Here is a 42,664-nt window from a genome sequence, read left to right as displayed (position 1 = left end):
CGGCTGCGGACTTCGTCGTCGGGAGTCAGTGACATGCAGCGAAAGTACCTTGCGCCTCATGCCTCAGAACGCTTGACGAGCAATAGGAGCATCAACGCCCGGCCACGGACGAACGACGGGTCCTGCCACTGGTCACACATGGATGCGTGGGGGCCCGGCGCATCAGCCCCGGGCCGTACTCCTCATGCCACCGCCGGTGTCAGGGAGTGCCCGCTGCTCCTCGGGAGTTCACGGCTCCTCCATCCGAAGGCAGCGGGTGGAACGGGATGGCGACGAGGTCGTACTGGGGGCACGGTGTCGTGAAGCACTGCTTCGGCGACGGCACACAGACACGCCCGGCAGGTGCCGCGACGGCGGCGCATGGACTCGCCTGTGGCGAGAGGGGGCGTTGCCCGGCGAACGCCGGGCTCGCCGGGGTGAGGGGCAGGGCGGTGAGGGCGACCACCGTGGCGGCACGCAGCAAGTTCTCGATCACAAGCAGCAGAGTCGGCCGGACTCCGGCACGGCGTCGCCCCACGGGAGGGTCGATCACCCGTACGTGTAGCGATGTTCACCCTCGGGCGCCTTGCCCACCCCATCCGCCGCTCCTCAAAGGAGCAGGCGCAGGAGATGTTCGCAGGCGGCCTGTTCGCTCGGGTGCCGGGCGATGACCTCGTACGTGCCGCGTTCGTACGCGCCGGTCTCCCACCCCCCGTCGGACGCCTGTCGCAGGAACAGGAAGTCCGTGGGGGTGGGGACCGGTTCGTGAACGCCCTCGATGCGGTAATAGCCGTCGGCTACGCCTGCCCGGCCCAGCGCCGCGCGCAGCTCCCGACGGTCCACGGCGGACCTACGCGCCGGCGGGTGTGAGGTAGTCGTGGTCCAGCAGCCACTTGACGTTCAGCCGCTGCCCCTCGCCCGGGTCGAGGAAGACCGCGTCCAGCTTGATCTGCTGACCACCTCCGGGCTGCTCGAACCAGGGTGCGATGCTGCCCTGCCACACCCAGAAGGGCTTGGCCACCTTGTAGACGCGGTAGTCACAAGCGACGGCTGCCTCTCGGGTGTTGAGGTTCTGCGGGGGCAGCGCGCGCTCCGCGTAGGCGTCACCGGCGGGTGCCAGGTAGCCGCCGTACTCGGAGCCGAAGCGGTCCAGTCGCTGGCCCGGACGCAGCTTGGTCGGCTCCTTGTCGATCTGCCCGTTGACCTGGCCGAATCCGTCGTTGGGCGGGTACTTCCAGCTGCCGGAGTCGGCCGGGCCCTCCCAGTACTTCTTGAGGAAGGCCTGCGGGGACAGCGCGCCGGTGCGCTTGTACCCCTTGAGGAGCGGGCCCACGGGGGCCAGCCGGTTGTTCGGAAGCCACTTGGGGCCGAGTCGGGCATCGCCGCGGAACTCGCCGGTGCAGGGCTCGTGACGGGCGGGGACCGCGGGCGACCGGTTCTCCGGCTTCGCCGAGGCACTCGCGGCGGGAGCCGCGACGAGCCCGGCGGTGATACCGAGCACGGCAAGTACGTTGCGCATGCGGTTCATTCAGATGTCCCCTCGGGTGCTGTGGATCAATCACGGGTAACTGACGAAAGGTAACCGTTCATTCACCCACAGCATCCGCGCCGTGCCGCCCGGAACCGGCCAACCTGACGTGCCTCGCGGTGGCTCGTGGAGCTCACACGACGCACAGGGCCTGCCGTGCAGTTCGCGGAACTGCGCGGCAGGCCCTGTGGGCGGGAGCGGCCGGGACTATTCGGCTGCGGCTGCCTCGTTCCCGGCCTCGGCGGAGGCCTCTGCCGAGGTCTCCGGGCGGCCGATCGAGCAGACCAGAGCGTTGTCCTTGACGTCGGCGACAATGGTGTCGCCCGGCTCCGCCTCACCGCTCAGCAGCAGCGAGGCGATGCGGTTGTCGAGTTCGGTCTGGATCGTGCGGCGCAGCGGGCGGGCTCCGAACTCCGGCTGGTGGCCGTGCGCGACAAGCAGTTTCTTCGCCGCCTCGGTGACCTCCAGCTCCATGCCCTGGGCCCGCACCCGGCGTTTGCTGCCGTCCAGCATGAGGTCGACGATGCGGCCGAGGTCGCCCTTGTCCAGGCCGTGGAAGATGATCGTCTCGTCGACGCGGTTGAGGAACTCCGGCGGGAAGTGTCCCCGCAGATCGCCCATCAGGTCCTCGCGGATCTCGGAGACATCGCCCTTGTGGGCGAGGATGCGCTGGGCACCGATGTTGGACGTCATGATGACGACGGTGTGACGGAAATCCACCGTCCGCCCCTGGGCGTCCGTCAGGCGTCCGTCGTCCAGGACCTGCAGCAGCGTGTTGAAGACGTCGGGGTGGGCCTTCTCCACCTCGTCGAACAGGAGCACGCTGTAGGGCTGACGGCGTACCTTCTCCGTCAGCTGGCCGGCCTCCTCGTGGCCGACGTATCCGGGAGGTGCGCCGACGAGCCGCGAGACGGTGTGCTTCTCCTGGAACTCGCTCATGTCGAAGCGGGCCATGCGGTGCTCGTCGCCGAACAGCAACTCGGCCAGGGCCTTGGCGAGTTCGGTCTTTCCCACACCGGTGGGCCCGAGAAAGAGGAAGGAGCCGACGGGCCGATCCGGGTCGCCCATTCCGGCCCGGTTGCGGCGTACCGCCTGCGCGATCGCGGTGACCGCCTCGTCCTGGCCGACCACCCGGGAGTGCAGGGCGTCCTCCAGCTTGAGGAGCTTCTCCTTCTCGCTGGCGGTGAGCTGCGTGACCGGGATGCCGGTGCGGCGGGAGACGACATCGGCGATGTCGGCGGTGGTGACGTCCATGACGCCCTCGCGGCGTTCCTCGATGCCCGCGAGTTCGGCCTCGGTCTCGGCGATCTGTGCCTTCAGCCCGGAGGCCTTCTCGAAGTCCTCGGAAGCGACCGCCTCGTCCTTCTCCCGCCCCAGCTCGGCGAGTCTGTCCTCGCGGGAGACGACTTCGGTGGACCTGCCGAGCGAGCGCAGCCGTACCCTGGCGCCCGCCTGGTCCATGAGGTCGATGGCCTTGTCCGGCAGGAAGCGGTCGCTGATGTAGCGGTCGGACAGCTCGGCGGCCGCCACCAGGGCGTCGTCGGCGAAGCGGACCTGGTGGTGGGCCTCGTAGGAGTCGCGCAGGCCCTCCAGGATCTGGATGGTCTCCTCGACCGTCGGCTCGGGCACCATGACGGGCTGGAAGCGGCGTTCGAGTGCGGCGTCCTTCTCGATGTGTTTGCGGTACTCGTCGATGGTCGTGGCTCCGACGACATGCAACTCACCACGCGCAAGAGCGGGTTTGAGCATGTTGCCCGCGTCCATCGCGCCCTCGCCGGACGCCCCGGCGCCGACCACGGTGTGCAGCTCGTCGATGAACAGGATCGTCGAGTCCGCGGCGGCGCTCACCTCTTCGATGACGTTCTTGAGCCGTTCCTCGAACTGGCCCCGGTACTGGGAGCCCGCCACCAGGCCGGAGAGGTCCAGGGCGATCACCCGTTTGTCCTTGAGGGTACGGGGGACGTCGCCGGCCACGATGCGCTGGGCGATTCCCTCCACGATCGCGGTCTTGCCGACGCCGGGCTCACCGATCAGTACCGGGTTGTTCTTGGAACGCCGCGAGAGGACCTCCACGGTCTGCTCGATCTCCTCGGCCCGGCCGACGACGGGGTCGAGCTTCCCGGCCTTCGCCTCCTCGGTCAGATCGCGCCCGTACTGGTCGAGGGTGGGGGTGTCGCTCGTTCCGGCCGCCGGGGTGCCGTCGGCCCGTGCCGCGTTGTCGGCCTCGCGCCGCAGCCTGCCGGTGTCCGTGCCGTACGCACCGAGCAGTTTGGCCGCACCGGAGTCCTGGGCGTCGAGCAGCGCGCCGAGGATGTGCTCCGGCCCGATGTAGGAGACCCCGGCCGCCTGGGAACGCTCGTAGGCCTGGAGCAGTACGCGTTTGGCGGCGGGGGTCAGGCTCGGCTCCGCGGACGGGGTGGCGCTCTCCCCCGGCAGGATCCCGGCGATCCGTTCGCCCAGCTCGTCGGGGTCCGCCCCGGCCTGTACGAGCAGCGTGCGGGCCGGGTCCACCTGGGTGGCGGCCCACAGCAGGTGCTCGGTGTCCAGGTCCCGGCTGCCGTCGTCGGTCGCGCGTGTGGTCGCCCGGCCTATCAGCTCGCGGGCCGATTCGGTCAGCAGCCGTCCGATGGGGACCCGCTGCACCTGTGGCGGGGAGGACGCCGGGGACATCCCGAAGAACCGGTTGAGCATTTCCGAGAACGGGTCCGGGCCGCCGAAGGAACCGAAGGAGGACATGGTCATGGTCACCGTCCAGTGAGTGCGGGTGGGGGCGCGTGGGACGGCCGGCCGGGGTCGCGCTGAGCCGGACGCGGACGTGGGGTGCCCGGGGCCCACGGATCAGCGGGATCGCCTCGTGGCCCCCATGGGCAGGTGGTTTCACTAGACCAACGCGCAACCCGTCACGCAACGGCGCGGGCGCTCACGCAGCGCCCGCGATCGGCACGCACCACGGCTTCACCGACCTCCCGGCCCGGTGACCGACCGGCCGAAAGTACGCCGATCGGGTGACGTGTCGACCGGACACCGCCCTCCGGAGGAGGTCCGGGTCCACAGCGGCACCCCTCCGCTCACGTGTTGCTGCTGGGCGCCGTCGCCCCGGTCGCCTTCGCGCCGGTGGTCGATCCCCTGGCGGCCTCAGACACCGACGGCCGCGAGCAGTCGGGGCAGTTCTCGCATGTCGTCGAAGACAGTGGTGCGCGGTCCTTCGAGCCGCGATGCCGGTGTGAGACCGCCGCAGTACCCGAAGGCCCGCATTCCGGCGGCGCGGGCTGCCTGGACTCCGTACGCGCTGTCCTCGATCACCACGCACCGTCCGGGTTCCACCCCCATGGAGCGGGCGGCATGGAGAAACAGATCGGGGGCGGGCTTGCCGGTCGCGACGTCTTCGGCGCTGAAGATGTTCCCCGAGAAGTGCTCGCTCAGGGCGGTGATCTCCAGGTTGCGCCTGATGCCGTCGTGATCACCGTTCGATGCCACGCAGACGGGTACGGCGAGCGCGTTCAGAACCTCCGCGATGCCGTCGACAGGGGTCAGTTCGGCGTCGAACGCCGTCCGGTACAGGTGCGCGTACTTCTGCTGCCAGCCCTTCTCCAGCCGCCGTCCGAGCCGTTGCTCCACGGCAGCCGTGTAGACCTCGTCGGACGAGCCCACGAACTGCTCGATGATCTCTGCCTCGGTGAACGGGCATCCCAGGTCAGCCGTGATCACCGCGTCCACCTTCACGCATATCCGCTCGCTGTCGACGAGGACACCGTCGCAGTCGAAGATCACCAGTTCGACAACAGGACTCCGAGTCATGGGCGGCAGCCTAGTACCTCTCCCAACCGTTGCGCGGCGTACAGTTTCGGACATGCCAGGGGTGGCCGTGTCCCCGCCCTGAGCTGCGTGTTCATGGCTCCGCGTTCGGCAGTCGCGTCGCAGCCGTCGCGTGTACACCGCTCTGACGGCCTTCCTGCTGACGCACTGTCACATCTGAGCCCACCGGTCGCCCCCTTCACCACCGGTGCGTTCTATTTCCGGATTTCTACGTGCTTGTCAGTGTCATACGCCACGCTGGACGCATACCGCCCAACACCGGCTTGGAGGCCAGTAGTGGACGCCCAGGACCTCGCACAGCTCGCCGACAAAGAGTTCGAGCAGATGCTCACCTCGAACATCCACCCGCCCACCCGCGACGCCAGAACATGGGCGGCGATCACCCACCCGGACAATCTGCCGCGGGCCCGGCGGATCCTCACGCATGTCCACGAACGGACCGCGAGCGTCCTGCGGCGCCGCAAGACCGAGCGCGAGGAGTTCCGCGTCCAGTGCTTCGCCCGGGGCGAGGCGGGAAAGCGTGAATGGTTCGCCACCCGGGCCGACTTCGAGTCGCTGCGCCGCCGTACGGCCAACTTCCACCAGCGGGTCCAGCGGGCCATCACCGAGCTGGGCCAGGAGCAGCGGAACGTGAACCGCGCGCAGAGCCACAACGCCGGGCAGCAGAGCCGGGAGACGCTCCGCGAACTGGCCGTGGCCGTGCAGCGCCACCAGGCGGTCCACGCCCGCAACGGCGGAGGTGCCGAGCAGGTGGACCACGAGCTGTGGCAGCATCTCGACCGGCTGACCGTGCCCACCGGCCCCGGCCAGCATCCGACGACCCTCCGCACGATGCTCAGCATCTACTGGACCGACGCCCGGCCGCTCGACGACGATCCGGGGCGCCGGACACAGACCGAGCACGTCACCGCCGCACCGGCCCCTGCCGCGGCCCGTCCCGGTGTTCCGCAGGCCCGGCGCGTCGACGACCGGGAGGACCTCACGGCGTAGACGCGTCCCGCCCGATGCCGGGGCGCGGGCATCGGGCGGGACGGGTCAGGAGGCCTTGTGGAGACCCAGTTTCGCCACGTGCGGGTTGGCACGGGCACCGAGGACGCGCAGCCGGACCTTGGACGCGGTGACGGGCGCGCTCAGGTACTCGATGCGCTTGTACCCGATGGTGCCCGCCCGCACGGCGGTCCTCCACTGAGTCGAGCACGGCCTCGGGGCCCGACCGGGTCAGTTCCAGGTCGTCGCAGGAGGCCTGGCCGGGCTTCTCCCGGTAGCAGTGGACGGTCGCGGTGGCGCTGTGCGCACCGGTGGTGAACTGCAGTGCGGTACGGGTCCAGGTGGTGCGGAGACCTGGTTGTCCTTGCTGCCGCCGTAGCCCTTGGCGCCCAGGGTCGTGGGGGTGCCGTCGCTGCGGATCCAGCCGCTGAGTTCGTACACGGTGGCGGGCTCGAGTCCGGTGGCGAAGTCGCCCTCGGGGGCGTCCAGCCGGAGCGCGCCGGCGCCGGTGCGGGCATCGGTGGACGCCGTGGAGTTGCGCGTGGACCAGTCGGCGAGGCCCTTCTCGAAGCCTCCGTCGGCCAGTCCGGCCGGGGCTGCCTCGATGGGGTCGGGGGCGGTGCCGTCCACGCCGGGGCCCTGGTACGCGCCGGTGTTCGGCGGGTCGGCGACGGGGTTGCCGTACAGGTCCTTGTCCGCGTCGTCGGCCACGGCCGTACCGGCTCCGAGCGCCGGTGATCCGGTGTGCAGCCTCAGGCCGTCGGGCAGCTCCCCGGTGCGGTCGGTGAACCGGGGGTCGGCGGTGGACCCACCCGGGTCGGCCGGGGCGCCGCGGACGTTGACGAGGGTGTTGTGGGACAGGGTGACTCCGCCGCTCTTCAGGCTGAAGGAGGCCGTTCCCTCCCCTTCCTTGACGACGATGTTGTTGGTCAGGGTCAGGTCGTGCTTCTCGGTCGTGTTCTCGTTGACGACGGTCTGGCTGATCCCGTCGCCCACGTAGACCGTGTTGTTGTGGACGCGTACGCCGTCGAAGGAACCCGAGCAGGTCTCGATGGAGCGGAAGTGGTCGTTGCGGCTGACGTTGTACCGGATGACCGCGTCGCCGAGCTTGCCGGTGGCGGTGCAGACGAGGAAGAAGCCACCCGCGTTGTCGTGGCTGGCGTTGTACTGGAAGACGGTGCCGAAGGTGCCCTCGTCGATGTCGTACGCCATGCCGTCGCGGGTGGTCTCGCCGCCGGAGACCTCGTTGTACTGGAAGACGGTGTTGTCCGCGTTCCATGGCCACATGCCCGCGTTGTAGCCGGCCGAGCGGCGCTGAAAACCGTCGAGGCGGTTGTGCTCGACGAGAGCACCGTCGGTGGCGGTCATGACGATGCCGTCACCGCCCAGGTCCTGGAGGGTGTTGCCGCGGACCACGACCCGGGTGGACGGCAGGTACGCGGGGCCGTCGGGGTCGTAATCACCGTGCACGGGACGGTTGTTCCAGGTGGATCCGAAGTAGATGCCCTCTCGGTCCACACCCGTGACGGTGTTCCCGGCGACCTCCACGTCGTCGAACCTGGTCGGTTTCTTCGAGCCGGTGACGGAGAAGAGGATGCCTGCCGAGCCCTCGGTGCCCTTGGTGTCGTCGCCGCGGATGTCATGGATGTCCAGGCCGGTCAGACGGTAATGGGTGCCGGTCCCGAAGTCGTCCAACTGGACTCGTACACCGCGCTTGTTCCGGCCCGGGGCACCCGAGTCGGTGATCTCCAGGTCGCGCGCCTCGGCCCACTGGGTGTTCTTCAGCAGCAGCGTCTCGGGGTTGCCCCCGCCGTCGATCACGGGCTTGGTGCCGGTGCCATAGGCCCCGATGACCATGGGCTTGCCCGGCCGGCCCGATCCGTTCGGGGCAAGGGTGCCGGTGCAGCGGGTGCCGCGCCTGAGCAGGATCCGTGAACCGGTCTTGAGGGAGAGGCGGTTGACCTCGTCCAGGCTCTGCCAGGGGAAGGCCGGCGATCCGGTCCGGGTGGACGCGTCCGCCGAGCAGTCGACGTACTGGGTCTCGCGGTTGCTCGTCCGGTGGCTTTCGGCGGCGGTGGCCGTCGGTACGGCGGCTGCGAGCAGGGACAGGACGGTGGCGGCCACGGCCACGGCCACGGGGATCGGACGGTTACGCATGCGCCATCGATGCATTCGTTTTCGGCTCCCTCTGTGCACGCTCTGTGCAGTGCTGAGAGCACTATGGTGCGAAGAGAGGTCGCCGCGAAAGACTTTGATCGGATGCCTTGCTCTTCTTGCAACATCGAGCAGATGGAAGCACGATCACGCAGCGATGGAAGTACCGCATCCGACCGCTGACGGCCGGATGCCCCGCGGCAAGGATCGGATGACTCCCCCGGGAACGTCCCGCCACCGAGCGGCGATCGAGACCGTTCTCGATACGCCGGTGGCGGTGCACCGGAGCCCGCACGGGCAGGCGTGGGCTCCGGCGCACCGCCGGCCGGGATCGCCGGTCAGCCGACGTTCACATCGATGCAGACGTAGAAGGCGTTGGCGGTGTCCGCGATGTTCCACACCGCGAGGACCTTCTGCCTGCCCGTCAGGCCGCCGAAGTCGACCTGGTGGGTGACGGTGGCGCCGGGCTGCGCGCCGTGGTCGTCGAACTCGGCGATCTTCCGTCCGCCGGCGAAGTACTGCCAGGTGCTCGTGGCGTGCCGGGCGGTCAGCGTCCACTGGAACGAGGTGCTGCGGCCGACCGGGGTGACCGCCCACCCCTTGGAGTCGTCGTCGAGTTCGGCGAACCGGCTGTTGCCGCCGCTGCAACTGGTCAGCCCCTTGGGGCCTTCCACGCTCTGCGGCTCGTACTTGATCTCTCCGCAGCTCACGGTCCCGGCGGCGCACTGGGCCTGGCGGCTCGGCGGCGACGAGATGTATCCGTGGGCACTGGCCGAACCTGCCGGCAGGCTCAGGGCCAGTACGGGTGCGAGTAAGGCACCGATGACTGCGGCCGTCTTCCTTTTCGCGTGCATGCTTCTCCTTCACCTGAGGCGTCGCCGCACACGAGCGGGCTGTGGGGGCCCGGCAGTGACGGACCGGCCTCTCCAGTGTGGGGGCCAAGAGGTGCGAAGGGCATGGCAGGAACCACTGCCGCGTACGCCCGGAACCCCGGGACGTCCGGCAGGGCACTGCACTTGGACCAGACCATACCCAACGACGCGTCCACGTCAAGGTGTCGGCGCCGTGCGGTGCCACCGCCGTACGGTGCCCGTGCCGCCCGCCCCTACCCGTGCGCCCGGCCGCGCCGGGTCCCGCCCGGCGGTGCGTCAGCCACCCGTCACACCGTCCACGCGCTCGCGCACCAGGTCGGCGTGGCCGGTGTGGCGCGCGTACTCCGAGATCAGGTGCAGATGGATCAGCCGCAGCGAGTACTCCTCGCCGCCATGGACGAAGGTGTCGTCCAGGGAGGCACCTGCCACGATCTCGTCGGCGAGCCTGCTCTCCTCCACGAGGCGGGCGTAGTCCTCGGCCGCGCGGGCCGGGTCCAGGTCCTCGAAGTCCGCGTCCTTGCCCTTCTCCGGGTCGTACATCGGGTCGAACTCCTGGCCGGCGAACCGTTCCCTGAACCAGACGCGTTCGACCTTCGCCATGTGGCGGATCAGCCCGAGAAGGGTGAGATTCGACGGCGGCACGGTCTGTTCGGCGAGCTGTTCCCCGGTCAGCCCGGCACATTTGTGCAGCAGGGAGCTGCGGAACCATGCGAGATAGCCGGTGAGCATCTCGCGCTCGCCGGCCACGAGTGAACCGGGTGTGCGCGTCACGTCGGGTGCTGTCCATGTCATGGCGTGATCATGCCTCGTCCGCGGCAGAACCGGACAGGGTTTTTCACCTGCCGTCGCTGGGCTCGTCAGACCGGGTGGCAGTGGTGGACGTGGTGGCGGAGGCGGCCGCCCCGGGCACCAGGAACGGGACGAGCAGCCCCCGGCACGCCGTACGGGCCGCCAGTGGCCGCTGCCGACAGGGCCCGAACCGAGAATGCAGGCGTGTCCACTCCCACGCGCCCCTCTGCTCCCGCCCGCGGTGCCGGTCCCGATCCACGGGGCGAATGGTCACTGCTGCTTCTGTCCGCCGCTTCCGGGGCGGCCGACGCGTTCGTCTTCATCTGTGTCGGCCAGGTCTTCGCCGGAGTCATGACCGGAAATCTGGTGCTGCTCGGCGCCGCTGCCGCCGGCGGCGGGGAACACGGGGTGGCACTACGGGTGATCACCTCGCTGCTCGCCTACGGCATCGGCGTCGTCTGCGGTGCGTGGATGAACGAGCGTCTGCGGTGGTCGCTTCCGGTGATGCTGCTGACCGAGGTGGCCCTGCTGACGGCGGGGGCCATGCTCTGGGCACTGGATCTGATCGCCTCCGACGGGGACCGGCTGGGGCTGCTGGTGCTCATCGCCGCGGCCATGGGCATTCAGGGCCGGATCCGCGCGACGCCCACCAACTACTTCACCGGCACGCTCACGGCCCTCGTCGGCCGGGCGGCTCTGCGGTCGTGGGAGGAGGGGGACCACTGGGTGGCCGGGAGGCTGATCGCGGTCGTGGTGGGCGCCGCAGCGACCGCGCTGACCGTACGCCTGTGGCCGGACGCGGCGGCCGTGGTGGCTGCACTGCCGGCGGCGGGCGCACTGCTGATCGAGATTCTGCGCCGACGGCCGTCCCGGGGCTGACCGAGCCGGAGCCCTGGGCAGGAGGAAAGCCCCGGCCGGATCGGGGGAATCCGGCCGGGGCGGCCTGTGGGCGGGCGCGGTGCGCGTCATCCGCTTATAGGTGAACGATAAACCACTGCTTCCCGTTCCCGGAAACGCGCACCCCGCACTGTGATCCACGGCACGGAACCTCACCTTCCGGCGGCTCCCCGGTCAGCGCTCCTCACGGAAGAGCACATGCCGCCCCACCACGGGATCGAACTTGCGCAGCACCAACCGGTCAGGGTGGTTCCGGCGACTCTTTCGGGTGACATAGCTCTGCCCCGTTCCGGCCGTCGACCGGAGCGTCACCACGGGACGGGCCTCACTGCGGGCCATGGGCGCCTCCGCACTCCTGCACGATCCCATTCCCCTGGTGAGAATGGGTTTCGTTTTCGTTCTGCTGGTGCAACGCATCGGACCACGGCAGCATTCCCGCCGCACATCCCCACGTCTCGCGCACACCCCGATCGAGCCGGGCGCACGACGCGAGGACGAAACGCGCGGGCGCACAACCGTCCGCACACGCCGGATGACTTGCGTCAACGTCCGCAGGCAGCAAGGCTGTTCGACGAATCGGGGCCCGGAGCAGCCTGTGGCACATGCCAGAAGCAACAACGCATCGAGTGTTGCCAAATCCCTTACGGGCCCCCGTCGGCTGTGCGACAGTCGTCCTCGGTCCACCTTTCAGACCTGGTCGTGCCGCGCCTGTATCGGAGTACGAGATGCCGTCCCCTCTGTTCGCGGACCGCCCCGCCCCACAGCCGTCCGAGCGCCAGGCCGTCGATGCGCTGATCAACCGAACCCGTCGGCTCCGTGGCGATGTGGATGCCGTGCGCCGGGACACCGTACTGATCGACGAGGAAGACGCGCAGCTGCGCTGGCGGCGGGCGCTCTGCGATCTGGCGGTCCACCATCTCGACGATCTCGGCACCCACCTGGGACAGCTCAGGGAGGGCCTGGCGCCCCGGACGGAACATGTCGAGGACACCTCGGCGCCGGAGGCGGCACCGGACACGGCGGAGGCGGGCGAGCGGCAGCGTTACGGCGAGCCGCAGCCGGGGTCGTTGATCGGCCGCGTGGGCAGCGCGGAGTGGAATCTGCTCACCGACGGCGTCAGCTGGTCCGAGGAACTGTTCCAGATCTTCGGCAGGTCGCCCGAGGCCGGACCGCTCTCGCTGGACGAGCTCCCGTCCATGCTGCTTCCCGAGGACCAACCCCTGCTCACCGCCCTGGTGACGGACTGCCTGGTGGACGGGAAGCCGATAGACGGCGAGTTCCGCATCCTGCGGACCGACGGCCGGATGCGCACACTCCACATGATGGGCGAGCCCGTCCTCGACCCGGACGGCTGCACCGCCTCCATGTGGGCAGTCCTGCGTGACGTCAGCGAGTTGCGGCGCAGCCAGCAGGCGGTGCGCCGCAGCCACGACTCGCTGCGCCACCGGGAACACCGGGCCCGGTCCGAGCACCGTCTGGCCGTCGAGCTCCAGGAAGCCGTCCTCCCCCCGTGGCGGGGCTCGCTGCGGCTTCCCTCGCAGGCACCGGGCGCACTGGACATCGCGGCCCACTACCTTCCGTCGGAGTCGAGCTCCCACATCGGCGGTGACTGGTACGACGCACTGGAGATGCCGGACGGCAGGACCGTCCTCACGGTCGGTGACCTGACCGGCCACGGCATCCAGGCGACCTCCTCCATGGCGATGCTGCTGGGCGCGCTCCGTGGCATGGCCTTGGCCGGCATCGAGCCCGGTGTCCTGATGGGGCACCTCAATCAGTTACTGGAGACCTCCGTCCAACCCGCTCTCGGCAGCGCGGTGTGCTGCCGTGTCGATCCGGCCACCGGCACCCTCGCCTGGGCACAGGCGGGACACCCCGCTCCGCTGCTGTTCCGCGACGGGGAGGGGCGACCGCTGCCCGCGCCCGACGGGGTCCTGCTCGGCGCGGCCTCCGGGGTCGCGTACGAGCAGGACGAAGTGCGTCTGCTGCCCGGCGACGTACTGGTGCTGCACACCGACGGTCTGAACCGTCACAGCGACCGGGGTGCGGGCCCGGACGCGCTGCTTGCTCTGGCACCGCGGTTCGCGCAGGCCCGTTCGGCACAGGAGTGCCTGCGGACCGTCGTCACGGAGTTCGGCGACACCGAGCGACTGGACGACGCCTGCGTGCTGATCGCCCGCATCGGGGCGTAGCGGCGCGGCGGCACCCGTACAGAACCACTCGGGCACACGGAACCCCGTACACGGCGAGACGACGCAGGAGGGCGGGCCCGCCTACGGGTGCGGTGCTCGGACGGCCTGTGCTCGGCGCCCCCTCATCGCGGCGCCCTCGTCTCAGATCTGAGAAGACCGCCTGGGCTGTTTGATGATGGAGCTCTGCGGCAGGGAGAGCTTGATCTCCTGACGCAGGTCCTCGATCTTCGCGTGCCCCGCGAACTGACCCGTGAGCCGGTACATTTCGCGCAGCCGGTCCCAGGTGCGGTGCGAGGAGGTCTCTCCCATGGTCACCAGGGCGAGTCGCGCGTAGCGGTCGGCCTGCTCGGGGTCGTCGGCGATGAAGCACGCCGAGGCCAGCGAGATGTAGTCGAAGATCTTGGACCGCTGGCGTCCGTTGGCCCGCAGCTCCAGCGCCCGCTTGGCATGGCGCTGAGCAACGATCGCCACCGACGGATCGTGTTCGGCGAGCGTACGGAACGCCAGGGCCTGCATGCCGTGCAGATCCGCCTCGTCGAACATCTGCATCCAACTGGGCGGCGGTACGTCGCTCTTGTCCGAGGTGAAGAGCTCCTCGGCCTTCCCGAGCGTGCGCCGCATCGCCTGGCCGCGGCCCATGGACGCCTGGGCCCAGGCCTCGATGGTGTGCAGCATCGCCTGGGTACGTGGCAGAACCATGTCCCCGGAGCCGGACTTGGCGAGCTTCATCAGGTCCAGGGCCTCGTCGGGACGGCCGAGGTGCACCATCTGACGGGCCGCCCTGGAGAGTGCCTCACCCGCCCGGGGACGGTCGCCGCCCTCGCGCGCCGCGTGGGCCGCGATGACGAAGTACTTCTGGGCGGTCGGTTCGAGGCCGATGTCGTGGGACATCCATCCGGCGAGCACCGCGAGATTGGCCGCGACGCCCCAGAGCCGGCGCTGGAGATGGTCGGGGTGGTGGTAGGCGAGCATGCCGCCCACCTCGTTGAGCTGGCCCACCACGGCCTTGCGCTGGAGTCCGCCGCCGCGCGAGGCGTCCCAGGCGCGGAACACCTCGACGGAGCGTTCGAGCGCCTCGATCTCGTCCGACCCGATGGGCGCGGCCTCGTACCGGTCGAAACCGGCCTGGTCCGCGTGGAGGGGGTCGTCGATACGTGGCGCGTCGGCCGCCAGCACGGGGTCGGAGTGCAGCCAGTCGTGCATGGGGCCGGTGATGGTCGATCCTGCGGCGAGCGCGGCGCCCGCGCTCACCAAGCCGCGTCGGTTGAGCATGAGGTCCATTCCCGTGAATTCGGTGAGGACCGCTGCCGTCCGCTCGGGCGCCCACGGCAGTCCGTCGGGATTGTCCTGCGTCCCGGCCTCTCGCCGCTTCCCCACACGCCCGCGTCGGCCGAACCCGAGGTCCTCGATGGTCACGACACGACCGAGTCGCTCGGTGAACAGGGCAGCCAGCACCTTGGGCACGGGATCGCGGGGGGACTCCCCCATGTCGATCCAACGCCTCACCCGCGAGGTGTCGGTGGCCAGTTGCGGGTGGCCCATGGCCGCCGCCTGCCTGTTCACCATTCTCGCGAGTTCGCCCTTGGACCAGCCGGCGAGGCCGAACAGGTCGGACAGGCGGGTGTTGGGTTCTCCGGTCACGTCAAGCCCCCAGGTTCTCGGCTGTGTTGACAGTAACCCCCTGTCAGACGCCCTGCGACTATTCGCCAGGGTTCGCCAGGGTGCGCCACGTGGTCTGCCACCTGCCGATCGGTGTCAGGTAGGAAAGCGCCACCCCGCCCGGCAGCCCTAGGTACTCCCCAGGGTGCCGAACGGCCGCCGGCCGGGGCGGTGCACGCAACTTGTCGGCGCGCGAAGGGATCTGTCTCGCCCATGTACACAGCATCGTCCTCCGTGACCGCCCCGCCCCGGCCGCTCCGCCCCCTGGGCGCGGGCGGCGGACCGTACCTCGCTCCGCATGCCGTCGCACCGGCGCCCGGCGCGGTCCGGCCGCGACGGCCCGCGGGCGGTCCGGCCGGTCCCCCGCTCAGCGGCCGGCTGGACCTGTCGGGAGCGCAGGGCGCGCAGCTGAGAATGGCGATCGCCTCGGTGCACCGGATCTGCCCCGAGTTCAACCCGGTTCAGGTGCTGCGCCGCAGCGGCCGTTCGGTGCTGCTCGTCGGCTCCACCGGCCGCGCGACCGCGGTCGCCAAGTGTTTACTGGACCACTCCCCCGCCTGGTCGGAGCGGTTCCGGCACGAAATAGCTGCATACCGTGCGTTCGTCCGGCACCGTCCGCCGGTGCGCGTGCCGCGGCTCATCGCGGCCGATCCGGAGAACTGCACACTGGTGATCGAGCGGATGCCCGGCCGGGTGGCCGCGTTGACCCGGCATCCCTCGGAGGCTCCGCCCCGTGCCGATGTACGGGCCGCGCTGGGCGCGATCAGCCGGGTCAACGCCTGGCGGCCGGCGCCGGGGCTCTTCGACGCTCCGCTGGACTACGCCTCGCGAATCTCCCGGTATCACGAGCTGGGGCTCTTCACCGACCGGGATCTGGGTGATCTGCAGAAGCTGCTGCACGGTCTGGCCCACGCGGGCGGCCGGCAGGGCATGGGGCAGTTCTGTCACGGTGACGCGCTGCTCTCCAACATCCTGCTGTCGCCCACGGGCCCGGTGCTGGTGGACTGGGAGCACGCCGGCTGGTACCTGCCCGGCTACGACCTCGCGACGCTCTGGACGGTGCTCGGTGACGCACCGGCGGCGCGCCGTCAGATCAGCCAGCTCGCGCAGGCCGCCGGGCCCGCGGCGCGGGATGCGTTCCTGGTGAACCTGATGCTGGTGCTGACCCGCGAGATCCGTACGTACGAGACGGCCGTGCAGCGGGCCATGCGCGATTCGGCGTCGGGCGCCGGTCAGGACCGCCCGGGTGCGCTGTCGTCGAGCGAGGAGCAGCGGCTGCTGCTGCGCCGGCTGCACGACGACTGCGCGATGGCCCGAAGGGCCGTACGTGCCGCGGTCGGCACTCGCTGACCCTGCCAGGGGGGTGCGCGCTGCGGGCCCGGTGCCGACACACCGGGCCTGCAGCGCGCCGATGCGCTGTCAGGGGCTCCTGAAGTCGACCGCGTCCACGTCGAAGGAGTTGTCCTGCGGGGACGTGAAGACGAGGTAGAGCTTGTGGGTTCCCTTCAGTTCCTGGACGGGCACGGGCGAGGTCGTCTGGTAGTTGTCCCAGCCACCCGTGTCGGGGACCGGGGTGGTGGCGAGGAGCGGGCCGTCAGGGGTGTCGGCCCGCAGTTCGATCGCGCCGACCCCGTTGGGTGAGGACAGCCGGTAGGCGACCGTGCCGATGCCTTCGACGCTCATCGGGTCGAAGGCGACCCAGTCGCCGTCGGAGACGTCTCCGATCCGCTTGCCGTTCTCGGCTCCTTCCTGGGCGACGATCCGGGTGCCGGACTGCGCGTCGTAGTACTCCGCCTGCTTGTGCTCGGGCTGGAGCACGGCGCGGCCGTAGCCGGTCAGGGCGGAGACGCCGTCGCCGCCCTTGTCGGTGTACTTGGCGTTGAGTACGTAGGTGAGGTCCGCGCCTTCGGGGTGGCCGCCCAGATCACCGGTGTCCACGGTTCCCTCGCAGCCGGGGATGTCGGTGGTGGGGTGCTCGTGGTCGTCGTGGCCCAGGGCCGGGTTGACGGTGACCTTGGAGCAGTCGACCGGGCCGTCCTCGGGATCGGTGACCGTGACCTTGTACGGGATCTTGTCGCCGAACTCGATGAGTTTGCCGCTGACCGGGAATTCGATGGTCACCTTCGGTGCCGTGTTGCCCGCCGTGACGGGGATGTTGGCGTACCCGGACCTGCCGGTGGAGTCGGTGACCTTCAGCTGGGCGGAGAAATCGCCCTTGGCCGTGTAGGTGTGGCTGGGGTCGGCCTCGGTGGAGTCGTAGGTGCCGTCGCCGTCGAAGTCCCAGGCGTAGCTGAGGGTGTCGCCGTCCGGGTCGTTGCTGCCCCGGCTGGAGAAGTCGACCTTCAGGGGGACGGGGCCGTCGGTGGCGGAGGCGGCGGCCTTGGCGACCGGTGCGCGCTGGCCCTGTGCGTAGTCGATGCGGTAGAGCCCGGAGTCGTTGTTTCCGCCGCCGAAGGAGCTGCCCCATTCGAGGACGTAGAGCGAGCCGTCGGGCCCGAACGTCATGTCCATGGGCTTGTTGAATTTCTGGGTGGAGAGGAAGTCGTTGATCTTCAGGACCTTCTGGTCCTTGTCGAAGCGGACTTCCTTGACGAAGTCGCGCGACCACTCGTAGAAGAAGCTCGCGCCCTCGAAGTAGGCGGGGAACTTCGTGGTGGACGGGTTCTTCCTGTCGTAGTGGTAGACGGGTCCGCTCATCGGGGCCGAGCCGCCGCTGCCGACCTCGGGGAATTCCTCGGACGCGCCGTAGCCGTACCAGATCTCCGGCTGCTGGATCGGCGGGAGCCGGGTCAGACCGGTGTTGTTGGGCGAGGGGTTGACCGGGTTGGCGCAGTCGAATTTGGGGCCGACCTCCTTGGTGTCCGGGTTGTACGGGGCGTATGCCTGGTTGTTGCCGTGGCAGAACGGCCAGCCGAAGTTTCCGGCCTTCTTGATGACGTTGTACTCGACGAGCCCTTCGGGCCCCCGGTCGGTGGTGGGCAGTCCGCGGTCGGGGCCGTAGTCGGAGGCGTGGACGTAGCCGGTCTTCGGGTCGACGGTGAAGCGGAAGGGGTTGCGGAAGCCCATGGCGTAGATCTCGGGGCGGGTCCTGGCGGTTCCCGGGGCGAAGAGGTTGCCCTTGGGGATGGTGTAGCCGCCGGAGTCCTTGGGCTTGATGCGCAGAATCTTGCCGCGCAGGTCGTCGGTGTTGCCCGCGGTGCGGGCGGCGTCCAGCATCTGCTTGCCCTCGCGCCAGTCGAGCGGGGCGTATCCCTGCCAGTTCGGGTCGAGGTTGGGCGGGGTGTCGTCGCCGACGCCGAGGTAGAGGGTGCGGTCGGGACCGAACTCGACGGCGCCTCCGGTGTGTCCGGGCTCGGGGAAGGTGCGGTCGCGGTAGGCGGGAACGTCGAGGAGCTTCTTCTCGCTCGCGCGGTCGAGGGTGTTGCCCTTGACCGTGAAGCGGGAGAGCCGGTTGACGTCCTCGGTGGCGGCCGCGGGGGCATAGTAGAGGTAGATCCAGTGGTTCTTCATGAAGTCCGGGTCGAGTTCCATGCCGACCAGGCCGTCCTCGCCGCCGGTGTAGACGTCGAGTTTCCCGGCGGTGGTGGTGGCGTGGGTCGCCGGGTCGTAGATGTTGACCTCGCCGCTGCGCTGGACGTAGAAGACCCGTCCGTCCTTGGCGACGTCGAGTTCCATCGGGTCGGCGGTGTTGTCGTCCAGAGCGACCTTCTCGTAGCCGCTCCAGACGGTGCCGCCGCAGTCGCCGGGCTTGTTGCCCGCGGCCCACCTGACACCGCCCATGACATGGGTGCGGAAGGCGGCCTCGCCGTACGAGGCGGTGTCGTGACCCATGGCGGTCGCCCAGACCCGGCCGCCCTCGGTGTTGCGGCACCAGGAGATCGGGTGGTCGGCGCCCATGGCGGAGCCGCCGGGGTCGTACGTGGTCTCGTCGGCGGTGACGAGGACGTGGACGTCGCCGCGGGGGTTCCGGTCGAAGTTGTACCACTCCTCGGGGCGCTCCCAGCGTTCGGGGAGTCCCGCGGTGGAGGGGTGGACGCGGTCGGCGACCTTGGCGGTGCCCTGGAGGACACCGGGTGAGTGGGCGGGCATGTGGACGCCGCCGTTGATGGCCTCGTCCCACCAGGGGAAGGTGTCCTCGATGCCCATGTCGAGGGTGTTGTGGATGGCGACGACGCCGCCGCCTCCGCGTACGTAGGCCTGCATCGCCTCACGCTGGGCGTCGGTGTCCCAGACCATGCCGGAGTTCTGCAGCATGACGACGACGTCGAAGTCCTTGAGTTTCGTGGTGTCGAAGACCGCGGGGTCGGCGGTCTCGACGAGTTCGAAGCCGCCCGCGGCGGCCTCCTCCTTGAACATCTGCACGCCGGCCGGGATGGAGGCGTGCACATAGCCGACGGCGCGGGTGAAGAGCAGGGCGCGGAAGGCGGGGGCCTTCCCGGTGGTGGCTGCGGAGGCGGGCAGTGCGGTCAGCGCGAGGAGCAGTGCGCCCACCAGCGCGATGAACGTACGCTGCATGTCACGGACATGACAGCGCAATCGGTGACGGCTCACGAGCGGGTCCTCTCTGCGGGTTGCGGACGGGTGGGGTCAGGTGACAGTCCTCAGGGCTCGGCGCAGAAAGGCCAGGCCGTCGGTCGCGATGCTGTCCTGGGTGCCGGCGAGCGGCCGCCACACCGAGGCGGCGACCGCGATGGCGTCGTTGTGCGCGGTGAACGACTCGATGCAGAGCGGTCCCCAGTAGCCGCTTGCGGTGAGCGCGGTGAGGAAGCCGGGCCAGTCGAGACTGTCGGCGCCGGGCGTGCCCCGGTCGTTGGCGCACACCTGGACGTGGACGATGCGGCCGGCCGCTCGCTGCACGGCGTCGGGCAGCGAGCGTTCCTCGATGTTCTGGTGGTACACGTCGAGCGCGAGGCCGATGGTGGCCCCGGGGAGGCCGGCCAGCGCTTCGAGGGTCTGGTCGACGGTGTTGAGCAGGCTCGTCTCGTACCGGTTGAGGGGTTCCACGGCCAGGCGCACCCCCGCCGCGCGGGCGTGTGCGACGACCGGGGCCAGGTTCCCCCGCAACTCCTCGTACGCGGCGGCGCGTTCGGCGCGGTCCATCCGCCAGGTGCGGCCCACTGCCGCGTACATGGGTCCGGCGACGGTGGGGGCGCCGAGGGCTTCGGCGGCGTCGACACAGCGGCACAGATAGTCCTGGGTGACCCGGACGGTCCGCGGATCGGCACGGACGAGGTCGCGGCCGGGCGGCATGACGGCGATCACTGCGGCGGGGGCGAGGCCCGAGGCGTCGAGGAGCTTGGCGACGGACGCGGGTGCCCAGTCCCGTTCGTTCTCCAGCGGGATCTCCACGCAGTCGAAACCCCATGCGGACAGCCGGGGCAGGACGTCGCCCAGTGTTCCGTACGTCACCGGCGAGTGCCAGATCCACGGATTGGCCCCGAGCGGGTAGGCGGCGGTCACTTCTTGCCTCCCCACTTCTCCGGGAATCCGGGCAGGTTCTCGCAGCCGCACATCGCGTAGTGCAGGGGCGGCATGCCCGGCCTGTAGTACTGGTCGAGGGTGTCCTGGGTGACGGTGGGCTGCGGGAGCTTCCACTCCTTCGGGACCTGCTCCCCCTTGAGGATCCGCAGCGCGGCGATGACCGGGGTGCGCCACTGGAAGGTGGGGTACGAGGGAGCGATGGCGGTGAGTTTCTTCTCCTTCCAGACCTGGAGGAAGTCCTGCTGGTCCTCGCCGGTGATGGGCGGTACGTCCTTGCCGGCGTCCTCGAAGGCCTCGACGGCGGCGACGGAGGTCGCTCCGGAGTCCATCCAGACGCCGTCGATGTCGCCGTTGCGGGTGAGGGCGTCGGTGACGATCGCCTTCGTCTTCGCCGGGTCGCCGTCGGTGAACTTCACATCGACGACGTCGAGTCCGCTCCTGTCGAACGCGAGCTTCGCCGCCGACCAGCGGGTCTCCAGCACATCGACGCCCGGGGAGATCCGCAGGGCGAGGATCTTCCCCCCGGGCTTGACCTTCCCGACGAGGAAGTCCGCGGCGACCGCCCCGTATCCGTAGCCGCCGACCGGGTTGATGAAGGTGACCGCACAGTCGGTCTCGACACCGCGGTCGAAGACGATCACGGGCACCTTTCCGCAGGCCTGCTCGACGGCGGGGGTGAGGGTGGCCGTGGTGTTGGGCGAGACGATCAGGGCGTCGCAGTCCTGGCCGGCGAGTTCCTGGATGTCGGAGATCTGCTTGTCGTCCTTGCCCTGCGCGTCGAGCACGGTGAACCCGGTGATCTCCTTGTGGAGCGCGGCCTCGGCCCGCATGTTCTTCAGGCCGACCTGGCGCCAGGGGTTGAAGACCCCGGCGTTGGAGAAGCAGAGCCGGATCCCGCCGCCGCCCTTCTTCCGGAACTGGGTGGTGTCGACGAGCTTCGGGCGGAGCATCTGCTCCCACGGCTTCCCGGCGGGTCCCTGCGGGGTGACCTCGGCGAGGGCGAGCTGGCGCTCGTACTCGGCCCGGTCGAAGAACTTCGACTGCGCGCCGGTGCCCGGGTCGCCCGTGCTGCCGCTCGCTCCGGCGGCGGGCGCGTCGGGCGGTGCGTCGCTCGTGCAGCCGGCCAGCAGCGCGGCGCCCAGCAGTGCGGCGACCGGCGCGAGGACGTGTCCGATCTTTCGCTCACTCATGAGGTTTTCGCTCCCGGGGATTCGGTGCCGCGGCGGCGCGGCCGGGTCCAGTCGGCTGCGCCGAGGGCGACGGCGGCGATGACGATGACGCCTTGCACGGTCGATTCCAGGGCTCCGGAGACGCCCTGGAGGTTGAGCAGGGTGAACAGTGCCTGGAGTGAGAACGCCCCGGCCATCGCCGCGACGACGGAGCCCCGGCCACCGCCGAGCACCACGCCGCCCAGCACGACGGCCGTGATCGCCTCGAACTCGTAGCCCCGGCCCGCCTGCGCCGAGACCCCGGAGAAACCGCCGACCAGTACGGCCGCGAGCGCGGCCGCGCCCCCGGAGAGCACGAAGGCGACGGTCCGGGCGCGCGCGACCCGGACTCCGGCCAGAGCCGCGGCGCGTTCGCTGTCGCCGGTGGCGAGGAGCGTGCGGCCGAAGTCGGAACGCATCAGGCGTACGGCCAGGAGCCCCGCGACGGCGCATGCCAGGACGGCCCACGGCAGCCAGCCGAAGGCGGTGCCGCGTCCGAGCCTGCGGAACTCCGGGGGCAGCGCGCCGTGCGGGGAGCCGCCGGTCCAGAAGAAAACGGCGCCTTCGAGGATCAGCATCATGCCGAGCGTGGTGATGAACGACGGCACGCGCAGCAGGGTGGTGATCAGTCCGCTGACGAGACCGGCGAGGGCTCCGGCGAGCAGCAGGACCGCGGTGACGAGCGGCCAGGGCGCGGCCGGGAACGAGCCGTAGAGTTCCGCGGCGACGACCACCCCGGCGGTGACGATCGCTCCGACGGAGAGATCGAACTCGCCGCAGACGATGACCAGGTACTGACCGGCCGCGAGGATCACGAGGGGGGCGGCACGCTTGACGAAGGAGAGGAAGCGGTCGGGTTCGTAGAAGCCCGGGTCGGTGAGGGCGAGTGCGGCCAGGAGCACCGCGAGCAGGAGGTAGACGGGGGTGCCGGTGGTGAGGGCACGCAGGACACGGCGGCCGGCGGGCGCCTGGGCGGCGGTGGTCATGCGGTCCTCCCCTGCGGGGTGCGGCGGCCCCGCGCGTACAGGGCGACGGCCGCGATGATGACGACGCCGCGGACGACGTTCTTGAAGAACGGGTCCACGGACAACTGGTTGAAGACGCTGTCGAGCACGGCGAGGACGAGGACTCCGCCGAGGGTGCCCGCCACTCCGCCGCGCCCGCCGGCGAGCGCGGTGCCGCCGAGGACGACGGCGGCGATGGACTCCAGGTCGTAGCGGGCCTCCGTGCCCGCCCAGGGGGCCCCGGCGCCGAGCCGTGCGGCGAGGAAGAGGGCCGCGGCGCCGACGCAGAGCGAGCACAGGAGGTGTGCGGTGACGACGGTGCGCCGGGTGCGTACGCCGGAGAGCCGGGCGGCGTGCTCGTCGCCGCCGGTCGCGTACATGTGGTGGCCGAGCCGGGTGCGGCGGGTGATCAGCCACAGGACGGCGGCGACCGCGAGAAGGAGGAAGAGGGAGACGGGGACCGGTCCGATCCGGTCGTATCCGAGGTGCTGGAAGGAGGCGGGGACCTTGCCGGCCGGGCCGGTGTAGTTGTCCTCGATCCAGCCACGCAGGATGAAGGCCGCGCCGAGGGTGGCGATGAAGGCGTTGACCTTGAGCCCGGTGACGATCAGCCCGTTGGCCAGGCCGACGGCGGCACAGAGGGCGAGGACGGCGACGACCGCGACGAGCACGCCCCCGCTCTCCATCGTCTCCGCCGCCACGAGGGTGCCCAGGCTGATGAGGTAGGCGACGGAGAGGTCGAGCGATCCGCTGAGGATGACCACGGACTGGCCGACGGCCACGAGACCGAGGGCGACACAGTTCTGGAGGATCGTGACCACGTTGGTCACGGTCAGGAACTCCCCGCCGTGGGCCGCGACGACGGTCCAGCCGAGCACGGTGACGGCGAGGGCGGCGAGCCAGACCCCGGCCACGGGGCCGGCGGGACGCGTCCGGGCCGCCCGCGTCGTGCCGGCGCGGAGCCGGGTGCCCGGATCGGGCCGCAGTACGGTCATGCTGCTCCCTCCCGTGCGCGGTCGCCGCCGGTGGCGACGCGCATGACGGCCTCCTCCGAGGCACCGGCGGGCAGTTCACCGGCGAGCCGGCCTTCGGACATGACGAGGACGCGGTCGCTCATGCCGATCAGCTCGGGCAGCTCGGAGGAGATGATCAGTACGGCGAGGCCCTCGCGCGCCAGTTCCCGCACGAGGGTGTGGATGGCCGCCTTGGCGCCGACGTCGACACCCCGGGTCGGCTCGTCGAAGAGGAGCACCCGGGGGCGGGCGGCGAGCCACTTGGCGATGACGACCTTCTGCTGATTGCCGCCGGACAGGTACTGGACCTGCTGGTCGGCGCCGTGGGCGTGGAGGCGTACGCGTTCCAGCAGGGCGGTCACCTCGTGGCGGACGACCGGTCTGCCGCGTGCGGGGACGGCGCGGGTCACGAGCAGCGCGTTGTCGGTGACCGACTGGTGCAGTGCGAGGCCCTCCCCCTTGCGGTCCTCGGTGACCAGGGCGATCCCGGCCCGGACGGCCTCCCGGGGACGGGCCGGGCGCAGTTCTTCCCCGCCGACGGTCATGGTGCCCGTGGTGAAGGGGTCGGCGCCGAAGAGGGCACGGGCGAGCGAGGTCCGGCCGGAACCCTGGAGGCCGGCGACGCCGACGACCTCGCCGGCCCGCAGGGTCAGATCGATGCCGAGGATCCGGGAGTTGCCGCCGCCGCGCACCGTGAGCCGTACCTCGCCCGGCTCCTGCGGCCCGGCCCTGGGCGGGTAGTAGGCGCCGAGTTCCCGTCCCACCATGGCGCGTACGACCGTGTCGATGTCGGTGTCGCGGGTGGTGAGGGTCGTGACGCGGCGGCCGTCCTTGAGGACGGTGATGCGTCGCGAGAGCTCGAAGACCTCGCGGAGCCGGTGCGAGACGTAGAGGATGCCCAGTCCACGGGCGGTGAGACGACGGACCAGGGCGCAGAGCCGCTCGACCTCGTGGTCGGCGAGTGCGGCGGTGGGTTCGTCCATCACCAGGATGCGGACCTCGGATGCGAGGGCCTTGACGATCTCGACGGTCTGCCGGCGTGCGACGGAGAGTTCGTGCACGGGGGTCCGCGGGGTGATGCCGGTCTCGTCGAGCTCGGCGAGGAGTTCGGCGGTGCGCCGCTCCATGGTGCGCCGGTCGACGAGTCCGTACCGGGTCGGTTCGCGGCCGAGGAAGACGTTCTCGGCGACCGTACGGTGCTCCAGGAGCGCGAACTCCTGGTGGATGATGCCGATCCCGGCGGCCTGGGCCCGGGCCGGGTGGCTGAAGGAGTGGGCGGTGCCGTCGATGGTGAGGGTTCCCGCGTCGGGTAAGTGCTCGCCCGCGAGGATCTTCATCAGTGTCGACTTTCCCGCGCCGTTCTCCCCCACCAGGGCATGCACTTCTCCGGCTTCGAGGTCGAGCCCCACCCCGTCGAGCACACGCACCCCGAGAAAGCTCTTGGACACACCCTGCATCGTCAGCATCGAACTGCTCCTCGCTCAGTGGTCTGCAGAGCAGAGTCGTGACAGGCATTGGGAGTGTCAAGGTCTCAAGCACCTTTGTTTTAAGGCGACTTGGTCGAGACTTATGCCGATGAACGAACAGAGCATGCCTTGTGAGCAGCGAAAGTCGTCCCTAGGGTGACTGCCATGTCTTCGCCGTCGGATCGCAATTCCGCTGCCGCATCGCACTCGCCCGGCGAGGTGCTCGCACTGATCGGTTCCGGGGCGGTGACGACCCGGGCCGATATCGCCCGGGTCACCAAGATGGCCCGTTCGACGGTCTCCCAGCGCGTGGACGCCCTGATCGCGCACGGCCTCGTGGACGAGGACGCCGACGGCACTTCCACCGGCGGCCGACCGCCGCGACGGCTGGCGCTGCGCACCCGTGAGCACGCGGTGGCCGGGGTGGATCTGGGGGCCTCGCACTGCCGGGTGGCGCTGATGGACATCGGCGGGACCACGCTCGCCACGCACGAGCAGCCGCTGTCGATCGGGGACGGCCCGGATTCCGTGCTGCGGCACGTGGAGCGCACCGTGCGCGCCCTGCTGGAGGAGACCCACCGGGAGCCGGGAACGCTGCGGTCCATCGGCGTCGGGGTGCCGGGTCCGGTGGAGTTCTCCACCGGCCGTCCCGTCGATCCGCCGATCATGCCGGGCTGGCACCGGTACCCGATCCCGGAGTTCTTCGCCTCCCGGTTCGGGGTGCGGGCGCTCGTCGACAACGATGTGAACGTGATGGCGCTGGGCGAGCAGCGGCGCGCCTTCCCGGACTGCCGCTATCTGCTGTACATCAAGGTCGGTACGGGGATCGGCTGCGGGATCGTCGCCGACGGCGAGCTGCACCGGGGTGCGCAGGGGTGCGCGGGCGACATCGGCCACATCCGGGTCGCAGATCTCGACGATCCGTGCCGGTGCGGCAATTCGGGCTGCCTGGAGGCGGTCGCGGGTGGCGCGTCACTGGCGGCGAAGCTGGTCGCTCTGGGGCTGGACGCGGCGTCGGGCAGCGATGTGGTGCGGCTGGTGCGGTCCGGGAACCGGGACGCGGTGCGGATGGTGCGGGAGGCCGGGCGGGCGGTCGGCGAGGTCCTGGCGGGGCTGGTGAACTTCTTCAACCCGGACACGGTGGTGATGGGCGGCGCGCTGGCCGCCGTACACGACCAGTTGCTCGCGGGGGTGCGGGAGGCGGTGTACCGGCGCTCGCATCCGCTGGCCACCCAGCTGCTGCGGATCGAGCCGAGCCGTACGGGTGAGAACGCGGCGGCGGTGGGTGCGGGGATCCTCGCCATCGAGCACGCCCTGTCTCCCGAGCAGGTGAACCGGCTGGTCGCGGGCTGATGCGAGTGCCCCCGCGCGCACGGACGGTATGCGCGGGGGCACCGGTCACAAGGCACTCGGCCGTGCGGTCACGCGGGAGTCATCAGGTCCCACCGGGCCTCGAACAGTACGCACCGGTACTGTGCCCAGCTCCCGTCGGCGACACCCGCGTCCCCGGCGGCCACGCACTCCTGCTGGGTGCCGAACGAGCCGGAGACGTCCCAGCCCTGCGCCCCGGTCCCGGACGCGGCGGCGGCCGAGGCCGTCGCGACGGTGACGACGGCTCCGGCGCAGGTGAGTGCGAGCGCCACGGCAAGGCCCACGACCGCGGTGGCGGCGGTCCTGATCGGCTTGTGCATGAAGGCCTCCTTCTGGTTGTCCGGATACCCGGCGTTCCTGCCGCCGCGAGAGCCGCGGCGAGGTCTCAGCGCGTGCGCACGATGTCCACGTCGGAAGCCTTCACGAAGGCGATCCGGTGGCCGATCTGGACCGTCACGTACTTCTCCTTGCCACGGAAGTACGCGTGGTCGAGCGGGTACGAGGAGTCGATCGTCGGCGCGTAGAAGAAGCCGGTCGGCGCCTCGCCGCCGCCGGGGTAGGACTGGCCGGCCTTGATCGTGTACTGGAGCGGCGCGCCCACCCGCTTGTCCGCGAAGTCCGCGGGGTACTCGGACTTCTCCGGGTACGCGACCCCGTACACCGGCACGTCCGTGCGGCCCGCCTTCGGCCTGACGACATAGCCGGAGGTGGGCGTGGTGTTGCGGCTGCGGGCCGGGGTCTGGAACCAGGCCTTCTGGCCGTACCACCAGATCGCCGTCCAGCCGGGGGCGTGGTCCGCGACGACGGCCTGCTGGGTGGCACTGATCTTGCTGCCCCAGTCGGCGGCGCAGTTCGTGCCGGGCGAGCCGTCGGTGTGCAGGCCGGGGTCGGAGAAGAGGGGCGCGTCGGTGGACGGCGCAGTGTGCAGCGGGACGGCGCTGGAGCCCTGGACCGGCAGGTCGACGCCCTTCTCGCAGTCGCGGAACGCCTGCTGGTTCTTCTTGAAGTCCGGGCTGACGGTGATCAGTTCACTGCTCTCGGAGGCGCTCGGCACGGTGGGCTTGCCGAGCAGCGCCATGAAGCGGTTCCAGTCCCAGTAGGTGCCCGGGTCCCAGTGCATGTTCTTGGTGCCGGACGCGCTGGTGGGCGGCACTCCGTCGTGGCCGATGATGTGCTGGCGGTCGAGCGGTATGTCGTACTTGGCCGCGAGGTGGCGCACCAGCCTGGCGGTCGAGCGGTACATCTCGGGGGTGTACCACTTGGCGCCCTCGACGGCGACGCCCTCCTGCTCGATGCCTATGGAGTGGCTGTTGACGTACCAGTTGCCCGCCTGCCAGGCGACGTCCTTGCCCTTGACCATCTGGGTGACATGGCCGTCGGACGAACGCACCACGTAGTGGGCGGAGGTCTGCTTCAGCGGGTTCTGGAAGATCTTCAGGGTGGTGTCGAAGTCTTCCTCGGTGTCGTGCAGAACAATGAACCTGATCTTGTTGGTGTGCGGCCGGTCCGCGGTGTCGTAGTTCCCGTACGTCTCCTTGTCGGCCGGGTCACCCGTCTGCTGGTAGGCCGCCGGTACCCAGTCGCATGCGAGGCTGCGCGGGCATTCCGGTCGCACCCCGTCCGCGCCGGCCTGCGCCGCGGGGCTGAGCAGCGCCATGCTCAGTGCGCCGACACCTGTCAGCGCGAGTGCGAGTCCGGTCCTCTGCTTGGAGGTCATGACAACCCTTCTTGGAGCCGTACGTGATGGAGCCGTGCGTGATCCGATCCCACTGTTCCGCTGTGCGCGCACACTCTCCGACTTGAGATGACAGCACGTCAAGGGATCAGCGGAGGTCACGGTTCGAGCCAGTGGACCAGACCACTGGCGGGGTGTCTGACCTGCGACGGAAAGAATGAACCGGTGTTGCGCGACGGCTCGTTGCCGGGGTTCTGCGCAGCGGCCGGGTGATCTCCGGCGCGCGCCGGAGCACCTCCCACGAGCAAGCCTTTTATGTGACTAATCCCGGATGTGCGTGCCCCGAACGGCCGAAGGGTAGTGCTCGCGCCGACACGATCACGTCCGTGCGACGTCCGCACGGCGATCCAGGAAAGGCCGGACGCACATGGCTCAGCCCTTCACCCTGCCGGACTTCTACGTTCCGTATCCGGCGCGGCTCAATCCCCATGTCGAGGAGGCCCGAGTGCACACCAAGCAGTGGGCGCGCAGCATAGGGATGGTGGAGGGTTCGGGCATCTGGGAGGAGAAGGACATCGACTCCCACGACTACGCGCTGCTGTGTGCGTACACCCACCCCGACTGCTCGGCCGAGGCGCTCTCCCTGGTCACCGACTGGTACGTGTGGGTCTTCTTCTTCGACGACCACTTCCTGGAGCTCTTCAAGCGCAACCCCGACCGTGCGGGCGCCAAGCGGTATCTGGACCGGCTGCCGGCGTTCATGCCGATGGACCGCGGGGCCCCGATGCCGGAGCCGACGAACCCGGTCGAGGCGGGGCTCGCAGATCTGTGGACGCGAACGGTGCCGAGCATGTCCGACGCCTGGCGGGCCAGGTTCGCCGTGGCGACGGAGAACCTGCTCAACGAGTCGATGTGGGAGCTCTCCAACATCAACGAGGGGCGTATCGCCAACCCCGTCGAGTACATCGAGATGCGCCGCAAGGTGGGCGGCGCCCCATGGTCCGCGGGTCTCGTGGAGTACGCGGCGGACGCCGAGGTCCCCGAGGCCGTGGCCGACGAGCGCGCGCTGCGGGTGCTGCGGGACGCCTTCTCCGACGGCGTGCATCTGCGCAACGACCTGTTCTCGTACCAGCGCGAGGTCGAGGACGAGGGCGAGAACAGCAATGGCGTGCTGGTGCTGGAGCACTTCCTCGGCTGCAGCACCCAGGAGGCCGCGGACGCGGTGAACGATCTGCTGACGTCCCGGCTGCAGCAGTTCGAGAACACCGCGCTCACCGAACTCGGGCCGCTCTGTGCGGAGAAAGGGCTCGACCCCGCCCGAACCGCGGCGGTTCTCGCGTACGTCAAGGGCTTGCAGGACTGGCAGTCCGGCGGCCACGAGTGGCACATGCGCTCCAGCCGCTACATGAACGACGGCGCGGTCGAAGCGGCCACGACCGGCTTCGGCATGGCCGCGGCCTCGATCCGGTTCACCTCGCGCGCGGAGGCGGCCCGGCTGCGCAGCCACACCCATGTGCCGTACCAGCGGGTCGGCCCGTCGCTGCTGCCCGACATCGAGCTGCCCTTCGGCACGACGCTCAGCCCGCATCTGGACGGGGCCCGGGTGCGGATCGTGGACTGGTCGCGCCGGATGGGCATTCTGGAGGCGCAGCCGGGGGTACCCGGTTCACACATCTGGGACGAGGAACGGCTCCTCGCGACCGATCTGCCGCTGTGTGCGGCGGGCCTGCACCCGGACGCGACACCGGAGGAGCTGGACCTCTCCTCGCAGTGGCTGACCTGGGGGACGTACGGTGACGACTGGTTCCCGGTGGTGCACGGCCGGGGCCGCGACCTGACGGGGGCCAAGCTCGCCAACGAACGGCTGTCGCTGTTCATGCCCCTGGACGGGTCCCGGATGCCCGAACCGGTCAACGCCCTGGAGCGCGGGCTCGCCGATCTCTGGGCACGGACCTCGGCCCCGATGGACGCGAGCGGGCGCGGGGCGTTCCGCAAGGCGGTCGAGGACATGACCGCGAGCTGGGTGTGGGAGCTGGCCAATCAGGTGCAGAACCGCATCCCCGACCCGGTGGACTACGTCGAGATGCGGCGCATGACCTTCGGCTCCGATCTGACGATGAGCCTGTGCCGGCTCGGTCATGGCAGGAAGGTTCCGCCGGAGATCTACCACAGCGGGCCGCTGCGCTCCCTGGAGAACGCGGCGGCGGACTACGCCTGCCTGCTCAACGACCTGTTCTCCTACCAGAAGGAGATCGAGTTCGAGGGCGAGGTGCACAACGGAGTCCTGGTCGTGCAGAACTTCTTCGGGGTGGACTATCCGACCGGGGTGGCGATCGTGTACGACCTGATGAAGTCGCGGCTGAGGCAGTTCCTTCATGTCGCCGAGCAGGAACTCCCGGTGCTCTACGACGACTTCGGGCTGGACACGGAGGCGAGGGAGGTCCTGGCCGGGTACGTGCAGGAGCTCAAGCACTGGCTCGCGGGCATCCTGATCTGGCACCGGGACTGCCGGCGCTACCGCGAGCAGGACCTGCTGCGCGGCACCGGAACCCCGTGGCACATCAGCGGTCCCACGGGGCTCGGTGTCTCGGCGGCGCGGGTGACCGCGCTGTTCGCTCAGCCCTCGGCGATCAACGTGTAGCGGCCCCCGGCACGTGCCTTGAAGACCTTCTCGCCGCTCGCGAACAGCGAGCTGCGGACGGTCACTTCGCGGCTGCGGCTCGCCGTGATCACCACACGGCGGGCCTGCCCGGCGGCCCATTCGATGTCGACGGTGAAGCCTCCCCGGGCACGCAGTCCGCGCACCGATCCGTCCGGCCAGCCCGGCGGAAGGGCCGGGAGGATGTCGACGGTGCCGTGCTGGCTCTGCAGCAGCATCTCGGCGATGCCGGAGGTGGCGCCGAAGTTGCCGTCGATCTGGAAGGGCGGATGGGTGTCCCAGAGGTTGGGCAGGGTGGAGTTCTTCAGCTGTTCGGCGAGCATCCGGTGGGCGTGGTCCCCGTCGCGCAGCCGTGCCCAGAAGTTGATCTTCCACGCCTTGGACCAGCCGGTGCCGCCGTCGCCGCGTGCGCGGAGGGAGACCTTGGCCGCCTCGGCCCACTCGCTGCCGGGTTCGATCTGCCGCCCGGGGTGCAGGGCGAAGAGGTGCGAGACATGGCGGTGGTCGTCGGCCGGGTCGTCGCGGTCGGTCTTCCACTCCTGGAGCTGGCCCCAGGAGCCGATCCGCAGTCCCGGGTCGAGCCGGTCGAGGGCGTTCTCCAGCCGGCTGCGGAAGGCGGGTGCGTCACCGAGGGTGCGGGCGGCCTCCAGGGTGTTGGTGAGGAGGTCGTGCACGATCTGCTGGGACATCGCGGCCCCGGCGGTGAAGTCGCCGTGCTCCGGAGAGTAACTGGGGGTGACGACGAGCAGTCCGTCGCGCGGGTCGGTGCGCAGATTGGCCAGCCAGAACTCGGCCGCCTCCTTCATCGCCGGGTAGGCGGTGGAACGCAGGTAGTCGGTGGAGCCGCCGAACCGGTAGTGCTCGTACATCTGCTGGGTGAGCCAGCCGGCGGCCTCCGGGAACCAGAAGGCGGTGGACCAGTCGTGGACACCGGTGAAGCCGTACGGGTTGGTCTCGTTGTGCACCACCCAGCCGGCGGTCCCGAACATCTCCTTCGCCGTTCTGCGGCCGGGGGCGCGCATCGCCTCGATGTACCGGTCGTACGGTGCGGTGGTCTCGGCGAGGTTGGTGACCTCGGCGAGCCAGTAGTTCATCTGCAGATTGATGTTGCTGTGGTAGTCGGCGGACCAGGGCGGGGTCGTGGAGTTGTTCCAGACGCCCTGGAGGTTGGCGGGCAGCGAGCCGGCCCGCGAGGAGGCGATCAGCAGATAGCGGCCGTACTGGAAGAACAGCGCTTCCAGCGCCCGGTCGGCGGGGCTCGTTCCGCCCGTGTAGGCGGCGAGCAGCCGGTCGGTGGGCAGGTCGGGCAGCTCCTGGCCGATGTCGAGGACGACCCGGTCGAAGAGGGCGCGATGGTCGCGCACGTGGGCGTCGCGGACCTTCTCGTAGGAGCTCCGGGCGGCGGCGTCCACGGCGGCGGTGACCGCCCGGTGCGGGTCGGCGCCGCGGTAGGAGGGGTAGCTGTCGGCGTAGTCGGTTCCCGCGGCGAGGGCGAACCAGGCGCTGTCGGCGCCGGTGACGGTGAGGATGCCGCCCTCACCCGCGGTGACGGTGCCGCCGCTGGTCAGGACACGGATCTGGGCCTCGAAGCGCAGCCCGTTGTCCTTCAGCGCGCCGCGCACGGTGAGCCGGTCCCGGTCGGCGGTGACGGTGCAGTCGCTGCGGGGTGAGGTGTAACGCAGGGTGAAGGACACCTGCCCGGGGCGGTCGGCGCCGAGACGTCCGGCGATGACCCGGCCCGGGTGGGAGACGAAGAACTCCCTGCTGTGGCCGACCCCTTGATGGGTGTAGGTCACGGAGGCGAGGGCGTTGGGCAGATCGAGGGTCCGGCGGTAGGAGGCGTCGGGGGCGGCCGGTGCGTTCGACAGATCCAGCCGCAGGTCGCCGAAGACCTGGTAAGCGCCGTAGCCGCGCCGGGCCTGCCCGAGTTCGGCGGCGACGGCGTCCGGATCGAGTGCTCCCTCACTGTCGAGCCGTTGCTGTACGCTGGCGAGGGCGCCGGGTCTGGGTGCGGTCCAGTTCCCGAAGTCGTAGCCCTGGACGGAGCCGGGACCGCCGGTCCACAGCGTCTTCTCGTTGAAGGTGAGCTGTTCGGAGGCGAGCGTCCCGTACACGCTCGCGCCGAGGGCACCGCCGCCGATGGGCAGTGACTCGCGTTCCCAGTTCGCGGCAGGCGCGTCGTACCGGAGGGTCGGTTCCGCTCGTTTCTTCGCATAGGTGGCACTCCCCGATTCATCGGAGGTGCCGACTGCCGTCGCCGTTCCGGAGAGGGCGGGAATTCCCAGCGCCAGAGCACCGGTTGCGCCGATCGCTGTCTTCACTGTGGTGCGTCGCGTGATCCCGGATGTCATGCGGCTGACCGTAAAGGTCCGACGACTACCCGACAAGGAGCATGACAAAGCGGCCTCTTGGACGGAGGCCGCGAGCACTTGGACAGATGTTGGGGCAGAGGCCCGCAGCCGCCCGGAAAGCACGGACGGCCGACGGGAAGGACCGTTTCAGCCCTGCTGGAACAGCTCGGCGGGCAGGGGCTTGAGCAGGGTGTACAGATCGTCGGTGATCGGCCGGTCCCAGCTGGCGATGGTGACGAGCACACCGTCGCTGCGGTCGAACTGGACGCAGGAGATCCGGCTCTCGGAGAGCTTGACCCGGCGGACGATCAGCAGGTTGTCGCCCTGCATCACGGGCATGTCCTCGGTCCCGGTGACCTCGACCGGCTCGTCGTTCTCCAGCGCGAGCAGCAGCTGGGCGACCTCGAACGGGACCTGCCCCTCCTCGGTCTCGCGGGCGGGCGAGCCCTCCGGGAGGTTGCCGATGATCATCGCGGGGCCACGGCCGCCGAACAGGTCGTAGCGGAGAAAGACGCCCTGACAGCTCCCGTCGGGCGCGGGCAGCAGACCGGCGCCGAGGTTTCCGGGCCAGTCCCCCGGGTCCATGGCCAGGACGTCGAAGTCGGGGCCCGCGGGTGTGGCGGCGCTACGGCGGCGGAGGAAGGACATGCAGCCATGTTACGTGTCCGGGCTCACGTTGCAGAGCCGGGTCCGCGCAGGCCAACGCGCCGCCGGGTGCCCGGGGCCGGTCCGGGCGCCCGGACCGGGCGCGGGTGGGGCCCGCGGCGGTCCGGGACGGCCCGGTGTCAGCGGGTGGGGGGCTCGGCGCCGACCAGCCACATGGAGAAGAACTGCGCCCCGCCCCCGTAGGCGTGGCCGAGTGCCTTCCGGGCCCCGGGCACCTGGTGCTCGCCCGCCTGCCCCCGGACCTGCAACGCGGCCTCGGCGAAGCGGATCATGCCGGAGGCGCCGATCGGATTGGTGGAGAGCACTCCGCCCGAGGGATTCACGGGCAGATCCCCGTCGAGCTCGGTGACGCCGGACTCGGTGAGTTTCCAGCCCTCGCCCTCGTCGGCGAAGCCGAGGTTCTCCAGCCACATCGGCTCGTACCAGGAGAACGGCACGTACATCTCCACGGCGTCGATCTCGCGTCGCGGGTCGCTGATGCCGGCCTGCCGGTACACGTCGGCGGCACAGTCGCGGCCCGCCCGCGGCGAGACGAAGTCCTTCCCGGCGAAGAGCGTCGGCTCGCTGCGCATCGCGCCACCGTGCACCCAGGCGGCCGGGTGCGGCGAACGGGCCGCCCCGGCACGGTCGGTGAGGATCATCGCGCAGGCCCCGTCGGAGGACGGGCAGGTCTCCGAGTAGCGGATCGGGTCCCAGAGCATGGGCGCCGAGCGGACCTTCTCCAGGGTGATGTCCGGGTCGTGGATGTGCGCGTACGGATTCTTGAGCGCGTTGCGGCGGTCCTTGTACGCGACGAGGGAGCCGACCGTGTCGGGCGCGCCGGTACGGCGCATGTACGCCCGCACGTGCGGGGCGAAGAAGCCGCCCGCTCCGGCCAGCAGCGGCTGCTGGAACGGGATGGGCAGCGAGAGCCCCCACATGGCGTTGGACTCGGACTGTTTCTCGAAGGCGAGTGTGAGGACGGTGCGGTGCACCCGCGCGGAGACCAGGTTGGCCGCGACCAGCGCGGTGGAGCCGCCGACGGAGCCCGCGGTGTGCACCCGGAGCATCGGTTTGCCGACCGCGCCGAGGGCGTCGGCGAGATAGAGCTCCGGCATCATCAGGCCCTCGAAGAAGTCGGGTGCCTTGCCGATGACGACGGCATCGATGTCCGCCCAGGTCAGGGCCGCGTCCTCCAGGGCGCGGACGGCGGCCTCGCGGACGAGTCCGGCGATGGAGACGTCCCGGCGCGCGGACACGTGCTTCGTCTGGCCGATGCCGACCACGGCCACGGGCTCCTCAGGCATGAGCGCTCTCCCCTTCGAGGACGGCGACCAGGTTCTGCTGCAGGCAGGGCCCGGAGGTGGCGTGGGCGAGCGCCCGGTCGGACTCGCCGCGGTGGATGCGGGCTGCGGCCTCGCCGAGGCGGATCAGCCCGGCGGCCATGACGGGGTTGGCGGCCAGCGCGCCGCCGGACGGGTTGACGTTCACCCGGTCGTCGAGCCCGAGCGCCTTGCGCAGCACCACCTCCTGGGAGGTGAACGGGGCGTGCAACTCTGCGGTGTCCACGGGGCGTTCGAAGAATCCGGCGCGGGTCGCGGCGAGCCGGGTGGACGGTGATTCGGTCAGATCCCGCACCCCGAGCCCATGGGCCTCGACGCGGTGGTCGATGCCTCGGATCCAGGCGGGGCGGGGGCACAGGGCCCGTGCGGTGTCGCCGGCGGCGAGGATCACGGCGGCCGCCCCGTCACCGATCGGCGGGCAGTCGCCGGTGCGCAGCGGTTGCACGATGTACTCGCCGGCCGGAACCGCTCCCTTGAGCTGGGCGTGCGGGTTGTCCGCCGCGGCGGCCCGGCTGCGGCGGGCGATCCCGGCGAGAGCGGCCTCGTCCGTGTCGCCCGCGTCGATCAGCGCGCGGGCCTGGAGGGCGGCGAGTGCGACGGAGTCCGGCCAGAGCGGGCCGGCGTAGTACGGGTCGAGCTGGCGGGTCAGGACGTCGCGCACCTCGCCGGGCGAGGACTTCCCGTAGGAGTACACGAGCGCGGTGTCCGCCTGGCCGGTCTGGATCTTCACCCAGGCCTCGTACAGCGCCCAGGCCCCGTCCATCTCCACATGGGACTCGGATATCGGCGGGTACGCGCCGACGCCGTCGAGCGCCATGGTGAAGGAGAAGGCCCGGCCCGCGAGGTAGTCGCTGGAGCCGGAACAGGTGAAGCCGATGTCGCTGGTCCTGAGCCCGGTCGCGTCGAGGACCCGGTGCAGGACGGGCATCAGCATCTCGACTTCGGAGAGTTCGTCGGTCCGCCGCAGATGGTCCGTCTGCGCGAAGGCGACGATCGCCACGTCTCGCATCTAGAGCAGCTCCTTGTACGCGTCGTAGTCGGCGTCGGGCTCGCCGGCCGGCCGGTAGTGGTCGGGGTGTCGTCCGCCCTCGGTCCAGACGGGTTCGACGCGCAGGCCCATGCGCACCTGGTCGTAGGGAATGCCGCCGATCCGCGCGTGCAGGGCGAGGTCCGCGCCGTCGAGCGCGATGTGCGCGTAGACGTAGGGGACTTCGATGTCGAGGTTCTTCGCCTTGATGTTGACGATGCAGAACGTGGTCACGGTGCCGCGCGGGCCGACCTCGACCTGTTCGGTGGTGGCGACCCCGCAGGTGGGGCAGGCGCCGCGGGGCGGTACGTACACCTTGCGGCAGGAGGGGCAGCGCTCGCCGACGATGCGCCGGCGGGAGAGCGCGTCGAGGTACGCGCTCTGGGCTCGGCCGGGGGTGTACCGGTAGTCGAGCCTGGTGGGGGTGACGATGCCGGTGACGGGGTCGGTGAACCGCCCGTCGTGCGGGGCCGGTTGCCCGGTCTCCTCACCGTCGTACGGCTCGAAGCAGGCGATGTCCGTGATCGCTCCGGTGCGCTCGGCGGCCCAGCGGATCCGGACCCGCATACCGGTGCGTACGGCTTCGGGGCCGGGTGCGGCGAGGACGTGCAGCAGGGCGGTGTCGGCGCCGTCGAGCCGGACGAGGACCCAGGCGAAGGGGGCGTCCAGGGGCTGGCCCCGGCGTGGGGCGGGGTTCCAGGCCCAGGTGGTGACGGTGCCGGTGGCACCGACCTCGGTCAGTTCGCGGATCTCCTCCGCGGTGACGGGGTCGTACTCGACCGGCGGGACGAGGATCTTCCCCCCGGCGGTGCGGACGCCGAGGACGGTGCGTTCGCGCAGTCCGGTGAGGAAGGCGCTCTGGACGGGTCCGAGGGAGCGTGTGAAGGGGAATTCGACCACCAGCGGGGCGCTGAGGGCTTCGGGCACGGTTGCCTCCTCGGCTCAGGCCCGCCGGTAGACGGGCGGGCGCTGCTCGGCGAAGGCGCGGGCGCCTTCCTTGGCGTCGTCGGTCGCGAAGACCGGCCAGCCGCGTTTCAGCTCGGCGGCCAGTCCCTCGGTCTCGGTCATCTCCGCGGTCTCGTACACGGACGCCTTGACGGCCTCGACGGCGAGCGGCCCGCAGGCATTGATCCGCTCGGCGACGGCGAGTGCCTCCTCCAGGGCGGTGCCGTCGGGGACGACCCGGCCGATCAGTCCGATACCGGCGACCTCCGCGGCGGTGTACGGGCGCCCGGTGAGGAGCATTTCGAGCGCGTGCGTCCGCGCGATCTGGCGCGGCAGCCGGACCGTCGAACCGCCGATGGGGAAGAGCCCGCGCCGCACCTCGAAGAGCCCGAAGGTGGCACCCGCCCCGGCGATCCGGATGTCGGTGCCCTGGAGGATCTCGGTGCCGCCCGCGACACAGTGGCCCTCCACGGCGGCGATGACCGGTTTGCGGGGTCGGTGGTGGCGCAGCATCGCCTTCCAGTGCAGATCGGGGTCGGCGGTCATCCGGTCCCGGTACTGCTCGCCCTCCATCCCCTTGCCCGCCAGGGCCTTGAGGTCCATTCCGGCGCAGAAGCAGCCGCCCGCTCCGGTCAGCACGACCGAGCGGATCGTGTCGTCCTCGTCCGCCGCCAGCCAGCCGTCGTACAGCCCGACCAGCATCGGCAGCGACAGGGCGTTCTTCGCCTCCGGCCTGTTCAGGGTGAGCACCAGTGTGGCGCCCTCGCGCCGCACGGCGAGGTGTTCCGTACCAGCCATTGTCCGCCTCCCATCCAAAGACCTAGAACAGGTTGCAGTAGGCCGTGGCCCAGTTCAATAGTTTTCTGACAGCTAGTCAGATTTCCTTGGCGGCACCCCTTCCCAGTTGCGCCTCCCGGCGCTCTAATGACCGCCGAGCCAGTCAGCTTCCGGGGTCAGGAGGAACGGTGGAGTACAACCTTGCCGACCTGTTCGAGTCGGTCGTCGACGCGGTCCCGGAACGCGAGGCGCTCGTCTACCTCGACCATCCCGGCACGGGTGCGGAACGCCGGCTGACGTACGCGGAGCTGGACGCGGCGGCCAACCGCCTCGCCCACCACCTGATCGAGGCGGGCATCGCCCCCGGCGAGCACCTGGGGCTGCACCTCTACAACGGGGTCGAGTACCTCCAGACCGTGCTGGCCTGCCTCAAGGCCCGGATCGTCCCGGTCAATGTGAACTACCGCTACGTGGAAGAGGAGTTGGTCTACCTCTACCGCGACGCGGATCTGGCCGCGCTGGTCTTCGACGCCGAGTTCGACGAGCGGGTCGCGGCCGCCGCGCCGAAGGCCCCGGGCCTGCGTCATCTGGTGCGGGTGGGCGCGCCGGAGGCGGGGGTCCGGGGCCCCGAGGCCGTCGCGTTCACCGAAGCCGAGGCGGCCGGGAGCCCGGAGCGCGGCTTCCCGCCGAGGTCGGCCGACGACCAGTTCATCATCTACACCGGCGGCACCACCGGAATGCCCAAGGGTGTGATGTGGCGCCAGGAGGATCTCTTCTTCTCCGGCCTGGGCGGCGGCGCGCCGACCGGCGAGGCGGTGAAGAGCCCGCAGGAGCTGGCCGAACGGGTCGCCGCGGGCGGTGACGGGATCACCTTCTTCCCCACTCCCCCGCTGATGCACGGCACCTCGACGCTCACCGCCTTCATCGGCTTCAACTTCGGGCAGCGGGTCGTGGTCCACCGCAAGTTCGTGCCCCAGGAAGTGCTCCGTACGATCGAGAAGGAGAAGGTCACCAGTGTGTCGCTGGTGGGCGACGCGATGCTGCGGCCACTGATCGACGCGTTGAAGGGCCCCCTGAAGGGCACCGACTGCTCGTCGCTGTTCTCCGTGTCCAGCTCGGGCGCGATCATGTCGGACTCGGTGCGCGCGGAGTTCCAGGAGCTGGTGCCGACGGTGATGCTGCTGAACAACTTCGGCTCGTCGGAGTCCGGCTTCAACGGCACGGCGACGGCCGACTCGGGCCCGGAGAAGGGATTCCGGCTCCAGGTCAACTCCCGTACGGCGGTGGTCGATCCGACGACGTACGAGCCGGTCGCGCCGGGCGAGCCGGGGCGGATCGCCCAGCGCGGGCATGTGCCGCTCGGCTACTACAACGACCCCGGCAAGACCGCGGAGACCTTCTTCCGCCGCGGCGATGAGCGGTGGGTCCTGCTCGGCGACATGGCGACGGTCGACGAGGACGGCATCGTCACGGTCCTCGGCCGCGGCTCGCAGTGCATCAACACCGGGGGCGAGAAGGTCTACCCCGAGGAGGTCGAGCAGGCGCTGAAGGCCCATCCGGACGTGTACGACGTACTGGTCGCCGCGGTGCCCGACGACCGGTGGGGCAACCGTGTCGCGGCGGTCGTACAGCTGCGCGAGGGAGCGTCCGAACCCACGCTCGACGACCTCCAGGCCCACTGCCGGACCCGTCTGGCGGGCTACAAGATCCCGCGCCGGCTGGTGATCACCCGCCGGATCCAGCGCTCGCCGAGCGGCAAGGCCGACTACCGGTGGGCCCGCTCGGTCGTCGCGCCCCGGCGCGAACCCGGGGAATGAGGGCCGGGCGCCCCAGCGGCCGGAGCCGGTCCGGCCGCCGGGCGGCGGATCCCGCGTAAGCCATTCGGGCACGCTCCGAACCCATCCGCTCACCCTATGTGGCATCCGGGGGAGATCGACCATAGCTTCGGCTCATGAGGAAACGAAACATCAGGATCCTTGTCCCCGTCGCGGTCCTCTCGGCCGCGGGATGCGGAATGTCCATCCCCTCCGCCTCGGCCACGGACTCGCACGAGGTCCGTCCGGGCGAGTCGATCCAGAAGGCGGTGGACGCCGCCCAGCCGGGTGACACCGTCGTCCTGCTGCCCGGCACGTACCGGGAGAGCGTCCTGGTCACCAAGCCCGACCTGACCCTGCGCGGCTCCGGCAGCGGGACCGTGCTGAGGCCGGCCGAGCCGGGCACGAAGGCCCCCGACGCCTGCGCGAAGACCGGCAGCGGGATCTGCGTCCTGGGCAAGTCGGGCGGGACCGTGAACGGTGTGCGCATCGACTCGCTGACCGTCTCCGGCTTCAAGAAGAACGGTGTCTGGGCCTCCTGGACCGACCGGCTGACCGTCCGGCGGGTGACCGCCGAGCACAACGGCGTCTGGGGCATCGCCCAGGAGCACTCCACCCGCGGCGCGTTCATCGGCAACAACGCCCGCGCCAACGGCGACGCGGGCATCTTCGTCGCGAACACCGTGGACAAGGAGGGCGGTGCCACCGACACCCGGGGCACCGAGCTCCAGGACAACACACTCACCGACAACCGGATCGGCTTCACCGCCAGGCGGGTGCGCAACCTGTCGGTCCACGACAACCGTCTCACCGGCAACTGCACCGGTGTGTTCGTCGTGGGCGACGAGGGCAAGCCGCAGGCCGGAGCGATGACGATCGAGTCCAACGAGATCACCGGCAACAACAAGTTCTGCTCCGCGACCGAACGGCTGTCGGCCCTCCAGGGCTCCGGCGTCGTGCTCACCGGCGCCGCGGACACCGTGGTGCGCGGCAACACGATCCGCGACAACTCCGGCGCCACCCCGATGTCCGGCGGTGTCGTCCTGTTCAAGAGCTTCGTGGGCACCAAGAACACCGGCAACACCATCAGCGGCAATGTCGTGCTCAACAACAAGCCGGCCGACCTCGCCAATGGGGACACCGGCAAGGGCAACACGTTCGCCGACAACGTCTGCGCCAAATCCGCACCGGCCGGTATGTGCTGACCGGTGCACCCCCGCACGAGGAGAAGCGAAACAGCATGACCACTGTGAGCCCCACCCCCACACCCACCCCCGTACACGCCGCCCTCCCGCACCCCGTCACTCCCCCGCAGCCGGCCATGCAGCTGCGTGAGCTCGTCTTCGGCGCGGCCAGGGCCGCCGCCGTGCGCGCCGCAGCCCGCCTGGGCGTCGCCGACGCCCTGGGCGAGACGCCCGCCACGGCGCAGGAGCTCGCGGCGCTGGTGAAGGCCGAGCCGGTGCCGCTGCGGCGGCTGCTGCGCGCCCTGTCCTGCTACGGGATCTTCACCGAGACCCCGGAAGGGCACTTCGCCCACACGGAGATGTCGCGCCTGCTGCGCGAGGACGACCCCAACAGCCTGCGCTACATCTCGCTGTGGTGCACCGAGCCCTGGACCTGGGACGTCTGGCCGCACCTCGACGACGCGGTGCGCACCGGCGGGAGCGTCTTCGCGGACGTGCACGGCAAGGGATTCTTCGACTACCTCCACCAGGACGCCCACGAGTCCGCGCAGATCTTCAACCGCGCGATGACCACCTCCAGCATCCAGTCCGCGCTGGACGTCGCCGAACTCCTCGACCTCTCCGGGGTGACCTCGGTCGCCGACATCGGCGGCGGCCAGGGCCACGTACTGGCGAGCCTGCTGGAGAAGGACCCGGCGCTCCACGGCACCCTGATGGACCTGCCGGGGGTGGTGGCGCGGGCGGACGCCCGGCTGCGGGACGAGGGCGCGCTCGTCGGCCGGACCCGGATCGTAGCCGGGGACTGCCGTGAGGCCATCCCCGTCCAGGCCGACCTCTACATCATCAAGAACATCCTGGAGTGGGACGACGACAGCACCCGCCGGACGCTGCGCAACGTCGTCGCGGCGGCCCGCCCGGGAGCCAGGGTCGTCGTCATCGAGAACCTCGTCGACGACACCCCCTCGATGCGGTTCACCACCGCGATGGACCTGCTGCTGCTCCTCAACGTCGGCGGCGCGAAGCACACCAGGGAGAGCCTGGTCACCCGGATCTCGGAAGCCGGGCTGCTGCTCGGTGACGTCGTCCCGGTCAACGCCTACCTCCACGCCTTCGAGTGCGTGGTCCCCGGCTGATCACCGCTCCCCGGCACGACGTCAGATCGCCCCGGGTCCGGCCGGAAGGCCGGACCCGGGGCGATCGCCGGTCTCAGGCGGGGGTGCCGCGCTCCCACCGGTAGAACTCGTGGGCCATGGCGTCCTTGGGACTGCGCCAGGTCTGCGGATCGTACGCGCTCACATAGGCGGTGAGCTTCTCGCTGATGTCCTTGAACTCCGGGTGCCCGGTCACCTTCGCGATCTCGGGGCCGGGCGGGTTCTCCGACTCGATCAGGTGCAGATACACGTCGCCGAACTGGAAGAGCTTGCGCCTGGTGACGCCGACGAGGTGCGGCAGTTCGCCGCTGTCGGAGGCCGCGAACAGATCGGCGATGTCCGGCGCCGAACCCGGGGCCATCCGGGCGACGATCAGAGCGTGGTGCATCGGGAGATGCCTTTCTGGTTCCCGGTCCGGGGAACACACCGGACCGGAAACAGAACCAGCAGCAGAACCGGAGATGGGGCCGGAGGTGGGGCCGGAGGTGGGGCCGGAGGGTGACGGGGTACGCGGGTTCCCGCTCTACCACGACCCCGCCACCGGCCATTACAGCGCCAGCCAGGACACGCCAACAGACACAGCAGACGTCATGGGGGTAACGGACGAACGGCTCAGGGCACCGGAACCGGCCGCCGGCGGGGACCGTGCGTCCAGGTTCCCGCAGGCAACCGGCACA

General features: G+C 70.3%; 34 protein-coding genes. 9 read left to right on the top strand and 25 right to left on the bottom strand.

Annotated elements, in window-relative coordinates; genetic code table 11:
* Positions 1-588: 588 nt before the first annotated feature.
* The 4 genes from ACWCPY_RS36510 to ACWCPY_RS36495 all read right to left on the bottom strand — a co-directional run bounded on the left by ACWCPY_RS36510 (position 589) and on the right by ACWCPY_RS36495 (position 5,305).
* Positions 589-822, bottom strand: a complete 234-nt coding sequence (locus ACWCPY_RS36510) for a hypothetical protein (RefSeq protein ID WP_451272444.1) — start codon at positions 820-822, stop codon at positions 589-591.
* Between the two features lie 7 nt (positions 823-829).
* On the bottom strand, positions 830-1,507 hold the full coding sequence (locus tag ACWCPY_RS36505) for a TNT domain-containing protein (RefSeq protein WP_451272442.1): 678 nt from the start codon (positions 1,505-1,507) through the stop codon (positions 830-832).
* A gap of 207 nt (positions 1,508-1,714) precedes the next feature.
* Positions 1,715-4,249: an ATP-dependent Clp protease ATP-binding subunit gene (locus ACWCPY_RS36500; RefSeq protein WP_451272440.1), complete on the bottom strand. Its 2,535-nt coding sequence runs from the start codon at positions 4,247-4,249 to the stop codon at positions 1,715-1,717.
* Positions 4,250-4,642: 393 nt separating this feature from the next.
* On the bottom strand, positions 4,643-5,305 hold the full coding sequence (locus ACWCPY_RS36495; RefSeq protein ID WP_451272438.1) for an HAD family hydrolase: 663 nt from the start codon (positions 5,303-5,305) through the stop codon (positions 4,643-4,645).
* 294 nt (positions 5,306-5,599) lie between these two features.
* Between ACWCPY_RS36495 and ACWCPY_RS36490 the strand changes: the two genes are divergently transcribed.
* Positions 5,600-6,313, top strand: a complete 714-nt coding sequence (locus tag ACWCPY_RS36490) for a hypothetical protein (RefSeq protein WP_451272437.1) — start codon at positions 5,600-5,602, stop codon at positions 6,311-6,313.
* 45 nt (positions 6,314-6,358) lie between these two features.
* Here ACWCPY_RS36490 and ACWCPY_RS36485 read toward each other — a convergent pair whose 3' ends face one another.
* From ACWCPY_RS36485 to ACWCPY_RS36470, 4 genes are all read right to left on the bottom strand, one after another.
* Positions 6,359-6,496: a hypothetical protein gene (locus ACWCPY_RS36485; protein ID WP_451272435.1), complete on the bottom strand. Its 138-nt coding sequence runs from the start codon at positions 6,494-6,496 to the stop codon at positions 6,359-6,361.
* Between the two features lie 45 nt (positions 6,497-6,541).
* Complete coding sequence (locus tag ACWCPY_RS36480) at positions 6,542-8,467, bottom strand: right-handed parallel beta-helix repeat-containing protein (RefSeq protein ID WP_451272433.1); 1,926 nt, start codon at positions 8,465-8,467, stop codon at positions 6,542-6,544.
* A gap of 335 nt (positions 8,468-8,802) precedes the next feature.
* Positions 8,803-9,318: a lytic polysaccharide monooxygenase auxiliary activity family 9 protein gene (locus ACWCPY_RS36475; RefSeq protein WP_451272431.1), complete on the bottom strand. Its 516-nt coding sequence runs from the start codon at positions 9,316-9,318 to the stop codon at positions 8,803-8,805.
* A 294-nt stretch (positions 9,319-9,612) separates the two neighbouring features.
* Entirely contained in the window at positions 9,613-10,128 is a 516-nt protein-coding gene (locus ACWCPY_RS36470) for a DinB family protein (RefSeq protein ID WP_451272429.1), read from the bottom strand.
* A gap of 201 nt (positions 10,129-10,329) precedes the next feature.
* On the opposite strand from ACWCPY_RS36470, the gene ACWCPY_RS36465 reads away from it, so the two are divergent.
* Positions 10,330-11,004 carry a YoaK family protein gene (locus tag ACWCPY_RS36465; protein WP_451272427.1) on the top strand — a complete coding sequence of 225 codons (675 nt, stop codon included), beginning with the start codon at positions 10,330-10,332 and terminating at the stop codon, positions 11,002-11,004.
* 192 nt (positions 11,005-11,196) lie between these two features.
* On the opposite strand, the gene rpmG is transcribed toward ACWCPY_RS36465, so the two are convergent.
* Complete coding sequence (gene rpmG, locus ACWCPY_RS36460; RefSeq protein WP_451272425.1) at positions 11,197-11,361, bottom strand: 50S ribosomal protein L33; 165 nt, start codon at positions 11,359-11,361, stop codon at positions 11,197-11,199.
* 386 nt (positions 11,362-11,747) lie between these two features.
* Here rpmG and ACWCPY_RS36455 point away from each other — a divergent pair, with 386 nt between their 5' ends.
* Positions 11,748-13,214, top strand: coding sequence for a PP2C family protein-serine/threonine phosphatase (locus ACWCPY_RS36455; protein WP_451272423.1), 1,467 nt, complete (start codon positions 11,748-11,750; stop codon positions 13,212-13,214).
* Between the two features lie 141 nt (positions 13,215-13,355).
* Here ACWCPY_RS36455 and ACWCPY_RS36450 read toward each other — a convergent pair whose 3' ends face one another.
* Positions 13,356-14,855 (bottom strand): DNA-binding protein NsdB, encoded by a 1,500-nt coding sequence (locus ACWCPY_RS36450; protein ID WP_451272421.1) that lies wholly within the window; start codon positions 14,853-14,855, stop codon positions 13,356-13,358.
* Between the two features lie 231 nt (positions 14,856-15,086).
* Here ACWCPY_RS36450 and ACWCPY_RS36445 point away from each other — a divergent pair, with 231 nt between their 5' ends.
* Positions 15,087-16,223, top strand: a complete 1,137-nt coding sequence (locus tag ACWCPY_RS36445; RefSeq protein WP_451272419.1) for an aminoglycoside phosphotransferase family protein — start codon at positions 15,087-15,089, stop codon at positions 16,221-16,223.
* Between the two features lie 69 nt (positions 16,224-16,292).
* On the opposite strand, the gene ACWCPY_RS36440 is transcribed toward ACWCPY_RS36445, so the two are convergent.
* The 6 genes from ACWCPY_RS36440 to ACWCPY_RS36415 form a co-directional block, all read right to left on the bottom strand.
* Positions 16,293-19,388, bottom strand: a complete 3,096-nt coding sequence (locus ACWCPY_RS36440) for a ThuA domain-containing protein (RefSeq protein ID WP_451272417.1) — start codon at positions 19,386-19,388, stop codon at positions 16,293-16,295.
* Positions 19,389-19,460: 72 nt separating this feature from the next.
* The gene (locus ACWCPY_RS36435) at positions 19,461-20,333 is read right to left on the bottom strand and encodes a sugar phosphate isomerase/epimerase family protein (protein ID WP_451272415.1); all 873 of its coding nucleotides are present in this window, start codon (positions 20,331-20,333) and stop codon (positions 19,461-19,463) included.
* The gene (locus ACWCPY_RS36430) at positions 20,330-21,544 is read right to left on the bottom strand and encodes a substrate-binding domain-containing protein (protein WP_451272413.1); all 1,215 of its coding nucleotides are present in this window, start codon (positions 21,542-21,544) and stop codon (positions 20,330-20,332) included. Before ACWCPY_RS36430 ends, ACWCPY_RS36435 begins: the two co-directional genes overlap by 4 nt.
* Positions 21,541-22,548 carry an ABC transporter permease gene (locus ACWCPY_RS36425; protein ID WP_451272411.1) on the bottom strand — a complete coding sequence of 336 codons (1,008 nt, stop codon included), beginning with the start codon at positions 22,546-22,548 and terminating at the stop codon, positions 21,541-21,543. Before ACWCPY_RS36425 ends, ACWCPY_RS36430 begins: the two co-directional genes overlap by 4 nt.
* Positions 22,545-23,561 carry an ABC transporter permease gene (locus ACWCPY_RS36420; RefSeq protein WP_451272409.1) on the bottom strand — a complete coding sequence of 339 codons (1,017 nt, stop codon included), beginning with the start codon at positions 23,559-23,561 and terminating at the stop codon, positions 22,545-22,547. The genes ACWCPY_RS36425 and ACWCPY_RS36420 overlap by 4 nt, the downstream gene beginning before the upstream one ends.
* Complete coding sequence (locus ACWCPY_RS36415) at positions 23,558-25,045, bottom strand: sugar ABC transporter ATP-binding protein (RefSeq protein WP_451272407.1); 1,488 nt, start codon at positions 25,043-25,045, stop codon at positions 23,558-23,560. The genes ACWCPY_RS36420 and ACWCPY_RS36415 overlap by 4 nt, the downstream gene beginning before the upstream one ends.
* A gap of 165 nt (positions 25,046-25,210) precedes the next feature.
* On the opposite strand from ACWCPY_RS36415, the gene ACWCPY_RS36410 reads away from it, so the two are divergent.
* Complete coding sequence (locus tag ACWCPY_RS36410) at positions 25,211-26,398, top strand: ROK family transcriptional regulator (RefSeq protein ID WP_451272405.1); 1,188 nt, start codon at positions 25,211-25,213, stop codon at positions 26,396-26,398.
* Positions 26,399-26,466: 68 nt separating this feature from the next.
* Here the strand turns inward: ACWCPY_RS36410 and ACWCPY_RS36405 are convergent, their stop codons facing one another.
* Together ACWCPY_RS36405 and ACWCPY_RS36400 are read right to left on the bottom strand one after the other, a co-directional pair.
* Positions 26,467-26,736 (bottom strand): hypothetical protein, encoded by a 270-nt coding sequence (locus ACWCPY_RS36405; RefSeq protein ID WP_451272403.1) that lies wholly within the window; start codon positions 26,734-26,736, stop codon positions 26,467-26,469.
* 65 nt (positions 26,737-26,801) lie between these two features.
* Positions 26,802-28,133, bottom strand: coding sequence for an N-acetylmuramoyl-L-alanine amidase (locus ACWCPY_RS36400; protein WP_451272401.1), 1,332 nt, complete (start codon positions 28,131-28,133; stop codon positions 26,802-26,804).
* Positions 28,134-28,518: 385 nt separating this feature from the next.
* Here ACWCPY_RS36400 and ACWCPY_RS36395 point away from each other — a divergent pair, with 385 nt between their 5' ends.
* Positions 28,519-30,732 carry a terpene synthase family protein gene (locus tag ACWCPY_RS36395; protein WP_451272399.1) on the top strand — a complete coding sequence of 738 codons (2,214 nt, stop codon included), beginning with the start codon at positions 28,519-28,521 and terminating at the stop codon, positions 30,730-30,732.
* Here ACWCPY_RS36395 and ACWCPY_RS36390 read toward each other — a convergent pair.
* The 6 genes from ACWCPY_RS36390 to ACWCPY_RS36365 form a co-directional block, all read right to left on the bottom strand.
* A complete protein-coding gene (locus tag ACWCPY_RS36390) occupies positions 30,708-33,101 on the bottom strand; it encodes a glycoside hydrolase family 95 protein (RefSeq protein WP_451272397.1) in 2,394 nt (797 codons plus the stop codon). The two genes, ACWCPY_RS36395 and ACWCPY_RS36390, sit on opposite strands and share 25 nt — an antisense overlap.
* A gap of 147 nt (positions 33,102-33,248) precedes the next feature.
* Positions 33,249-33,749, bottom strand: a complete 501-nt coding sequence (locus ACWCPY_RS36385) for a hypothetical protein (protein WP_018550733.1) — start codon at positions 33,747-33,749, stop codon at positions 33,249-33,251.
* A gap of 137 nt (positions 33,750-33,886) precedes the next feature.
* Positions 33,887-35,053 carry a thiolase domain-containing protein gene (locus ACWCPY_RS36380; protein ID WP_329815122.1) on the bottom strand — a complete coding sequence of 389 codons (1,167 nt, stop codon included), beginning with the start codon at positions 35,051-35,053 and terminating at the stop codon, positions 33,887-33,889.
* Positions 35,046-36,098: a thiolase domain-containing protein gene (locus ACWCPY_RS36375; RefSeq protein ID WP_451272395.1), complete on the bottom strand. Its 1,053-nt coding sequence runs from the start codon at positions 36,096-36,098 to the stop codon at positions 35,046-35,048. The genes ACWCPY_RS36380 and ACWCPY_RS36375 overlap by 8 nt, the downstream gene beginning before the upstream one ends.
* Positions 36,099-37,043 carry a Zn-ribbon domain-containing OB-fold protein gene (locus ACWCPY_RS36370; protein WP_451272393.1) on the bottom strand — a complete coding sequence of 315 codons (945 nt, stop codon included), beginning with the start codon at positions 37,041-37,043 and terminating at the stop codon, positions 36,099-36,101. It abuts the gene before it with no gap.
* A 15-nt stretch (positions 37,044-37,058) separates the two neighbouring features.
* Positions 37,059-37,859: a crotonase/enoyl-CoA hydratase family protein gene (locus ACWCPY_RS36365; protein ID WP_451272391.1), complete on the bottom strand. Its 801-nt coding sequence runs from the start codon at positions 37,857-37,859 to the stop codon at positions 37,059-37,061.
* A 167-nt stretch (positions 37,860-38,026) separates the two neighbouring features.
* Between ACWCPY_RS36365 and ACWCPY_RS36360 the strand changes: the two genes are divergently transcribed.
* From ACWCPY_RS36360 to ACWCPY_RS36350, 3 genes are all read left to right on the top strand, one after another.
* Positions 38,027-39,655 carry an acyl-CoA synthetase gene (locus tag ACWCPY_RS36360; protein ID WP_451272389.1) on the top strand — a complete coding sequence of 543 codons (1,629 nt, stop codon included), beginning with the start codon at positions 38,027-38,029 and terminating at the stop codon, positions 39,653-39,655.
* A gap of 134 nt (positions 39,656-39,789) precedes the next feature.
* Entirely contained in the window at positions 39,790-40,857 is a 1,068-nt protein-coding gene (locus ACWCPY_RS36355) for a right-handed parallel beta-helix repeat-containing protein (RefSeq protein WP_451272387.1), read from the top strand.
* 35 nt (positions 40,858-40,892) lie between these two features.
* Entirely contained in the window at positions 40,893-41,969 is a 1,077-nt protein-coding gene (locus ACWCPY_RS36350) for a methyltransferase (RefSeq protein ID WP_451272385.1), read from the top strand.
* A 73-nt stretch (positions 41,970-42,042) separates the two neighbouring features.
* Here ACWCPY_RS36350 and ACWCPY_RS36345 read toward each other — a convergent pair whose 3' ends face one another.
* Positions 42,043-42,375 (bottom strand): TcmI family type II polyketide cyclase, encoded by a 333-nt coding sequence (locus tag ACWCPY_RS36345; RefSeq protein WP_451272383.1) that lies wholly within the window; start codon positions 42,373-42,375, stop codon positions 42,043-42,045.
* Positions 42,376-42,664: the final 289 nt, after the last annotated feature.

It is taken from the genome of Streptomyces sp. NPDC002403 (assembly GCF_053593015.1).
The sequence above is the reverse complement of the archived record's forward strand: the minus strand, read 5'-3'. Positions and strand labels throughout refer to the sequence as shown.

What these genes read in the sequence shown, in the direction of transcription:
- ACWCPY_RS36365 (WP_451272391.1), bottom strand. Translation starts at nt 37,859, where the DNA reads ATGGCTGGTACGGAACACCTCGCCGTGCGGCGCGAGGGCGCCACACTG.
- ACWCPY_RS36455 (WP_451272423.1), top strand. Translation starts at nt 11,748, where the DNA reads ATGCCGTCCCCTCTGTTCGCGGACCGCCCCGCCCCACAGCCGTCCGAG.
- ACWCPY_RS36345 (WP_451272383.1), bottom strand. Translation starts at nt 42,375, where the DNA reads ATGCACCACGCTCTGATCGTCGCCCGGATGGCCCCGGGTTCGGCGCCG.
- ACWCPY_RS36400 (WP_451272401.1), bottom strand. Translation starts at nt 28,133, where the DNA reads ATGACCTCCAAGCAGAGGACCGGACTCGCACTCGCGCTGACAGGTGTC.
- ACWCPY_RS36415 (WP_451272407.1), bottom strand. Translation starts at nt 25,045, where the DNA reads ATGCTGACGATGCAGGGTGTGTCCAAGAGCTTTCTCGGGGTGCGTGTG.
- ACWCPY_RS36500 (WP_451272440.1), bottom strand. Translation starts at nt 4,249, where the DNA reads ATGACCATGTCCTCCTTCGGTTCCTTCGGCGGCCCGGACCCGTTCTCG.
- ACWCPY_RS36420 (WP_451272409.1), bottom strand. Translation starts at nt 23,561, where the DNA reads ATGACCGTACTGCGGCCCGATCCGGGCACCCGGCTCCGCGCCGGCACG.
- ACWCPY_RS36390 (WP_451272397.1), bottom strand. Translation starts at nt 33,101, where the DNA reads ATGACATCCGGGATCACGCGACGCACCACAGTGAAGACAGCGATCGGC.
- ACWCPY_RS36495 (WP_451272438.1), bottom strand. Translation starts at nt 5,305, where the DNA reads ATGACTCGGAGTCCTGTTGTCGAACTGGTGATCTTCGACTGCGACGGT.
- ACWCPY_RS36410 (WP_451272405.1), top strand. Translation starts at nt 25,211, where the DNA reads ATGTCTTCGCCGTCGGATCGCAATTCCGCTGCCGCATCGCACTCGCCC.
- ACWCPY_RS36440 (WP_451272417.1), bottom strand. Translation starts at nt 19,388, where the DNA reads ATGCAGCGTACGTTCATCGCGCTGGTGGGCGCACTGCTCCTCGCGCTG.
- ACWCPY_RS36425 (WP_451272411.1), bottom strand. Translation starts at nt 22,548, where the DNA reads ATGACCACCGCCGCCCAGGCGCCCGCCGGCCGCCGTGTCCTGCGTGCC.
- ACWCPY_RS36475 (WP_451272431.1), bottom strand. Translation starts at nt 9,318, where the DNA reads ATGCACGCGAAAAGGAAGACGGCCGCAGTCATCGGTGCCTTACTCGCA.
- ACWCPY_RS36385 (WP_018550733.1), bottom strand. Translation starts at nt 33,749, where the DNA reads ATGTCCTTCCTCCGCCGCCGTAGCGCCGCCACACCCGCGGGCCCCGAC.
- ACWCPY_RS36445 (WP_451272419.1), top strand. Translation starts at nt 15,087, where the DNA reads ATGTACACAGCATCGTCCTCCGTGACCGCCCCGCCCCGGCCGCTCCGC.
- ACWCPY_RS36480 (WP_451272433.1), bottom strand. Translation starts at nt 8,467, where the DNA reads ATGCGTAACCGTCCGATCCCCGTGGCCGTGGCCGTGGCCGCCACCGTC.
- ACWCPY_RS36350 (WP_451272385.1), top strand. Translation starts at nt 40,893, where the DNA reads ATGACCACTGTGAGCCCCACCCCCACACCCACCCCCGTACACGCCGCC.
- ACWCPY_RS36470 (WP_451272429.1), bottom strand. Translation starts at nt 10,128, where the DNA reads ATGACATGGACAGCACCCGACGTGACGCGCACACCCGGTTCACTCGTG.
- ACWCPY_RS36380 (WP_329815122.1), bottom strand. Translation starts at nt 35,053, where the DNA reads ATGCCTGAGGAGCCCGTGGCCGTGGTCGGCATCGGCCAGACGAAGCAC.
- ACWCPY_RS36395 (WP_451272399.1), top strand. Translation starts at nt 28,519, where the DNA reads ATGGCTCAGCCCTTCACCCTGCCGGACTTCTACGTTCCGTATCCGGCG.
- ACWCPY_RS36355 (WP_451272387.1), top strand. Translation starts at nt 39,790, where the DNA reads ATGAGGAAACGAAACATCAGGATCCTTGTCCCCGTCGCGGTCCTCTCG.
- ACWCPY_RS36505 (WP_451272442.1), bottom strand. Translation starts at nt 1,507, where the DNA reads ATGAACCGCATGCGCAACGTACTTGCCGTGCTCGGTATCACCGCCGGG.
- ACWCPY_RS36375 (WP_451272395.1), bottom strand. Translation starts at nt 36,098, where the DNA reads ATGCGAGACGTGGCGATCGTCGCCTTCGCGCAGACGGACCATCTGCGG.
- ACWCPY_RS36405 (WP_451272403.1), bottom strand. Translation starts at nt 26,736, where the DNA reads ATGCACAAGCCGATCAGGACCGCCGCCACCGCGGTCGTGGGCCTTGCC.
- rpmG (WP_451272425.1), bottom strand. Translation starts at nt 11,361, where the DNA reads ATGGCCCGCAGTGAGGCCCGTCCCGTGGTGACGCTCCGGTCGACGGCC.
- ACWCPY_RS36430 (WP_451272413.1), bottom strand. Translation starts at nt 21,544, where the DNA reads ATGAGTGAGCGAAAGATCGGACACGTCCTCGCGCCGGTCGCCGCACTG.